The organism is Chloroflexia bacterium SDU3-3, assembly GCA_009268125.1.
Classification (GTDB): Bacteria; Chloroflexota; Chloroflexia; order Chloroflexales; family Roseiflexaceae; genus SDU3-3.
This window is the reverse complement of sequence record WBOU01000014.1, coordinates 57,672-115,342: the sequence shown is the minus strand read 5'-3', so window position 1 is coordinate 115,342 and position 57,671 is coordinate 57,672. Positions and strand designations below refer to the sequence as shown.

The following is a 57,671-nucleotide window of genomic DNA, read 5'->3' as shown; positions in this document are numbered from 1 at the left end:
GCAGGTTGGTGGCCTGCGCCTGCGTGATCAGGTCGGATGTGATATCGCCGTCGTTGGCGATCACAAAGCCCTGGATGTCATCGCCCAGGCCGCTGTACATATGCTCGAAGCGCTCGGCGGCGCGGTCGAACATGTGCAGCATCACCTGGTAGCCCATGCGCTGGGCCTCGCTCTGGAACCCACGGATGACCTCGCCATAGAAGATATCGAGGATGGCCGGCATCGAGCCGCGCTCGATCAGCAGGGCCACGGTAGGGGCGCGGGTGGTGTCGCTCGCCTCGCTGACGGTGTAGCCAAGCTCGGCGATAGCATTCCACACACGCTCGCGGGTATCGTCGGAGACACCCGGCTTCTTGCGCACAACCAGCGACACTGCTGAGACAGAGACATTTGCATGGTCGGCAACATCCCGCATGCTCGGTTTTCGTTTTTTCATAGCAACCCTATCAACAATCGCCGCTGCTGGCCGTAGCGCGCGTACCGCCAGCGCTCTCGTGCTCCGCCTTCTGAGAGGGCGATCGTAGGCTTTATTCGTATTGACTTAATGATATGAATTATTTACTAGATGTCAAGTAGGTGTTTAGTTACCGGCTCCTAGCCCGATCAGGAAACCTTGCACCATTCCATCAACAAACAGCGGGCTAGATAAGGCGCTATTCTCCCGCTTATTTCGCCGATATCGTCACCACGCTATAGAATAGATATAGAAATTCTAGTACGTATTTCACATACTACTAGTTGACAACTACTACGAAGAATCCTATACTCGGGCTATCAACCGCTGTTCAGGCACAAGGAACTCAACGATGAGCACTACCACATTAAACGTCCGCACCGATGCGCCGATCGGCGTCATCTCGCCCCGGATCTACGGGCACTTTGCCGAGCACCTGGGCCGCTGCTGCTACGATGGCCTGTGGGTCGGCCTGGGCGAGCGCGAGATCGCGCACCAGGATGGCTTCCGCGCCGACGTGGTCGCGGCGCTGAAGGCCCTGCCGGTGCCGCTGCTGCGCTGGCCGGGCGGCTGCTACGCCGACCACTACCACTGGCGCGACGGCATCGGGCCGGTGGCCCAGCGCCCGGTGCGGCTGGGCATCTCGTGCGGGCTGCAGGTGGCCGACGATAACACCCTTGGCACCCACGAGTTCATGCGCCTGTGCGCGCTGCTGGGGGCCGAGCCGTATTTGGCGGGCAACGTGGGCAGCGGCACCGCGCAGGAGCTGTGCGACTGGCTGGAGTACTGCAACACCAGCGTGCCCACCGACCTCGGCAAGCTGCGCGTGGCCAACGGCGCAGAGAAGCCGTTCGGCGTGCGCCTGTGGGGCGTGGGCAACGAGAGCTGGGGCTGCGGCGGCAACTACGACGCCCGCGTGTATGGCCGCGAGTATCTGCGCTACGCCACCATGCTGCGCCACGTGGACGCCAACACCGAGCTAGTGCTGTGCGGGTTCGAGCACGAGTGGAATGCCGCCATTCTGGATGAGGTGCGCAGCCACATCGACCTCGTCGACCACTTCTCGATCCACCGCTACTGGGTGAACGGCGGCCCCGAGCTGAACTTCACCGAGCAGGACTACTACACCCTGCTGAGTGAGGCCCAGGCCACCGAGGACTTCATCATCGACACCGCCCAGCTGATCGAGCAGGCCACCGGCGGCAGGCACAAGGTCGGCATCGCGCTGGATGAGTGGGGCGTGTGGCACCCCGAGGAGCGGGCGTGGGGGCCGGGCGAGAACATCGAGCGCCGCAGCCCCAACACCTACGAGCAGGCCAACACCCTGCGCGACGCCCTGGCCGCCGCCGTGGCGCTTGAGGCCTTCCACCGCCAGTGCAACGTGCTCTCCATGGCCAACCTCGCCCAGATCGTGAACGTGCTGCACGCGCCGGTGATGACTGAGGGCGGGGCCATGTGGCTGACGCCCACCTACCACGCGCTGCGCATGCACACCCCGCACATCGGCGCGCAGGCGCTGCCGGTGGAGCACGCCGCAGGCCACACGCTGCCCGACGGCAGCCCCGCCGTGACCGCCACCGCCTCGCGCAGCGCCGACGGCGCCGCCATCACGGTGGTCAACAGGCATTATAATCAGAGCGCAAGCGTGCGGATCGCCGGGCTGGGCCAGTGGCAGCAGGCCAACGGCGAGCTGCTGGCCGCCGACGACCCGCGCGCCCAGAACAACGCCCAGGCCCCGCAGGCCGTCGCGCCCGCCGCGCTGGCGGTGCAGGCGGTCGAGCCAGGCGTGTGGCAGATCGAACTGCCCGCGCACTCGATGGCCACGGTGGTGCTGCGCTAGGCCGCAGGGCAGCTGCAACATTATTCAGATGAGGTAGGTATGACGATCACCAGTCAGCCGTTTGGCACCGCAGCCGACGGAACACCGATCGAGCGCTACACCCTGACCAACACCAGCGGCATGGAGGCCGACATCATCACGCTTGGGGGCACGCTCACCGCGCTGCGCACCCACGACCGCAGCGGCGCGCTGGGCGACGTGCTGCTGGGCTTCGACACCCTAGAGCCGTACCTGCACAGCCACCCGTTCTTTGGGTCGCTGGTGGGGCGGTTCGGCAACCGCATCGCCAACGCCCAGTTCACCCTGGGCGGCGTAACCTACCAGCTGGCCAAGAACGATGGGCCGAACCACCTGCACGGCGGCCCCGGCGGCTTCCACCAGGTGATCTGGCAGGCCACACCCAGCGAGACGCCCAGCGGCCCCAGCCTAGCGCTGCGCTATGTGAGCGCCGACATGGAGGAGGGCTACCCCGGCACCCTGACGGTGACGGTGGTCTACACGCTCACCAACAGCAACGAGCTGCAGATCGACTACACCGCCGCCACCGATAAGCTGACGGTGGTGAACCTGACCAACCACGCCTACTTCAACCTGGCCTGCGCGGGCGATATTCTGGGCCACCAGATCGCGCTGGATGCGCCGACCTTCGTGCCGGTGGACAGCACGCTTATCCCCACGGGCGAGCTGCGCGCGGTGAAGGGCACGCCGATGGACCTGACCGGGCCGATCGCGCTGGGCGCGCAGATCGACGCCGACGACGAGCAGCTGCGCTACGCCCACGGCTACGACCACACCTGGGTATTCGCCAAGCCCGCCGGCCAGCTGGCCACCGTCTGCCGTGTCAGCGAGGCCAGCTCCGGTCGTGTGATGGAGCTGCGCACCACCGAGCCGGGCGTGCAGCTGTACACCGGCAATATGCTGGATGGCAAGCAGCCGGGCAAAGGCGGGGCCAGCTACCCGCCGCGCAGCGGCTTCTGCCTGGAGACCCAGCACTTCCCCGACTCGCCCAACCAGCCGCAGTTCCCATCCACCGAGCTGCGCCCCGGCGAGGAGTACCGCCAGACTACGATCTTCGCGTTCAGCACCCAGGGCTAGCGCGCAGCGCAGGGCCGACCATTGGCATGCCAATGGTCGGCCCTGCGCTTGGGCGCTAGAGGAGGCCTGCCCTTCGACAGTGTCACTTTTTGACGCGCATATGGCCATTCCCCGTGAGCGCCCCGCAGGGCTGGCCGTCGGCAATGCGAGGGCGGCGCACAGCGCCTACCCTGTGACCCCACCAGGGAGCATCACCCCCTTGGAACCCCCAATTTGCAGCGTTCCGATACCATTTCCCGGTAGCTGGTATTCGTGCATAGGGCCATCAAAACACAACCGGCACCATCTGCCGCATGGGCCAGGTAGCACGGTGGCGCAGCGAGCTATGATCGCAGGCGACATGGGCGCAATGCTCGTATGCAGCACTTCAACCTGCAAGTGCTGTGCTTCGCGCCGCCGTACTATTCGTTCCCTTTTGTTCCTTGGAGTGTTGGAATCTTGGTGGTAAGCCGCTCTACCGAACGAGAACGCATCGACTCTATTGATACCAGAGCGCTCTCCCCCAAAACGCTGCGTTCTGCGCTATACTGGTGCAGATGAGGTTTATCAAGCGAGGTCTATCATGTCAAAAGATCAATTCCGCGTCCCCGATATTTCGTGCCAGCACTGCGTCAACGCCATCACCAACGAGGTGAAGACTCTGCCTGGCATCCAGAAGATCGATATCAGCCTCGACGACAAGCTGGTGACGATTGAGCACGACAGCCAGGTCGACAGCGCCGCGATCGTGGCCGCCATCAACGAGGCGGGCTACGACGAGGTGCAGCCTGTGGCAGCCTAACTTGCAGGCCAACCCAGCAAAAACGGGCGGGGGAGCGCTTCCCCCGCCCGTTTTCTGCGCCCCGCCGCGCTAGGCAACGCCGCCGGGGTCGGGCGCAGGGTCATCGGCGGCGACGCGGCCCAGCAGCCGCCCGGCCAGGGCCAGGCTGCCCACCAGCGCCACCACCAGCGCCGTGGCCAGCAGCGGCGAGCGCGTGACCAGATCGCCAGCGAAGACCAGCAGGGCCAGCGCCGGAAACACCCCGGCGAACGACGCGGCGGTGTAGGCCCAGAAGCCCAGCGGCGAGAAGCCAGCCGCGAAGGAGACCAGCGGGTAGGCCGGGCCGGGCAGCAGCCGCAGCAGCATCACCATGCGCCAGCTGGTGCGGCGGGTGAGCCGCTCGATCTGGGCCTGGCTGGCGGGCGAGAGCCTGCGGGTGATCTGGCCGCCCCAGCGGCGGGCCAGCCAGAAGCCCAGGCTCGCGCCCAGCACATCGGCCAGCGACACGGCCAGCAGCCCCAGCCACGGGCCGAAGGCCAGCCCCGCCGCGATCTGGAAGGCGCTGGCGGGGATGACCGGCACCACCAGCACGGCGGCCAGCGCCGCCACCAGCGCCAGCGGCCCCCACGGCCCCAGGCCCGCCAGCAGCTGCCGCACCGCCGCCACATCGAAGCTGGCCCCGGCCAGCCGCAGCGCCACCAGCCCGCCCAGCACCACTGCGGCGGCGACAGCGATCACAACATATTTTTTCACCCGAACACTCCTCGATCTATCGCCGCTAGCCCGCGTAGGGCAGCACATAGCGCAGCATCACCACAAAAAACAGCGCGTTGCCTGCCAGCACGGCAATATGCCACAGCTCGTGGTTGCCGAAGTGCGGCGGGAATGGGTTGGGCTTGCCCAGCCCAAAGCTGATCGCGCCGATGGTGTAGGACACGCCCCCAGCGGCCATCAGCAGGATCGCGCCCAGGCCCAGCTGCTGGTAGATAGGCACCAGGAAGAACACCACCAGCCAGCCCATCAGCAGGTAGGTCGCATTCGAGAAATGCACCGGCAGCTTGGCGAAGAAGATCGCCTTGATCGTGATAAAGAAGACCGTCAGGCTCCAGATGATGCCGAACAGCCACCAGCCCGCCGCGCCGCGCACCACCGCAAGGCAGAAGGGCGTATACGTCCCGGCGATCAGCAGGTAGATCGCGCAGTGGTCGAGCACGCCAAACACCCGGCGGTAGCGGCCAAACAGCACAAAGAAGTGCAGCAGCGTGCTGGCCAGAAACGAGAGAAACATGCCCGTGCCGTAGATGGCGAAGCCGACCAGATGCGCCCACTTATGCTCCAGAGCAGACAGGGTGACCAGCACGGCCAGCGCCGAGATCGACAGGATCGCCCCGATCAGGTGGCTGATGGCGTTAAAATACTCGCTGCTATTGGGCGAGCTTATCATCGGGTCAAGTCTAGCATTCTGCTCGGTCACGGCGGCTCCTGGCGCTTTGTAAACGGTATGTGGTTGTCATCATCGGCAACGGCGCAGCAAGTATACCATAGCCGCCAGCGCCCCACGGAGTGCGCAGATTACTTTGCACGATTGACTATTTCACCCCCTAACGAATATACTACGAGCACGTCTTTCTTTGCTCTACCGGATTCATCGCAGCACAGCAAAGACCGCCACAATCAGAGGAGAGCAGGACATGCCCACCGAGATCTTCACGATCGCCAAGCGTCATCGCCAGATGCCCGCCATGATCGCAAGCCTCGCGGATTTCACGCTCGCGCCCGCCGAGAACATCGACTCCGCCAGCATTCTCTCGCAGCCAAACCTGAGCCTTTACTGCTTTGACGAGCCGCGCCAGCGCGCGATCTTCGTCGAGCTGCCGCCGCAGGTCGATCTGAGCAAGGTGCCCTTCGTCTACCAGACACAGTACGAGCAGGCCCTGCGGCTGCTGGCGGTGCCCTACGAGGACTTTCTCGCGCTGGCCCAGGATCTGCCGCCGGTGCGCGGGCTGACGGTCATCTACATGACCGGGCGCAGCGGCTCGACCCTGCTGCACCACGCGCTCAACACGCTCGACCACGTGCTCAGCCTCTCCGAGCCAGATGCGGCCACCCAGTTCGTGCACCTGCGCCACACGTTCGCCGGGCGCGAGGCCGAGCTGCGACAGATGCTCGACGCCTGCATGCGCTTCCTGTTCCGCCCAACGCCGATCAAGCAGGCCAGCCACTTCGTGGTGAAGCTGCGCAACGAGGGCACGCAGGTGATGGACGTATACCAGCAGACCTTCCCGCAGGCCAGCAACCTCTTCCTCTACCGCGAGATGGATGGATGGATCGAGTCGTTCTACCGCATCGCCAAGAATCGCGGCGACCCCGAGGTGATGCCGCTGGACATGATGCTGATGCTGTTCGAGCAGATTTTCCACGATGATCTCCAGCCGCGCGAGCACTATTTTGCCCCAGGGAGCACCAGCGTGACGCTGATGGAGCAGCTGGGGGTGTGGTGGGAGGCGGTGATCGAGTGGTACCTGGCCAAGTACGCGGCGGGCCTGCCCGTGCTGGCGGTGGACTATGCCGACCTCGTGGGCAGGCCCGCGCAGGCGCTGGCCGCGATCTTCGCGCACTGCGGGCTGCCGGTGGCGGCGGTGGCGGACGCGATCGCGGTGTACGCGCATGACTCGCAGGCCAACACTGCGCTGGCGCGCGACACCCCCGAGCGTGGCAACGGCCTGCGGCTCACGCCCGCGCAGCGCGCCGAGGTGGCGGCGGTGCGGGCGCGGCACCCGATCTTCAGCAGGCCCTTCGAGCTGCCAGGGAAGCTGCGGCTATAGACGAGGCAGCGCGGCGCGGGGGCGCGGCCCTGCGCCGCGCTGCCACCTAACAGCCACCCGCAACCGCTCGCACCACCTGATAGTGCCACGCATACATGGCATCCGGCCCGATCTGCCGCAGCAGGTCGCGGTCGAGGGTGACCATATCGACCTCGACCCGCACCAGGCTATGGAACGGCTCGCTGCTGAGCAGCGACAGATCAGCGTGCTGCTGCCACTCGGCTAGCGGCAGCGCGCCGCGCTCGGCCAGCATCAGCAGCAGGCGGTAGAACGTGCGCTGCATCATGGGCACTGGCAGCGCCCCGCGCGCGAAGGCGTCCACCTCTTCCCAGAGCGACTGGATGGCAGCCTGGCGCTGGCGCAGGCCCGCAAGCCCCATGTCGCCCGTGGCCATCGCTGCGGCCAGCCGCTCCGGCCAGCGCGCGGGCAGCCAGGGCAGGCTGCGGCTCATGTGCAGCAGCCACTTCTCGTGCGGCACCCGCTCGCCGTTGGCCAAGAAGAGCGCCTTGGCAAGCGCCACAACCGCCTGGCCGAGCATGTGGTGGCCCTGCGGCACATCGCTGCGGTGCAGCCAGATGTCCCCCGCAAGCCGAAAGTACCACCAGCAGCTGAACAGCGGCCCCTCGGCATCCTCGGGGCGGGGGCGCACGGCCAGTTTGGAGGCCAGCAGCTGCGCCACTAGGCCCTGCGGGTCGTGCAGCACCTCGGCGTAGGAGGCATCCCACAGCGCATCATCCGACCACTCGGCGGCGCGCTCGGCATCCAGATCGGCAAAGCGAATGTCGTACAGCGCGCCGGAGCGCACCGCGATGCCCTGCGGCAAGGGCGCGTGCCCACTCACCCAGCGCCGATAGGCATCCGACGTGAGGTAGAGCGTGAGGTCGATCTCGGACAGGTGGTCGGCGTAGCCACGCGACATCCCGCCGCCGAGCACGATGCCGAGCACGCCGGGCAGAGCCACAAGCTCGGGCAGCAGCGCGGCGAGGCGCGTGCGCAGCGCGGCGATCTGGTTCTGCGACTGAACCTGGACAGAGGGGCGAGTCATACAGATCCTCCTTTGTGGATCACGTACTGCTGATCATTTTTGCATAGGGAAAAGCGGCGACCGCGTGGGGGTGCGGTCGGGCGACGATTCAGGGCACGGCAAAGCGGCAAGTAAGGTCGCCGAACCTTCAAGCCAAACGTGTGCCAGATCGCCTATGGTGTGGGTGAATTAGCGCATGCGCCGATTATCGGCCTCGCCGCCGCGCCGCGCATCGGCACAGCGGCGGATCTGGCGGGAGACACAAACGCGCCCAGGCGTGGGGAAACCCACACCCGGGCGCGTTTGCATCGCTGGCTACTTGGCCGGGTCGATGCTGATGGTGGCGGTCATGTTCCAGTGCAGGCGGGCATCCTGCTCATCGGGGGCAACCACCACGGTGTAGGTCATGTCGCCCTGCTTGTTCTCACCAAAGGTGCGGATGCGCGTCACCTTGCCGGTGAGCGTGACGCCGGGCAGCGCGTCGAAGGTGATGCTGGCGGGCATGCCCACCTGGACATTCACCACATCCAGCTCGGTCAGGTCGGTGCTCTCGATCTCCCAGACCGAGGTATCGGCGATGCGCACCACGGGCGAGCCAGCGCTGGCAAACTCGCTCTGGCGCAGATCGATGGCCGAGACCACCCCGGCGAAGGGGGCCTTCAGCTGGGTCTCGTCGAGGTCGAGCTGGGACTGGGCCAGATCGGCCTTGGCGGTCTCGACCTGGGCGCGGGCCAGGATCAGCTCGCTCTCGGAGGAGCCAGCCTTGAGCAGGTCGAGGTTGGCCTGGGCGGCGTCCACGGCGGCCTGGGCCACATCCAGCGCGGCGCGGCGCTGCTCGCCGGTCAGCTTCTCGCCGCTGGCGCGGGCGCTGGCCAGCTGGGCGCGGGCGCTGGCCAGCGCGTCGGCGTCGGCACCGGCGCGCACCTTGTCGAGGCTGGCCTGGTAGGCGGCCACCACCTCTTCTGCCGATCGGTTGCCGCTCACCTCGTTCTGGGCCGCCGTCTCGTAGGCCACCTGGGCCTGGGCCACGGCCTGCTCGGCGTTGTGCAGCGCCGTCTCGGTCTGGGTGAGCGTGTCGCGGTACTGCTGCTTCTGCACGTCGTTCAGCTTGTTGCTCTTGGTCTTGCCGCTGGCGTCGGTGGTGCTGGGGCTGACGGGGTCGGTGCCGTGGGCCTCCACGTGCTCCCAGTTCCACTTGGCGGTGGAGTAGGCGGCCTGGGCCTGCACCAGCGAGCTGGCGGCCTGATCGAGCTGGCTCTTGGCCCTGGTCTTGGCCGACGAGAGCTGGTCGCGCTGGGTGGTCTGGTCGGCCTGGGCCTGGGCTAGCTGGGCCTGGGCGGCGCGCAGGTCGGTGTCCTTCGCGCCCGCGCTGAGCCGGGCCAGCTGCTCCTGGGCCTGGGTCACCTGCTCCTCGGCGGCCTTCAGATCGTTGGCGGAGACGCTAGAGCGCGCCTGACGGAGCTGGGCCTGGGCCTGGCGCAGCTGGGCCTCGGCGGCGGCGATCTCCTGGGGGCGCGCGCCCGCCAGCAGCTTGTCGTAGCTGGCCTGGGCCTGGGCCAGCTGGGCCTGGGCGGTGGCCAGCTTGGCCTTCTGGTGCTGGTCATCCAGCTTCACCAGCACCTGCCCGGCCTTCACGGTGTCGCCCTCGTTCACCAGCACGGCGGCCACCACCCCGGCGTTTGTGAGGCTGAGCGAGGCGCTGCGCACCGGCACAACCTTGGACTCGGCCACGATCTGGCCCCCGGCCTTGACGGCCAGGCTGCTGGGGGCGGCGGTGGCCGCCGCGCCAGTGTCGGCGCTGCCGCAGGCGCTGAGCGCGCCCCCGGCCAGCAGCGCGGCGCACAGGGCGGCGGCTGCCTTACGCTGCGCATATGTCGAACGTCGCATAGAAAACCTCTCTGTGAAGCGGCAGAGCGCTACTCATAGGCCAGCACATCGCGCACCGTGATCGATGCGGCGTGCCATGCGGGCAAGAAGCTGGAGAGCGCGGCCAGCGCGATGGCGATCACGCCCCACAGCGCCGCCCCCTCGATCGAATAGTTGTAGGCCAGCGGCATGCTCAAAAAGCCCGCCCCGACGCCGTAGCCAAAGCCCCAGCTGAGCGGGATGGCCACCACCACCGAGAGCACCCAGCTCACCACGCCGATGGCCATGCCCTCGGCCATGACGATGCCCAGCATCGCGGCGGTGTCCGCGCCCACGGCCCGCAGCACGCCGATCTCGCGCTGGCGCTCCATCACGTTCAGGCTCATCAGGCCCATCAGGCCCAGGCCGCCGACCACCGCCAGCAGCAGGGCCGTGACCACGGTCGAGAGCACGAAGATGTCGAAGATGCTGGCCATGCTCATGCGGATGTCGGAGCTGGCGGTGATGGTCTGCACGTAGAGATGCTGGGCTTTAAGCTGCTGCTCAAGCGCCTGGCGCACCTGGGCGTGGGTGGCCGCATCGTGGGCCTCGGTCTCGATCACGATCCGGCTGGTGCGGCCCATCTGGTCGGTCAGGCGGGCCAGATAGTCGCGGTTCACATAGGCGATCGGGCCAGCGCCCTGGATCTGGCCGCTGGCGATGCCGATCACGCGCCAGTCGCTCTCCTTCCCGCCGATCTTCAGATCGATGATGTCACCCACCTTCACATCCGGCTCGGAGAGCAGGAAGGCGCTGTTCACCACCACCGCGTTCTCGTCCTCGGGGATGAGCCAGCGGCCATCCTGGATGATCGGCACGATCAGCGACGAGCTGGCGGCGGGCGCGCTCAGCGTGATCTGGTCGTGCTCGCTACCATCGGGGCGCACGCGGAAGGCCCCGGCGCTGCCCCAGACCTCGGCGGAGCGCACCCCCGGCACGGCCAGCGCCGCCTGCAGCACCTGCGCGTTCGAGTAGGGCTGCTGGAAGGCCACATCCAGGTCGAACTTCCAGTACTGCAGCACCTGGTCGAGCGTAAGGTACAGCGCGCCGCGCACGCTCACCACCGAGATAAAGGTGGCCCCACCCAGCGTCAGCGTGATCAGCGTGAGCGCCAGCCGCCCCTTGCGGCGGAAGGTGTTGCGCAGCGCCAGCACCCACTGCGGCGAGCGCAGCCCAATGCGCCAGGCCCGCCCCGCGCGCGGCTCCTCGCCCGCGCCGCCGATGGCCTCGCGCACGGTGACGCGCGCGCCGCGCAGCACCGGCAGCAGCGCGGCCAGCACCGGCACCACCAGCGCCACCACCACCTGCAGCGCCAGCGCCCCCGGCGGGAAGCTGAAGCTGACCAGATCGAAGTTGAACATGGTGAGCACGAAGCCCGAGAACCAGCGCGCCCCGGCCATGCCTAGCGGCAGCGCCACCGCCAGCGCCAGCACGCCGTAGCAGGCCACCAGCCCTAGGTACAGCCCCACCACCTGCGCGGTGCTCGCGCCAAACGTCTTGAGCACGCCGATCTGCCGCAGCTGCTGGGTGAGCAGGGCCGACACCGTGTTCACCACCAAAAAGCCGCTGAGCGCCAGCGCCACCCCGCCGATGATGCCCAGCATCATGGCCAGCGACTGCACCAGGCCGTAGGCGTTGTGCTTACCGGGGTCGCGGATGTTGATGGCGTGGACGGTGTGGCCGTTTTTCTCCAGCTGGTCCTTCACCAGCGTGGCCACGGCGTGGGCGTGATCTTTGTCGTAGGGCTGCTGGGCGGCCACGATGGCGATCTGGTTGTAGGCGCGGTCGATGCCCAGCCAGCTCAGGGTGTCGAAGGTGGCGTAGCCATAGGCCGTGACGCCGAAGTTGGCGGGCCACTGGTGCAGATCGTGGGCAACACCGGCCACGCGGGCCTGGCGCTGCTTGCGGCTGGCGGTCTCGATAGTGATGGTGTCGCCCTCGTTGCTGCCCAGCATGCCCAGCGCGGCCCGCTCGATCAGCAGCTCGCGCTTGGGCGGCGGCCACGCGCCACTCTCGGAGACGACCGTGTTGATGGCGATATCATCGAAGTTCGGCAGGATGAAGAGCTGGAGGTCGTGCCACGCGCCGTCGCCGCCCTTGGCGCGCACGATCAGCTGATAGCGCGCATCCACGGCGGCCACCTCGCGCATGTTGCCCACGGCGCGCACGGCGTCGTCATCGAGATCGGTGGTGGTGAGCTGGGCGCTGGATGGGTTGATGGCCAGGAAGCTGGCGTCCATGTTGCTGGCCATCACCGACTGCGAGGCGGCCATCATGCCCACGGCGAACACGCCCACAGCGATGGAGAGCACCACCAGCGCGGTGCGGGCCTTGCTGCCCCACAGGTCGCGCAGCACCTTGCTCGCGAACGGGTTATGCACGAGCCACCCCCAGCGCGCCCGCCATCCCCAGAGCGCGGGCATCATCCTGCACAATCGCGCCGTCGGCCACCACCACCGCGCGCGAGGAGCGCTTGGCCAGATCCTGATCGTGCGTCACCATCAGGATGGTCTTGCCGCCCGCCACCAGCTGGGCAAACAGCGTGAAGATCGCATCGGCGGTGCGCGAGTCGAGGTTGCCGGTCGGCTCGTCGGCCACGATGATCGGCGGGTCGTTGGCCAGGGCGCGGGCGATGGCCACGCGCTGCTGCTGGCCGCCCGAGAGCGCGCCGGGCAGCTTGGATGCGTGGTCGGCCAGCTCCATCTGGTCCAGCAGGTGCATGGCGCGGGCCTGGCGCTCGCGCGGCATCCACAGCTTGCACAGGTACATGGGCAGCAGCACGTTCTCCAGCACGGTGAGCACCGGCAGCAGCTGGAAGAACTGGAAAACCACGCCGATGGTGCGCCCGCGCCACTGGGCTATCTGGTTTTCGCTCAGAGTGTGCACGGCGGTGCCCGCCACCAGCACCTCGCCGGATGTGGGGCGGTCGATACCGGTGATCATGTTGCTGAGCGTGGATTTGCCGCTGCCCGACTTGCCCACCACCGCGACAAACTCGCCGTGGCGCACCTGCAGGTCGATGCCGCGCAGCGCGGTGAAACCGCCAGCGGCGCTCTGGTAAGTCTTGGTGACGGCGCGCAGCTCGATCAGGGGCGCGCTCCCATGGGGCTGGGGCGGGGCGGGGGAGCGGCCTAACCAGCGTGTGAACACGACTTCCTCCTGGGGCTATCTGGGCCGCGCGACATGTCGCACGGGGGTATACCATTCCTATCCAAATCTACAAACGCGCGAAGCGCAAAGCGGGGGAACTGGGGGCGCAGCCCCCAAGAAAAACCAATCCCACTTGTAGCAATGAGATAGATCTGCCCTCTTTTCCACAAAGAATGGTTCATTTTTGATTATAGCGGGCCAATTTTCATTCTCTGATAAGATCCGACAATTCTTGAAGGTAACATCACAATGAAAGCGATTATTATTTTTCATCGCAAATTATTTCATGAACCGCATGCCCGTTTATTTTAAAAATGACCGATGCGGGCCTGCGAGGAAATAGGTGCTTTCCCCGCAGACCCGCGCGGGCGCTAGGCGGGCTTGCGCAGCCGCAGGATGCGGTAGTTCAGGCGGCGCTCGGCCAACTCCTGGTACGGCCCCGACCCCGGCGCGGCCAGGAAGGCGTTGAGCCGCTCGCTGCCGCCCTCCTGGGTGGTGTAGGCCCGCATGTTGCGGCGGGCCGCCTCGTCGCACGAGAGCAGCACGTTGGCGGTGATGTCGCGGTCGTGCTCGACCACAAAGCCTAGCTCGCGCAGCATGGGCAGGTTGGTGCTCTGGTAGCGGGCATCGAGCAGATCGGTGTAGAGGAAGCAGCCGCCGGGGCGCAGCACCCGCCAGACCTCGCTGTAGAAGCGGTAGATGCTGGGGTAGAGGTGCGAGGCCTCGACGTTGATCAGCACGTCGAACGAGCCGTCGGCGAACGACAGGTGGTCGGCGTCCTCAAGCTGGAAGGTGATGCCCTTGCCCGCATACTGGCGCTGGCAGAAGGCGATGTTGGCGGTCGAGAGGTCGCCGCCGACCATGCGGCGGGGCCGGAAGTAGTGGGCCACCGCCGCCAGCGTGCCGCCGCGCCCCGAGCTTATGTCGAGCACGTCCTTGCCGTTCAGGTCGCACTGGCCGATCACCTCAAGGATGAGCTTGAGGCTGTTGCGGTTGACGGTGTTGACTGGCAGCTCGACGGGGGCGTACTCGGGGCTGCCATCGGCCACGTAGCCGTAGTTGAGGAAGGTGGCGAACTCGCCAAACACGCTGGTGGAAAGATGCTCGCTGATGCTGTTGTAGAACTGGCGCGTGCGATCTTTGATCACCTCGCCATGCGGATTAGCGGCGGTGAGATTGTTCTGGATCAGGTCGGGCAGCGAGAGGCCCGCCGTGTCCACCTCGAAGCGGGCGTGGTCGGCGGTATCCGCCGCCACGGGCGCGGCCAGCGCCACCGCAGGCTCGGCCTCGATCTCATCCAGCAGCGCGGCAATCTGGCCGCCGCCGTCGTCGTCACCCTCTAGATCGGCCAGCAGCGCGGCCAGCTCGGCGTCGTCGCCACCCTCCAGCTCGGAGAGCAGGCCCGCCAGGGCGTCGCCATCCACCTGATCGGCCATGGCCTGGGCCAGCGCCACCGTAAAATCGGCGATGGTCTGGGCGTTGAACACGCTGCCCAGCGAGACCTCGATGGCCAGCGACTGGCGCACCCGCGAGACCACCTGGGTGGCCAGCAGCGAGTGGCCGCCCAGCTCGAAGAAGTTGTCGTACACGCCGATGGGCGCGATGCCCAGCAGCTCCTGCCAGATCTCGGCCACAGCCTGCTCGATCTCGTTGCGGGGGGCCACGTAGGGCGTGGGCAGGCTGGGGCGTTCGTGCAGGGCGGGCGCGGCGGCCTGCGGCTGCGGCGCGGCGGCCTGCGGCGCGCTGGCGGTGGCCCGCTCGCCCAGGCCGCGCTCAAGCACGGGCTGGGCCTCGCGCGGGGCCTCGATCCAGTAGCGCTGGCGCTCGAAGGGATAGGTGGGCAGCGGCACGCGCCGCCGCAGCTCGCCCGCGTAGAACTGCGCCCACACCGGGGCGATGCCGACCAGCCACAGGCGGGCCAGCGCGCCCAGCAGCGCGGCCTGGTCGGGCGCGGCATCCTGCGGGTGGCGCAGCGAGGTGATGGCCACCACCGGAGCGCCGCCCGCGCGGTTCTGCTGCGCCAGCGTGCTGAGCACGCGGCCAGGGCCAAGCTCCAGCAGCACCACCCCCGGCTCGGCCAGCACCGCCGCGATGCCATCGGCGAAGCGCACGGTCTGGCGCAGGTGGCGCACCCAGTAGGCCGGGTCGGTGGCCTCAGCGGCGGTCAGGGGCTGGCCGGTGAGGTTGGAGATCAGCTTGAGCGTGGGGGCGCTCAGGCGCACGCCGCGCACCACCTGGGCGAACTCCTCCAGCACCGGCTCCATCATGGCCGAGTGGAAGGCGTGCGAGGTGTGCAGTGGCCGCGTCTCCACGCCCTGGGCGGCCAGCCGCTGGGCCAGCGCCGCCACCTGGGCCTGCGGGCCGGAGACCACGCACAGGCTGGGGGCGTTGACCGCCGCCAGATCCAGCCCTTCGCCTAACAGGGGAAGCAGATCGGCCTCGGCCAGCGGCACGGAGAGCATCGCGCCGGGGGCCACGCGCTGCATCAGGTGGCCACGGGCGGCCACCAGCGCCAGCGCATCTTCCAATGAGAACACGCCCGCGAGGCAGGCGGCCACATACTCCCCGATGCTATGACCGATCATCACGCGGGGCTTGAGGCCCCACGACATCCACAGCTTGGCCAGCGCGTACTCCACCGCGAAGAGCGCGGGCTGGGTGTGCTGGGTCTGGCCCAGCAGCTCGGCGTGCGCGGCGGCATCGTCGGCGGGGAAGAGCAGCTCGCGCAGGTCGCGGCCCAGGGCGGGGCGCAGCAGCTCGGCGCAGGCATCTATCGCCTCGCGGAACACCGGCTCGCTCTCGTAGAGGCCGCGCCCCATCTGCACATACTGCGCGCCCTGGCCGGGGAACAGGAAGGCCAGCGGGCGCTCGGCGTGGTCGTGGCTGCCGCCCAGCGTGCGCTCGGGCAGGCCGCCCTCCAGCGCGGCGATGGCCTCCTCGCGGGTGGCGCACAGCACCGCGCGGCGCTGCCCGAAGGCGCGACGGCCCGCCTGGAGCGTGAAGGCCACATCGGCCAGATCGGCCTCGGGGTGGGCGCGCAGGTGCGCCGCCAGGTTGCGGCTGGCCGCCTCCAGCGCGCTGGGGGTGCGGGCCGAGAGCAGCAGCAGCTGCCAGGGGCGCGAGGGGCTGGTGGGCGGCAGCTCAGGGGCCTCCTCCAGCACCACGTGGGCGTTGGTGCCGCCGATGCCCAGCGAGCTGACGCCAGCGCGGCGCGGTTCGGCACCTGAACGCCATGGCGAGAGCGCCGCATTCACATAGAACGGGCTGTTGGCAAAATCGATCTTGGGGTTGGGAGCGATGTAGTGCACCAGCGGCGGCAGCAGCTCGTGCTTCAGCGCCAGCGCGGTCTTGATCAGGCCGGTCACGCCGCTGGCGCGGTCGAGGTGGCCCACGTTGGCCTTCAGCGAGCCGATGGCGCAGAACTGGCGCTTGGATGTGGGGCCAAAGGCCTTGGTCAGCGCCGCGATCTCAATCGGGTCGCCCATGGCCGTGCCGGTGCCGTGGGCCTCCACATAGCCGATGGTCTCGGCGGGCACACCCGCCACGGCCAGCGCCTCGCTGACCACCTTGGACTGGCCAGCCACGCTGGGCGCGGTGAAGCCGCCCTTGACCGCGCCATCGTTGTTGATGGCCGAGCCACGGATCACCGCGTAGATCTGGTCGCCGTCGGCCTGGGCGTCGGCCAGGCGCTTGAGCACCACCAGGGCCACCGCGTTGCCGAAAACCGTGCCCTGCGACTGCGCGTCGAACACGCGGCAGTGGCCATCGGGCGAAAGGATGCCGCCCTCGTGGTACTGGTAGCCTCGCTGCGGCACCTGAACGGAAGCGCCGCCCGCCAGCGCCATGTCGCACTCGCCATTCAGCAGGCTCTGCGCGGCCAGGTGAACCGCCACCAGCGAGGTCGAGCAGGCGGTCTGGACGCTGAGGCTGGGGCCTGTTAGGTTGAGCTTGTACGAGACGCGGGTGGCCAGGAAATCCTTGTCATTAGCGATAATCACCTGCTCCAAGCCCAGCGACTCGGCCATGGCGCGGTTGGCCAGCAGGTTGTTCAGCAGGTAGGTGTTCATCCCCGAGCCGCCGTAGACACCAATCGCGCCCGGGTAGCTCTCGGGGTCGTAGCCCGCGTTCTCAAGCGCCTGCCAGGCGCATTCCAAAAACAGGCGCTGCTGCGGGTCGGTGATCTCGGCCTCGCGCGGCACGAAGCCGAAGAACGAGGCGTCGAAATCCTCGATCCCATCCAGCTCGGCCCCGGCGCGGATGAAGTTGGGGTCGGCCAGGCGCTGCTGGCTCACGCCCGCCTCGGCCAGCTGCTCCTCGGTGTAGAAGGAGACCGACTCGGTGCCGTCGCAGAGATTTTTCCAAAACGTGTCTACATCGCCAGCGCCTGGGAAGCGACCGGCCATGCCGACGATGGCGATGTCGTTGCTATACTCAAAAGAGTCGTTGTCGCTCATAGTATTCCTCGCAGTTGGTTAGGCTGCCCGCGCAGGCGCACCCCGCGCGGGCGGAACAGGTCGCTACTCCTCGCCACGGCGGGCTGCGGCGCGGCGGCGGGCCATCTCGGCGCGGGATGTGGCGCGGCCCTCGCGCACGGGCGCGGCTGGCTCGGCGGCCTCGGGCGCGGGCAGATCGGCGGGCTGCGGCGCGAGGTGCGGCATCAGCGCGCTGATCGTGGGCGACTCGAACAGGGTGACGGGCGAGAGCTGCACGCCAAACGCCTGCTTGAGCTGGGCGATGAACTGGATGGCGATCAGCGAGTCGCAGCCCAGCTCGAAGAAGTTGTCGTGGATGCCCACATCCTCGATGCCCAGCACCGCCTTGCAGATCGCCACCACCTGCTGCTCCTGCGGGCTGCGCGGCGCGGCGTAGGGCGTGGCCAGCGCGGGGCGCGGGTGCGCGGCGCGGGCCGGGGCGGCGGGCAGATCCGGCGCGGGCGCGGCGGCGGCGGTGGTGCGGGCGATCCTGGCCGCGAGATCGCGGGTCGAGATCAGCACCTGGCCGAGGCGACGGTGCAGCAGCCGCGCGAACACCTCGGCACCCTCTTCCGGCAGGATGCCCTTGCGCAGCTCCTCCTCGCGCCACTCGCGCTGGGCGGCGGGCAGCTCGGGGCCTGCGGCGGCCATACCCACGCCCTGCCAGTTGTCCCAGTTGGCCGAGATGACCAGCCGACCCTGGGCCAGCGTGCTGCGGGCGAAGGCATCCAAGAAGGCGTTCGCGGCGCTGTAGTCCGCCGTCTGGATCGCGCCGATGGCGGATGTGAGCGACGAACAGAGCAGCATCCAGTCGAGCTGGACATCCTGGAGCGCGGCGTGCAGCGCCAGCGTGCCCTGAACCTTGGGCAGCAGCACGCTCTCGGCGGCCTCGATGCTCTTGGACTGGATCGGCTCGTTGCGCAGCAGGCCGGCGGCGTGGATGACGCCATTCAGCGACCCGAAGCGCTGGAGCGTGGCCTGGACAGCGGCCTGCATCTGGGCGGGGTCGGCGGCATCGGCGCGCAGCACCAGCACCTCGGCCCCCTGCTCCTCCAGATGCTGGAGCTGGCGGATGCGCTGGCTGGTCTCATCCTGCGCGCTGTGGGACAGCAGCCAGCGGCCCCACTCCTCGCGGGCGGGGAAGCCCGCGCGGCTGGTGAGCGCCAGCCGGGCGCGCGCGGCCGTGGCGAGGTAGCCGCCCAGCGTGAGGCCAATACCGCCCAGTCCGCCGGTGATGAGGTAGACGCCGCGCTCGCGCAGGCGGCGCGGGGCGGCGGCGCTCGGCTCCAGGCGGGCGGGCGCGAAGCGCAGCACCATGCGCTGACCATCGCGGTAGGCCACCTGGCGCTCGACGGGGGCCGTGGCCAGCTCGGCGATCAGCGCGTCGACCAGCTCGGCGCGGGCCGCGCCCTCAAGCTCGGCTGCGCCCAGGTCGACGCTGGCCGTGGCGATGTGGGGGTACTCCTGCGGCACCACCAGGCAGGGGCCAAGCACCGTGGCCTGCTCGGGGAAGCTGGCCCGCCCGCCCGCCACGGCCTGCATCTGCCGCGTGACAGCGGCCAGCGACACGGGCGCGAGCACCTGCCGCCCGAGGGCCTGCGACAGCAGCAGCAGGCTGTAGAAGCCCAGATCCTGGGCCTGCTCGACGCGGGCCGCCAGCGGCAGCGCATCGGCGGGCTGGATGCTCCACAGGTGGGCGATGGCACGCGGCACGCGGCCCGACGCAGCCATATCGGACAGCAGCGCGGCGTAGTCCTCGGCGGCGCGGGGGCGCAGCGTGTAGGCACCGCCGGGCAGCTTGGCGTAGGCCGCGCCGGGGCTGGCCAGCACCACATCCTGCCCCAGGGCGCGCAGCCGCGCCGCCAGCGCCGGGGCCAGGCCCAGGCCGTCGGCGAAGATCAGCCAGCAGGCGGGCTGGGCCAGCAGGCTCGCGGGGTCGAAGCTGTCGGCCTCGGCGGAGGGCTGCCAGACCGGCGTGGCGAACCAGTCGGCCATGTCGGCCAGCTTGGCGTCGCTGGCCAGCTTGGGCGCGGCGGCCACACCCTGCCGGGCCTCGATCCAGTAGCGCTGGCGCTCGAAGGGGTAGGTGGGCAGCAGCACGCGCTGGCGGCGCTCGCCAGCGTAGAGCGCGGCGGCGTCCACCTTCGCGCCAGCCAGCCAAAGCCGCCCGAGCGAGCCGAGCGCAAAGGCGCGGTCGTCGGTCTTCTCATTGGGGTGGCGCAGCGAGCCGAGGGTAAGCGCGGCCCGCTGGGGCTGCTGGCGGGCGAACGAGGCCAGCGTCTGGCCGGGGCCGACCTCCAGCAGCGCGCAGGCCGGGTCGGCCAGCAGCGCGGCCAGGCCATCCGCGAAGCGCACCGTGCCGCGCAGGTGGCGCACCCAGTAGGCCGGGTCGGTGGCCTGCTCGGCGGTGATCCAGCCGCCGGTCACGTTCGAGATGTAGGGCAGCTGCGGGGCGTGAAGGGCGACCCCGCGCACCACCTCGGCGAAGGCGTCGAGGATGGGGTCCATCATCGCGGAGTGGAAGGCGTGCGAGGTGTGCAGCCGCCGCGTGTGGATGTCGCGGGCGGCGAGCGCCTGGGCCAGCGCATCCACCGCCTCGGCGGGGCCAGAGACCACCGCCATGCCGGGGCTGTTGACGGCGGCCAGATCCAGCCCTTCGCCTAACATCGGCAGCAGCTCGGCCTCGGGCAGGGCCACGGCCAGCATCGCCCCTGCGGGCAGCGTGGCCATCAGGCGGCCACGGGCGGCCACCAGCGCCAGCGCATCCTCCAGCCCGAGCACGCCCGCCACGCAGGCGGCCACATACTCGCCGATGCTATGGCCGATCAGCGCATTGGGACGCACGCCCCAGGCCATCCACATCTGGGCTAGGCTGTACTCCACCGCGAAGAGCGCGGGCTGGGTGTACTGGGTCTGGTCCAGCAGGCCGTTGCCCTCCAGCGGCTCGGCGGGGAAGAGCAGCTCGCGCAGGTCGCGGCCCAGCGCGGGGCGCAGCAGCTCGGCGCAGCGGTCGAGCGCGGCGCGGAACACCGGCTCGCTGGCGTAGAGGCCGCTGGCCATGTGGGCGTACTGCGCACCCTGGCCGGAGAACATGAAGGCCACCGGCAGCTCGTGCTGGGGCGCGAGGCCCGCCTGCAGCCGCGCGGGGTCGGCCTGGGCCAGCGCCTCGGCGGCGTCGGCGGCATCGCGGGCCACCAGGGTGCGGCGGTGGGCGAAGATGCGGCGGCCCGTGTGCAGCGTGTAGGCCACATCGGCCAGGTTGGCCTCGGGGTTGGCGCGCAGGTGCGCGGCCAGGTTGGCCACCTGGGCATCCAGCGCGCTGGGCGTGTTGGCCGAGAGCTCCAGCAGCTGCCAGGGCCGCGCCGCGTCGGAGTCGTCCAGGAGCGGGGCCTGCTCGATCACCACGTGGGCGTTGGTGCCGCCGATGCCAAACGAGCTGACGCCCGCCCGCCGCAGCTCATCGCCATCGCGCCAGGGTGCGAGCGCCGCGCTCACGTAGAACGGGCTGCTGGCGAAATCGATGCTGGGGTTAGGCGCGCTGTAGTGCAGGCTGGGCGGGATCTGGCCGTGGCGCACCGCCAGCGCAGCCTTGATCAGGCCCGCCACGCCCGCCGCCGTGTCGAGGTGGCCGATATTGGTCTTCACCGAGCCGACCGCGCAGAAGCCAGCACGCTGGGTCTGGGCGCGGTAGGCCTGGGTCAGCGCGGCGATCTCGATCGGGTCGCCCATCGGCGTACCAGTGCCGTGGGCCTCGACATAGCCGATGCTCTCGGGGTGGACGCCCGCCACCGCCAGGGCCTCGGCGATCACCTCGGCCTGGCCGCTGACGCTGGGCGCGGTGTAGCCCACCTTGTCCGCGCCATCGTTGTTGATGGCCGAGCCTTTGATCACCGCGTAGATCTGGTCGCCGTCGGCCAGGGCGTCCTCAAGCCGCCGCAGGGCCACCAGACCCACGCCGTCGCCCCGCGTGGTGCCGCTGGCCGCCGCGTCGAAGGCGCGGCAGTGGCCGTCGGGCGAGGCGATGCCGCCCTGCTGGTACAGATAGCCCTCGGCCTGCGGCACCTTCACCATCGCGCCGCCCGCCAGCGCCATGTCGCACTCGCCGCGCAGCAGGCTCTGGCTGGCCTCGTGCACCGCCACCAGCGAGGTGGAGCAGGCGGTCTGGATGGTAACGCTGGGACCGCGCAGGTTCAGCTTGTAGGATGCGCGGGTGGCGGCAAAATCCTTGTCGTTGCCGACGAAGAGCTGGTGGAACCCGGCGTACTGGAGCAGATCGTCCCAGTTCGACGAGATGTTTTTCAGCAGATAGGTGTTCAGGCTGACCCCGGCGAACACGCCGATCCGGCCCGCGTAGCGCTCGGAGTCGTACCCGGCGCGCTCCAGCACCTCCCAGGCGCACTCCAGCAGCAGGCGCTGCTGGGGGTCCATAATCTCGACCTCCTTGGGCGTCATCCCGAACACGCCCGCGTCGAACAGGTCGGCCCCGTCGATCGGCGCGTTGGCCCGCACGTAGCTGGGGTCGCGCAGCAGCTCGGGCGCGACGCCCGCCGCCAGCAGCTCCTCCTCGCTGTAGAAGCGGATCGACTCGACGCCCTGCGTCAGGTTCTGCCAGAAATCCTCGACGCTGGCCGCGCCGGGGAAGCGCCCGGTCATACCCACGATGGCCACATCCGCCGCGCGGGCCTGGCCAAGCTGGCGGCGCAGCTCGGCGCGGGCCTGCCCTGGCTGGGCGGGCGCGGCCTGCTCGCCCTGGCCCAGGAAGCGGGCCAGCGCGCCGACGGTGGGGAAGCGGAACAGGTCGAGCATCGCGACCTCGCGGCCAAGCTGCTCGCGCAGGCGGGCGTGCACCTGGGCCATCAACAGCGAGTGGCCGCCCAGGTCGAAGAAGCTATCGTCGACGCCCACCCGCTCTATGCGCAGCACGTCCTGCCAGATCGCGGCGATCTGCTGCTCTAGCCCTGTGCTGGGCGCGACATAGGCCGTGCTCGGCTCCAGCCGCAGCGACTCGGGCGCGGGCAGGGCCTTGCGGTCGATCTTGCCGTTTGGCGTCAGCGGGAACGTGTCCAGCGGCACGAAGGCGGCGGGCACCATGTAGTCGGGCAGCTGCTCCTTCAGGAAGCGGCGCAGCTCCTCCGGCTCTAGCGCGGCGGCGGGGTCGGGCAGCAGGTAGGCCACCAGCGCCAGGTCGGCCCCGGCGGCGCGGCCCATGTCGCGGGCCACCACCACGGCCTGCCGCACGCCAGGGTGCTTGGCCAGCACGGCCTCGATCTCGCCGATCTCGATGCGGAAGCCGCGGATCTTGATCTGGAAGTCGACCCGGCTGAGGAATTCGAGCTGGCCGTCGGCGCGGTAGCGCACTAGGTCGCCCGTGCGGTAGAGCCGCGCGCCCTCGGGGCCGAACGGGTCGCGCACGAACTTCTCCGCCGTCAGCTCGGGGCGGCCCAGGTAGCCGCGCGCCAGGCCGTCGCCGCCGATCAGCAGCTCGCCGGGAACGCCCAGCGGCGCGGGCTGGCCCTGCGGGTCGAGCACGTAGAGCTGGGTGTTGGCGATCGGGTGGCCGATCGAGATGGTCGAGCCGGGCAGCACGCGGTCCACCGCCGACCAGATCGTGGTCTCGGTGGGGCCGTACATGTTCCACAGCGACTCGCCGCATTCCAGCAGCCTATCGGCCAGCTCGCGGGGCAGCGCCTCGCCGCCGCACAGGATCTTCAGCCCCGGCGTGCCGCGCCAGCCCGCCCCCAGCATCAGCCGCCAGGTGGCCGGGGTGGCCTGCATCACCGTCACGCCGCGCCGCTCGATCAGGCCCAGCAGCGCCGCGCCGTCGGCGGCGTCGGCCCGCGTGGCCAGCACCACCCGCGCGCCCACGATCAGCGGCAGGTACAGCTCTAGCCCGGCGATGTCGAAGGACAGCGTGGTGACGGCCAGCAGCGCGTCGTCGGCGCGGATGCCCGGCTCCTCGCGCATCGACCAGAGGAAGTTGGTGAGCGCGCGGTGCGGGATCTGCACGCCCTTCGGCCTGCCGGTGGAGCCGGATGTGTAGAGCACGTAGGCCAGAGCATCGGGCGTGGCCAGCGGCTCCAGCGCGGCGCTGCTGTGGCCCACCACCGCGCCCCAGTCAGCATCCAGGCACAGCACCTGCGCGGCGTGGCCCGGGATGTGGTCGCGCAGGGCGTGCTCGGTCAGCAGCACGGGGGCCTGCGAGTCGTGCAGCATGTAGGCCAGCCGCTCGGGCGGGAAGGCCGGGTCGAGCGGCACATAGGCCCCGCCCGCCTTCAGGATGCCCAGCAGCGCCACCAGCATCTCGGGCGAGCGCTCGGAGCACAGGCCCACCAGCACCTCGGGGCCGACGCCCAGCCCGCGCAGGTGGCGGGCCAGCTGGTTCGAGCGCTCATCCAGCTCGCGGTAGCTCAGGGCGCGGTCGCCGCACTGCACGGCCACGGCCTGGGGCGTGCGGGCGGCCTGGGCGGCCACCAGCTCGTGGGTGCACTGGCCGCTGGGGTAGGCGCTGGGCGCGGCGCGGCCCTGGGCCAGCGCGGCCTCGCGCTCGGCCTCGGCCAGCAGCGGCAGGTCGAGCAGGCGGGCCGCCGGGTCGGCCAGGGCTGCGCCCAGCAGGCGGGCGAAGTGGCCGTGCAGGCGCTCCACTGTGGCCGCGTCGAACAGGTCGGTGTTGTACTCCCACCAGCCGGTCATACCCTGCTCGCCCTCGGTGATGGAGAGCGTCAGGTCGTAGAGCGCGGTCTCGTTTGGCAGCTCTACCGGCGCGAGCGCCAGCCCTGGCAGGGCCAGCGGCGCGGCGGGGGCGTTGTGCAGCACAAACATCACCTGGAAGATTGGCGAGCGGCTGAGGTCGCGCTGGGGCTGTAGCTCCTCGACCAGTCGCTCGAAGGGCAGATCCTGGTGGGCGTAGGCCCCCAGGGTCACCTCGCGCACCTGCTCGACCAGCGCGCGGAAGCTGGCCGCCTGGGCCAGATCAGTGCGCAGCGCCAGCGTGTTCAGGAAGAAGCCGATCAGGTGCTCGATCTCCACGTGGTTGCGGCCCGCGATAGGCGTGCCCACCACCACATCGGCCTGGCCGGTGTAGCGGTAGAGCAGGGTTTTAAATGCGGCCAGCAGCGTCATGAAGGGCGTGGCCCCCAGGCTGCGGCTCAGGTCGGCCACGGCGGCGCTGAGCGGCAGGCCCAGTGTGAAAGGCAGCCGCGCGCCTCGGTAGGTCTGCACCGGCGGGCGCACGCGGTCGGCGGGCATGTCCAGCACGGGCAGCGATCCGCCCAGCTGGCGCTTCCAATAGCCCAGCTGCTCATCCAGCACATCGCCCTGGAGCCAGCCGCGCTGCCAGATCGCATAGTCGGCGTACTGGATGGGCAGCGGCGGCAGATCGGGCTGCTGGCCTGCGGCGAAGGCGGCGTAGAGCGCGCCGATCTCGCGCACCAGCGCGCCGGTCGACCAGTCGTCGGAGACGATGTGGTGCATGTTCAGCAGGAAGATGTGGCGCTGATCGGCCAGCCGCAGCAGCGTGGTGCGCAGCAGCGGCCCACGCGCCAGGTCGAAGGGGCGGCGAGCCTCCTCGGCCATCAGGGCGCGCAGCTGGCGCTCCTGCTCCTCGCCCGCCAGCGCCGCGAGGTCGTGGCGGCGCAGCTCCACGGCGGCGGGCTGGCCCACCACCTGGGCGGGCTGGCCATCCACCAGCTGGAAGGTGGTGCGCAGCGCCTCGTGGCGGCGCACGATCTCGCCCAGCGCTCGCTCCAGCGCATCCACAGCCAGCGCGCCATCTAGGCGCACGGCGGCGGGCGTGTTGTAGAACGGGCTGTCTGGCTCAAGCTGGGCCAGGAACCACAGCCGCTGCTGCGCGAACGACAGCGGCAGCGGGCCGCAGCGCTCGGCGGGGGCGATGGCGGGCGCGGCGGGCGCGGCGGGCGCATCCAGATGCGCCGCCAGGGCCTCGACCGTCGGCCCCTCGAACAGCAGCCGCAGCGGCAGATCCACGCCGAAGGCCTCGCGCACGCGCGACATCACCTGCGTGGCCAGCAGCGAGTGGCCGCCCAGCTCGAAGAAGTTGGCGTCCACGCCCACCTGGGCCAGGCCCAGCACCTCGGCCCAGATCTGGGCGAGCGCGCGCTCGGCGGGGGTGCGCGGGGCCAGCGCCGGGGCCGCGCCGTCGTCGGCGCTGGCGTCGGGGGCGGGCAGGGCGCGCTCATCCAGCTTGCCGTTGGGCGTCAGCGGCAGCGCATCCAGCGCCACGTAGGCGCTGGGCAGCATGTGGGCGGGCAGCACCTGGCGCAGCGCGGCCCGCAGCTCGGCGGCGGCGGGGGCATAGCCCTGCGGCACCACATAGGCCACCAGCCGCTTGTCGCCGCCCTGGCCGCGCACCACCACCGCCGCCTCGCGCACCTGCGGGTGCTGGCGCAGCGCGCTCTCGATCTCGCCCAGCTCGATGCGGAAGCCGCGAATCTTCACCTGCTGGTCGGCGCGGCCCACAAACTCGATGTTGCCATCCGGCAGGTAGCGGGCCAAATCGCCCGTGCGGTAGAGCCGCGCGCCCTCGGGGCCGAACGGGTCGCGCACGAACTTCTGCGCCGTCAGCTCGGGCTGGCCCAGGTAGCCGCGCGCCAGCCCGATGCCGCCCACGTAGACCTCGCCGGGGACGCCCACGGGCACGGGCTGCATGTGCTGGTCGAGCAGGTAGATCTTCTTGTTCTGCACTGGGCGGCCCGTGGGGATGCGGGTCAGCGCAGCCACCGTGGCCTCGTCGCAGCGGGTCTTGTAAAGCGTGGTGGTGATCACGGCCTCGGTCGGGCCGTAGGCGTTCAGGAAGATCATGGGCCGCTTGGTCAGCGCCGCCCAGGCCCGCAGCTTCTCCAGCGATGGGGCCTCGCCGCCCGTCAGGATCACGTGCAGCGGCACGCGGAACGGCTCGCCCCGCGCCGCCAGCACATCCACCCACTGGTGCCACACCGAGGCGGGCAGGTGCATCACCGTCACCTGCTGGCGCTCGCAGAACTGGGTCAGCGCCGCGCCCGTCAGCTCGGCGCTGGGGATCTCGGGGATCACAAACGTCGCGCCGATCACCAGGGGCGGGAACAGCACCGCCGCCGCCGCGTCGAAGCTGAGCGACACGAACAGCATCACGCGGTCGGCCTCGCTCAGCTCGTGGCTCTCCACAAAGCCCAGCGTGTGGTGCACCAGCTCGCGGTGCTCGACCATCACGCCCTTGGGCCTGCCGGTGGAGCCGGATGTGTAGATGACGTAGGCCAGGCTGCTGGCGCTGGCGCTGGGCGCGGGGTTGGTGCGCGGCTGCGCGGCCAGCGTGGCCACGTCGGCGCGCAGGTCGATGCGCGCCCAGCCGCCCTGCTCGCCCAGTGCGGCCTCGCCGCAGGTGACGACCGCCGCCACGCTGGCGTCGTCGATCATGAAAGCCAGCCGCTCGGGCGGGTAGGCCGGGTCGAGCGGCACGTAGGCCCCGCCCGCCTTCAGGATGCCCAGGATGCCCACCACGGCCTCGGGCGAGCGCTCGACACACAGGCCCACCAGCACCTCCGGCCCCACGCCCAGACCGCGCAGCGCGTGGGCCAGCTGGTTGGCCCGCTCGTTCAGCTCGCGGTAGCTGGTGGTGGCCTCACCGTAGGCCAGCGCCACCGCGTCGGGCGTGCGCTCGGCCTGGCGCTCGAACAGCTGGTGGATGCACACATCCTGCGGGTAGTCGGCCTCGGTGGCGTTCCAGTCCACCAGCAGCAGGCGCTGCTCTTCCTCACTCAGCAGGGGCAGCTCGGCCACGGGCGCATCGGGCTGGGCGGCGGCGCTGGCCAGCAGCGTCACCAGGTGGCCCGCCATGCGCTCGGCGGTGGCGTGGTCGAACAGGTCGGCGCTGTACTCCAGCCAGCCGTCGATCTGGGAGGGCTGGTCGAGGGCGCGGGTCTCGTTCAGCTCTAGGCCCAGGTCGAGCTTGGCGGTGCCGGTGTCGATCTCCTCGAACTGCATGCGCAGGCGGTCGATCTGAAGCGCCCCCGCCGGGTTCTCCTCGAAGCTGAAGGCCACCTGGCACAGCGGCGCGTGGCTGAGCGTGCGCTCAAGCTGCAGCTCATCCACCAGCTTCTCGAAGGGCAGCTCCTGGTGGGCGTAGGCCGCCAGCGCGGTGCGCTGGGTGCGCCGCAGCAGCTCGCGGAAGCTGGGCTGGCCGCCTAGGTCGGCGCGCAGCGGCAGGGTGTTCAGCAGGCAGCCGATCAGGCCGGCGGCCTCGGGCTGGCTGCGCTCGGCCACCGGCACGCCCACCACCAAATCGCTCTGGCCGCTGTAGCGCGAGAGCAGCGCGGTGTAGCCCGCCAGCAGCGTCATGAACAGCGTCACGCCCTCGGCGCGGCTCAGGTCGGCCAGGGCCTGGGCCAGGGCGGGCGGCAGCGCCACCGGCACGCGCCCGCCCCGGAAGCTGGGCGCGGCGGGGCGCGGCCTGTCGGTGGGCATGTCGAGCACGGGCGGGCAGCCCGCCAGCTGCTGCGCCCAGTAGGCCAGCTGCTCCTCCAGCAGCGGTCCGGCCAGGCGCGCGCGCTGCCAGGCGGCGTAGTCGGGGTACTGGATGGCCAGCGGCGGCAGCGGGTCGGGCTGGCCTGCGGCGAAGGCCTGGTAGATGGCCACAAACTCGCGGAACAGCACGCCGGTGGACCAGCCGTCGGAGATGATGTGGTGCATGGTCAGCAGCCCCAGGGTCTCCTCGTCGGCCAGCCGCAGCAGGGTCAGGCGGATGAGCGGGCCAGTGGCCAGGTCGAAGGGGCGGCGCACCTCCTCGGCCATCAGGCGCTGGGCCTGGGCGGGGCGCTCGGCCTCGGGCAGGCCGCGCAGGTCGTGGCGCAGCGGCTCCATGCCTAGCGCGGGGGCCACCACGGCTATGGGCGCGCCGCCCTGCTCGCGGAAGGTGGTGCGCAGCACCTCGTGGCGCAGCGCGATCTGCTCCATGCTGCGCACCAGCACGGCCTCATCCAGCGGGCCGACCATGCGCACCACACCCGCCATGGTGTAGAGCGCGCTGCCCGGCATCAGCTGGTCCATGAACCACATGCGCTCCTGCGCGAACGAGAGCGGGGTGGATGCCAGCTCGGCCCGCCGTGGGATGGCGCGGGCGCTGTCGCCGCGCTTCTGGGCCAGCCGCCGCGCCAGCAGCTCGCGCTTGGCGGGGGACAGCTCGGCGATACGGTCTCGTGATTCGGTCACGGGTTTCTCCTCGCTGATATCACATCCACTGGAGCAGGCGCATGGTCTGCCCCGCCAGATCGTCACCCTGGAACACGCCCTGCACCACGCCGCCACGGTCGATCACCACCACGGCGGCCTGCTTCTCGACACCGCCGATGCCGTAGGCCTTGCAGGCCTGGCCGCTCCAGTCCGGCAGGATCATCACGTAGTCGGCGGGGTCGAAGCCCGCTGGCACGCCCTGCGCCGACTCCTTGTAGGCGCGCTTGAGCATAAAGGTGATCATGCCGTGGAACAGGGCGGGCACGTTGCCGAAGTCGAAGATGCTGGCCACGGTGGCCTGCCCCGGCAGCGGCAGCGCGGCCCGCACGGCGGCATTGATCTCGCCCACCGCCGCCGTGGTGCCCTGGCTGGCGAACACCAGCACCAGCGGGCGGCCCAGGCTGCTGGCCAGGCTCACCTCGCGGCCCGAGCCGACGGCGGTGATGCGGAACTCGGGGGCCTGCTGGCCCACGGCCACCGCACCCTGCGGCGCGCCCAGCGCCCGCTCCAGCGAGGCCTGCTCGGCCTGGGGCACGTGCGGGTCGCCCGCCAGATAGCCCAGCGTGTGCTTGGCCGCATCCATGCCCGAGAGCAGCGCCGCCGACTGGCCGCCGCCCGGCACTGTCCACGCGCCCGCCAGAAACAGGTTGGCAATCGGCGTGGCCTCGGTCAGGCGGCACAGGTACATGCCCTCCACCGACTGCTCGTAGCCGAACACCGCGCCGCTGCGGTTGAGCGTGTACTGCGCGTTGGTCAGCGGGGTGGCGATCTCGATCACGCGGGCGGCGGCGCGCAGGCCGGGCACATGCTGCTCGGCGCGGCGCAGCAGCACGTCGGCCACCTCCTGCTTGATCCGCTGGTACTCGGAGCTAGTGCTGTAGCTGGCCAGATCGCCCTTGGTGCCCCAGGTGTCGGCGTAGGCCCAGGGGGCCAGCGCCATGATCGTCATCACCGCGCCGCCCTTGGGGGCCGCGTCGGGGTTGGCGTGGGTGTAGTGGGCGATCACCAGCGGCACGCGCTCCCAGTCGCCGCGCTGGATGGCCTCGTACTGCCCGTCGAGGTCGTAGTCCTCGGAGATAAACAGCTCGTGGGGCGGCCAGCCCTCGGCGGCGAAGTCGCGGTCGAGGCCGATGAAGATGTTGAAGGTCGAGAGCGAGTCGGGCGTGGTGTCGACGCGGGTCAGGTAGCCTGCGGGCAGGTGCTCGCCGCCCACCATCTTCAGCAACGTGCTGGGCGCGCTGGCGTTGGAGATCACCACCTGGGCGGGCAGCTCCTCGCCGCCTGCGGTGCGCACGCCGCACACCAGGCCGTCGCGCACCAGCACCTTCTCGACCCGCTGGCCGTAGCGCAGCTCGCCGCCGCCCAGCGCGATCACGCGCTCCAGAGCGTGGTTCAGGGCCATGGAGCCGCCGCGCGGGTAGTAGGCCCCGTAGTGGTGGGCGCTGCCCCACACCAGCGCCAGCGCCGGGGCACTCAGGCGCGCGGGCGGCAGGCCGCAGTAGGTCCACAGCGTGCCGATGATCGCCTGCAGCTTGGGGTCGCGGATGTGGCGGGCCACCAGCTGGCCCCAGCTCTCGGTGATGGCGTGGATGAGGTGGGGGTAGCGCTTGGGCATGGCGTCGGGGCCGCCGGGCAGGTCCATGTCGCCGTCGGCGCGCATGCGGTGGGTCTCGCGGTAGATCGCGAACATCTCGTCGAACAGCGAGCGGATGCTGTCGGCCTCGTCGGGGAACTGGCGGATCAGCTCGGCCTCGTAGGCCACCGGGTCGGCGTGGGCCGTCACCTCGTGCTCGGGGAAGCGCGTGACGTAGTAGGGGTCGAGCCGCGTGAACTGCACCTCATCCAGCACGCCCAGGTCGCGCAGGGCGGCGTGCGCCCAGCCGCCCGGGCTGATGCCGTCCATGCTGTGCAGGCTGAAGTCGAAGTAGTAGTCGCCGCGCTGGGTGCCGTGGGCGTAGCCGCCCGGCCCGCTGCCCTGCTCTAGCACCAGCACGCGCTTGCCTGCCTTGGCAAGGTGCGCCGCCGCCGAGAGGCCGCCTAGTCCCGCGCCAATAATAATTGCATCCCAGGGTATTTCCACGGTCTGCTCCTTATCGTCAATTGTTCAGTGATGATGGGCCATCTATCGCTTGCAATCCGATGCGTGCTCTTCTTTTCCCCACTGCGCTGCCCCAATAGTGCTGGGCTGGCTCTTTGCTCTGCTCATAGATCTGACCTTCTGCCAGTTCCCCCTGGCCTTCTGCCAGTTCCCCCTGACCTTCTGCCAGTTCCCCCTGACCTTCTGCCAGTTCCCCCTGACCTTCTGCCAGTTCCCCCTGGCCTTCTGCCAGTTCCCCCTGACCTTCTGCCAGTTCCCCCTGACCTTCTGCCAGTTCCCCCTGACCTTCTGCCAATCTACCAACCATTCTCTCAATCTACCAGCTATTTACTCACTCATCAGGCTCAAAACAGCGCATCCGCACTTTTTCTTTATGAAAACAATCTCTTGACGTATGCTCACTTTTACTACCTTTTCAGGCGCATTCATGTCATCTGCGCCCTGGGCATAATCCCAGGGCGCAGAGAAAGCCTACTAATCCGCCGCAACAGGCGCGATGGTAGCCGCAGTCTGGGGCTGGGCGGTGCGGCGCAGCAGCACCACGCCAAGCCAGATGTGGAAGCCAGGGGCCAGGATGGTGCCGCCCAGCATGGCCAGCAGCGCCATCATCGCGATCTGGGTGCCGGGGATGAACCAGTCGGTCAGGCCGAAGATCAGGGTCAGCACATAGTCCACGCCCGTGGCGATGGCGAACCAGGCCAGGCCGGGGTGCAGATCCTTGCGGCGCAGCAGCAGCAGGCCCACCAGCGTATACCACAGGCCCACGCCGCCGTACTGGAACACGCCGTTCACATCGGTGCCGCCGCCCACCGCCACCTTGGCCGCCAGCATAAAGGACTGCTCGCCGGTCTGATAGGCGCTCAGAAGCTGATCCTTCACCAGAAACACGCCACGGAAGCAGTCAATGGCCAGCGAGGCCGAGCCGAGGTAGGCGATGATCGTGAACCAGTTGAGCGCGCCAGCGCCCTTGCCGTCGTCGGGGCGGGCCAGCCGCACCGCCGCCGGGATGACGGCCAGCGCGAGCAGGCCCACAAAGCCGAAGGCGATGCGCCAGGTGTAGGTGTAGTAGGGAATCTGTGCCAGGGTTGTCCAGTAGCGCTCGTCGCGGTACTGCTCCACCGGGTCGAGCATCAGCGCGATGCCCATCACCGCGTAGGCCACCGGGAGAAGCAGCGAGGCGTAGGCCCCGAACCGTAGGATGCTGCGATCTTCACTGTTCATTGCACGCTCCTTAAACCTGTTTGATACGGGTAGACTTGTTTTGCTTGGGGCCGCGCCCCTCACCAGATCTCACTATTTTGGGCATTTCGACGTCGAGCCGACCAGCGTGCGCCTTCGTCGATGGCGATTTCTGTTGATTGCTGGGTGGATGCCCTGCGCGGGCGGCGACTAGGGGCCAGCCCCTAGTAACCCCGCCAGGGGGTGTAACCCCCTTGGAACCCCCAATTTGAGGCGTTCCTATGCCATGTTTCTGGCGGCTGGTGTTCGTGCATATGGCCATCAAAACCCTAGCGACACCTTCGCCGCATGGGACAAGTGGGATGGGGCAGCAGGCTCTCCCCATTCCCTCTTTCGTCCCCTTCGTGCCTTCGCGCCTTCATGGTATTCGTTCCCTTGGTGTCTTGGTGTCTTGGTGGTAAACGAACCCCTCGTCGAACGAACCCCTAGTCGGCGGGCACTAGCTGCGGCTCGCCCAGCGGCTGGGCCGGGGCCACATCGGGCAGCTCGCGCTCCACGTTGCGCATGTGGGGGTTGGCGTAGCCCAGCCCAGTGACCACCAGCGCCAGCACGCCGAAGACGATAAACAGCAGCGCGATGCCGCGCCCTGGGCCTGCGCCGATCAGCGCGCCCACGCTGGGGGCCAGGCTGCCGCCCTGGGCCATCATCGGCTGGAACACATACTCGCTCAGCGGCCCGGCCAGCACATAGGCGGCCACGGCGGCGAACTGGATGACCCCGCTGGAGACCGCGAACATGCGGCCCTGCAGGTCGGCCTCGACCTTGCTGCGGATGATCGTGTCGTAGCAGCCCTGCACGAACGGCATGGAGAAGAAGAACACGAAGCAGGCGGCGGTGATCAGCACCGCATCCTGGCGCACGCCCATGAACACCATGCCCAGCGAGCCAGCCGCCATCGCCGCCGTCATGCCCCGGATCAGCCGCTTGGGGCCGCCCGTCACGCCCAGCACGATGCTGCCGATCAGCATGCCCGTGCCCGCGATCGACATGGTGAGGCCCAGCACCGCCGTGTCGGCAAACGAGAGCATCAGCGGCGCGGCCAGCACCGAGATAAAGGCCGTCATAAAGTTGCCGAAGGTCAGCACCGCGATCACGCTCAGCAGGCCGCTGCGCTGGCGCAGGTAGTGCCAGCACTGCGCGATCTCGCCCCAAATCGAGCCGCGCCCGGCGCTGCCCGCCTCGGTGGCGGCGGGGCGCGGGATGCGCACCGCCAGCAGGGCGAACATGGCGCAGAAGTAGGTGGCGAAATCCACCAGCACCACGCCCTTGATGCCCACCACGCCCACCAGCAGGCCCGCGATCACAGGCGAGATGATGTACTGCGCGCCGTTGCCGATCTGCATCAGGCCGCTGGCCTGCCCGAAGCGCTCGCGCGGCACCAGCAGCGTGGCCGCCACCTTGTAGGCGGGCTGCTGGAAGGCCCCGCACAGCGAGGCGATGCCCATAGCGATGTAGATATGCCAGACCTCCAGCGCGCTGCTCCAGAGCAGCGTGGCGATGGCCAGGGTGCAGAGCGCCGCGCCGGTGTCGGCCACGAACATCACCATCCGCCGATCCCAGCGGTCCACCAAGGCCCCGGCCAGCGGCGCGACCAGGATGCCCGGCAGCGTGGTGAACAGCGAGATCAGCGCGAACAAGGTGGCCGAGCCGGTGCTCTGGTAGACCCACACACCCAGCGCGAAGCCGGTGAGGCCGCTGCCGATGATCGAGACCAGCTCGCCCAGCCAGATGGTCATGAAGGCCCGCATGCCCTGGGCCGTCTTCTCCTGTGTCATTGTTGCCCCCCGCCCAAGACCTGCTTGGGCTGCGGCGCGAGCGCATCTGGCCCGTACCGCCGCAGAATCACGATAGCGCCCGCGATCACGCAGGCGTTCACCGCACCGGCCACCATCCCATCGGCCCCGGCCACCGCCGTGTCGAACGCGCCGTGCCACAGCGCGGGGATGAGGATGCTGCCGCCGGTGCTGTTGTAGAGCCACGTCATCACCACCGACCCGGCCAGGATGCTGATCAGGAAGGCGACCCACACCATGGGGTTGGCGGGCATGTTGTAGAAGAACGAGGGCACGTGCCAGAAGGCCCAGAGCAGGCCCAGCAGCAGCGTGGCGTGGTAGGCCCCGCGCCCCTGCTGCAGGCGGGGCAGCATGAAGCCGCGCCAGCCCAGCTCCTCGCACAGACCGAAGGTCAGCGTCCACAGCAGCCAGGTGCCCAGCCAGCCAAGCTGGGGCAGCTCGGTGGCGTAGCCGAAGCCCGCCAGCGCGGTGGTGTCGCCCCGGAACAGCGAGATGGCCGCGCCCGCCGCCAAGAAGCACGCGCCGGGGCTGAGCAGCGCGAAGGCCAGCCAGCCCCAGCCGCCCTGCCAGCTGGTGGCCCGCCGCGCCAGGTCGCGCAGCCCGGTGGGGCCGCGCGTGGCCCAGGTGACGCCTAGCGAGGCCGTGACCGGGCCAAGCGCGCCCAGCACATGCGCCCAGGCTGGCAGCTTCCAGCCCACCGCGCCCACGGCGGCCAGCGCCAGCGGGATGTGGAAGGCCCAGGTGACGGCGCAGGCCACCACGTAGAAGGCCAGCAGCGGATGCTTTTTGAGCATCTCCATAGTGCTGCCGCCCCACAGCGTTTGGTACCATGCGGGCGCACCCGCGTCAGACATTCGGCGCATAGCGTTCCTCTTTTCCCGTGGCGGCTAGGCCACCCCGGCCTCCTCCAGCACCGCCCCAACCTCCTGGGGCGTGCGCAGGAACCCGCTCTGGGTGAAGTAGTCTAGGTAGACGTGGAAGCGGGTCTCGTCGATCAGCGGGCAGGCGATGCCCGAGCCAGCCAGCCCGGCCAGCGTGTTGCTGGCGTCAAAGGGCAGGTCGCCCAGCTGCTGGCGGCTCAGATCCTGCGGCAGGAAGGGCACCAGCGCGAACGAGGCGTTCTGGTTCGAGCGCTCGGCGGCCACCTTCAGCCGCGCGCGCCAGGTCTCGTATGGCTCGCGGCGGATGGGGTAGCCGTAGCTCTGCGACCACTCGACGATCTCATCCAGGCGCGGCACCTTGGGGTTGGTCAGGTGGAAGACCTGGTTGAGCGACTCGGGCCGCAGCGAGAGGTGCACGATGGCCTCGCTCACGTAGTCCACCGGCACCATATCCATGGTCATGTCCTGGTTGAACACGCTCGACGCGTCGATGCAGGCGCGGATCATGCGCCACACGAAGTCGTTGGTCTGGCACGCGCCGGTGTGGCTGTGCCCGGCGATGCGGCTGGGGCGGTAGATCGCCACCGGGATGCCGCGCTCGCGGGCCAGCAGCAGCAGCCGCTCGGCCACCCACTTGCTCTGGCGGTAGCCGATGTGCATGGTCTCCACGTGCTCGGGGATATCGTCCTCGCGCATGGGGCCGCCGTCCTCGTGCTTGTCGCCAGGGCCAAAGACATAGAGCGTGGAGGTGAGGTGCACGGGCTTGAGCCGGATGCGGCTGGCCAGGCGCAGCACCTCCTGGGTGCCCAGCACGTTGGTGGGCTTGAGCGTGGTGTAGGGGTAGATGAAGCTGGTGATCGCACCGGCGTGGTAGATCACGTCGATCAGGTCGGCCAGCTCTAGGAAGCGCTCCTCGCTGAGGCCGAGCAGCGGCTGGGCCAGGTCGCCCACCACCGGAACGAGGCGGTGGCGCTGGGCCTCATCCCACAGGCCGTAGTGCTGAAGATTGGCAGCGATGCGGGCCAGGGCGTCCTGCTCGTCGCGGGCGCGGGCGTGGCAGTAGATGGTGGCGCTGGTGCGGCGCAGCAGCTCGGCCAGCAGGAACGCGCCCAGGTAGCCGGTGCCGCCGGTCAGGAAGATCCGGCGCGGGTCGCTGGTGTGCTCGGCGGGGCGCGCGCCCTCGGCGGTGATGCTGGGGTCGAGCACGGCCTCGGCCTTCACATACTCGGGGGCCTCGGCGATAAACGCGGTGTCGTCGCCGGTGCGCCGCACGATGTCGATGGCCTGCGCCATGCTCTCGATGGTGGGCGTCTCGAAGAAGATCCGCACCGGTAGCTCGATGCCCAGCACGTCGTACAGGCGCATCACCAGCTGGGTGGCCAGGATGGAGTGCCCGCCCAGGTGAAAGAAGTTGTCGCGCACGCCGATGCGGTCGAGTCCCAGCACCTCGCCCCACACGTCGGCCAGCTGGCCCTCCAGCGGGGTGCGCGGGGCCACATAGGCCACATCCATATCGGGGCGCGAACGGCGGCGGTAGGCCTGCACGGCCTCTAGCAGCTGCTCGCCGCGCTGGAAGCTGGCGAAGCGCTCGGCCACGGCCCGCGCGCCATCCTCGCCCAGCCGCGCGACGCGGGCCGCCAGGAAGCGGGCGGCGGGCGAGACCGCGCTGGGGCTAGGCGCGGGCAGATCCGCGCCGCAGCTGGATGGGGCCTGGCCCTGGGGGGCCAGCGCGGCCAGCTGGGCCGGGGTCAGCGTGGCGCTCGCGCCGCCCTCGGGGGCGGGCTGGCCGCCCACGGCCCGCACAAAGGCCCCGGCCACCGCGTTGCGCTCGGTGGGGCGGTGGAGCAGGCGCACCTGGGCGCAGCCGCGCTCGCTGGCGATCGTGGCCAGCCGTCGCAGCACCTCGTACTCCACATTGCGGCCCAGAACGCGGCAGTTCAGCAGGAAGGTCGCCACCTCCAGGGTGCCGCTCTCGGCCCGCAGCAGCAGCGCGCCCGCGTCGCCGTAGTCGCCCAGGCGGTCGCTGACGCGGATGAGCCAGCACTCGGCCCCCGGCTGGGCCAGGAAGGCATCGAGCGCGGGCTGGTCGTACTGCTCGCCAGTCAGGTGGAACTCGGATGTGTGGTGGGTCAGATGGACCACGTGGGCCAGCTCGTGTGGCTCGGCGGGGGCCACCTCCACCTTCAGCGCCAGCCGCGCCAGGAAGTCGGCCAGGCTGGGCTTGGCCGCGCGGGGCTGGGCGGCGGGGCTGGGCGCGGGCGCGGCGACGCGGGGCGGCATGTCCAGCACGGGGCTGGCCTGAAACGCGGCGAGCCACTCGGCGGCGTCCTCGGGCAGCTGCACCAGCGCCACCTCGGGGAACTGCGCGGCCACGGCGGTGGCGCAGGCCGCGCTGGCGGTGATCAGCACCACATCGGCCAGGGCCGTGCGGGTGTCCTCGGCCAGCGCGCGCAGCGCGGCGCAGGGGCGCGGGTCGGTCTGCCAGCCCACCAGGTGCTCGCGGCGCAGCAGCATCTCGCGGCGGGCCAGCACCTCGCGCAGCGAGGCCTTGGCGTAGTCGCCGCAGATCGCCAGGCGGTTGCCCGCCCGCCGCTGCTCCAGCAGGAAGGCCTGGATCTGGCGGTGCAGCTCGCCGGGGCCGCCCTCGGCCACATCCACGCCGCTGGGGCCAAGCTCGGCCAGCGAGCCGCCCCACAGCACATCGTCAGGCACGATCACCAGCAGGCGCGGGGCGGCGCGCTGGCTCAGGGCCAGCAGGCGGGCCATGCGCTGCCCGGCTAGGTGGAACACCTCTTCCGAGAAGGGGATGCGGGCCACCGCCTGCATGCGGCGGTTGTAGGCGCGGGCCGCGCCCACGGTGCGCACCAGATCCTCGGCATCCAGCAGCGCCACACCCTGCCGCCCGGCCAGCTGGCCGCGCAGCGACTCGCGCACGGCGGCGGCGGTGGCGGACACGGCGCGCGGGCTACCCGCGTCGCCCAGGCCCAGCGGGCGCAGCTCGGGCACGGCGGGCAGCACGAACAGCAGCCGCGCGCCCAGGCGGCTGGCCGCGCCCAGGCAGGCCTCCGCCAGCGCGGCGGCATCGTCGATCTGGGCCGCCGGGTCGCCATCCAGCGGCAGCTCGCCGCCCCACAGCTCCTCCAGGCGCGGCCACACCACCAGCAGGTCGGGGCCGAAGTGGGCCAGCTCGCTCTCGGCGCTCAGGCACTGCGGCACGATCTGGTTGTACGGGCCGACCCAGATCTCCGCCGGGGCCGCGTCCTCCAGCGCCACGCCCAGGTAGGGCGCGAGCGGCTGAGCGGTGAAGCTGGCCAGCACCGCCACGCGTAGCTGGGCGGGCCGCCCCGACCCCACGATCTGATCCCAGCGCATGCGCAGCCGCAGCCGCGCCGCCCCATCGGGCAAAGGTGTCGCACTCATTGTGCCGCTCCTACATCTGCCAGGCGAGCCTGCTCGACCTGGGCCTTCAGGGCCTTCATCCACTGCGCGGCCTCGTAGCCGTTGATCACCCGATGGTCGTAGGCTAGGCCCAGCGTCACAAAGCGCCGCCGCGCCACCGCGCCACCCTCGGCTAGGTACAGCTCCTCCTGCTCGGCCCCCAGCGACAGCATGGCCGCCTGATCGGGCAGGATGATCGGCAGCACAAACAGCGTGTCCGGCTCCACATTCAGCGAGATCGTGACCGCGCCGCCCGCCAGATCCTCGGGCTGGAAGGAGTTGCGCAGCGCCTTGATGCGGAAGTCCATCAGCGTGTCGGCGATCTCGGGCAGGCTGCGGGCGGCGGCGTCGCGCACCACGGGGATGAATAGGCCGCGCCCGCCGTCCATCGTCACGCCCACGTGCGCGCCCTCGGCGGGCAGGAAGCGGCCCGGCTCGGCCAGCCCGCCGTAGAGCAGCGGGAACTGTGGCTGGAGCAGGGCCACCTGCTGCACCAGCAGCTCGGTCAGGCCGATCATACAGTCGCTGCTGGCCGAGAGCTCGGCCAGGGCCGCTAGGGCGGCGTCGACGTAGACCTTCATGGCCAGAAAGGCGCGCGGGATGCTGTGGTACGAGCGGCTGACCACCTCGCCAATGCCGATCTGGCGCTTCGAGAGCGCGATGCCGCCCGCTGGCTGCGCGTCCTGCGCGCCGATCAGCGGCTCCACATCGGCCTTGGTCACGATCTTCTTGCCCAGCGCCAGCACCTGCGCCTCGGCGATGCCGTGCTGGTCCATCAGCTCGCGGGCGGCCTTGGTGATAGTGCAGGATGTAGCGGCCTGGGGCGCGGCGGGCTGGCCCTGGGCCAGGAAGGCGGCGCGCTCGGCCTCGTCGGCAAAGATATAGGCCGCCACATCGCCAAACGCCACCGCCGCGCCCTGCGCCACCGCCTGGTGCACGATGCCAGCCTGATCGGCGGCCAGCTCCACCGTGGCCTTGGTCGACTCGACCGAGGCGATCAGGTCGTCGGCGGCCACCTGCTGGCCATCTTTCACCAGCCAGCGCGAGAGCGTGTAGGTATCCTCGTTGTTGTTCACCAGCGGAACAAGCACCTTATACATGCAGAACCTCCGCCTTGATTGCGGCATAGATATCTTCGGCCTGGATGAGCACCTGGCGCTCCAGATGCGGCGCGCAGGGGATGATGCTGTCGTGCGAGCTGAGCTGCACCACGCGGTGCCGCAGCGCGCCCCACAGCCGCGCGTAGAGCTGGCTGGCCACCTCGCCGCCCCAGGTGCCGCCTGCGGTGCCCTCCTCGGCCACCAGCACCAGGCCGCTCGCGGCGGCCAGCGCCTCCAGCGGCGCGGGGTCGAAGGGGTAGAGCTGCAGCGGCACCACGATCTGGGCGATGATCTCATCCTCGATCAGCAGGGTCTTGGCGGCGCTGAGGCAGCGGGCCAGCATCCCGCCGGGGGCGATCATCAGCACGTCGCAGCTGTCGAAGCCATCGGGCGCGACCCGCACAAACGCGCCGCCCGGGCCGAATTTCTCGTAGGTGAACAGGTCGTCGACCGCGCCGCCCTGGTGCATCGGCTGGCTGTAGAGCACCTTGTCCTCGAACAAAATGCTGGGCGTGCCGAGCGAGAGCATGTGGCCCAGCAGCTCGCCGCAGTCGTGGAAGGGCGTCAGCTCGAACAGACGCAGGCCGGGCACGCCCAGAAAGTGCTTCTGCAGGTTCTGGCTGTGGGTGGGGCCGTAGGAGCGCCCGCCGCCCACCGGGCAGCGCACCACCATATTCATGGGCACGGGCCTGCCGTACATCGTGGCCGACTTGGTGGCGAAGTTGACGATCTGGTCGAAGCCCAGCGTGATGAAGTCGCCAAACATCATCTCGGCGATCGGCCTGTGGCCCGCCAGCGCCAGGCCCGCCGCCACGCCCACGATCGCGTTCTCGGCGATCGGCGTGTTCAGCACGCGGTCGGGGAAGCGGGTGGAGAGACCCCGGCTGGCCTTGAACGCGCCGCCGTAGGGGTCGCACACATCCTCGCCCAGCAGAAACACCTCGGGGTCGGCGGCCAGCAGCGTGTGCAGGCCACGGTTCAGGTTCTCGATCACGCGCTCGCTCATGCCTGCCTCCACACGCTGGGGCCGCGCGACTCGACATCGCGCACGGCCTGAGCGATCCGCTCGCGCTCCTGGGCGTCCAGCGCCGCGAACTGCGCGGGGAACTGCTCGCGGTAGGCGGCGGTCCAGTCGCGCTCGCGCAGGGCGTCTAGCTCGTGCGCGGGGCGGGTGTCGTCGCCCTTGCTGTGCGGCCCCAGCCGGTCGGTCTCGAACTCCACCACCAGCGGCTCGCTGTCGCGGCGCGCCGCGTCGACCAGCGGGGCCAGCTGGGCGCGGATGGCGCACACATCCTTGCTGGCCACGTGGGCGTAGGCCACGCCAAACGCCCTGGCCCGCCCGGCGATAGTGCCAGCCAGCTCGCACTCCAGCGGGGTGGAAAGCGCGATGCCGTTGTTCTCGGTCAGCACCACCAGCGGCAGGTGCCACAGCTTGGCGATATTCAGCGCCTCGTAGACGCCGCCCGCGCTCCAGCTGCCATCGCCGATGTAGACGGCGGCCAGATCGCCCTGGCCCGCCCGCTTGAGGTGCAGCGCCACCCCGGCGGCCACCGGCATGCTCTCGCCCTGCACCCCGCTGGAGAGGAAGCGGTCGCGGTAGATGTGCTGGCTGCCGCCCACGCCGCCGCACACCGCACCCTCGCGCCCCATGATCTCGGCCAGCAGCCCGGTCGGCTCCTCGAAGCGGGCCAGGTAGTGTCCGTGCCCACGGTGGTGGCTGAACACGTAGTCGCTGGGGCGCAGCAGGGTGCGCATGGCCACGGGCACGTATTCCTGGCCCAGGCAGGTGTGGGTGGTGCCGCTCAGCTTCCCGCGCGAGAACAGGTCGAGCAGGGCCTGCTCGAAGTGGCGGATGCGCAGCATCAAGGCCAGATCCTCGTCGGGCAGCTGCCCGAGGGCGGTCTGCGGCTCCCATAGCTCAAGCGTCGTGGTGAGGGTCATAGTGATTGCGCTCCTCTACAGCGCGCCCTTGGCCTGCAGCAGCGCGCGCGCGCCGCCCAGCGTCTTCAGCCCACGGATCTCGGCGCTGCTGAACGCGATGCCGAAGATCTCCTCCATCGCGCTGATCAGCTTCAGGTGGCCCAGGCTGTTCCAGGCCCGCACCGTGGCCGGGCACGAGTCGTCGCTCAGCGTCTCGGCGGGCACATTCAGCACGCTCGCGAATAGCTCCTCAAGGTTCATAGTTCGTTTCCCCTAGCCCTGCTGGGCGTCCTCGCGCAGCGCCCATAGCTCGCGGGCGATGCAGGTGCCCAGCACGGCGAAAAACTCGGTGGTGTACGGGATATGGCCCAGCTCGTCGCCGCGCGGGTCGTGGATGGCCTCCAGTGGGTAGCGCGCCAGCATCTGCTGGTGGTGCAGGTGGCGCACGCCCGGCAGCTGGCCGCACTGCGCGGCGATCTGGGCATCCAGCCGCGCCAGCAGCTCGGCCCGGCCCGGCTGGGCCGCGAAGGCCTCGGAGGGCGGGCAGACGCACACCAGGCATGGCGCGTCGGCGGCCTCGCGGGCAGCGGCCAGCGCATCCACAAAGTCGGCCACGTTCTGGGCCAGCTGGGCCTGCAGCTCGGCCTCGCCGCCCTGGATGTGCTGCACCCAGTCCTCTAGCCGCAGCACCACGACGCCCACGCCCTCGCGGCTGGCGGCCAGCATGCCCTGCGGGTCGAGCAGCTGCTGGAACACCTGGCTGTAGGGCGCGAAGCGGATGCGCGCGGGCACGTGCAGCTCGTCCATCCAGAACTCCAGCGAGTCGGCCAGCGGCTCGGCGGTGAAGGCCGAGACCACCACCACATCCAGCTTCTGGGCGGGGATGGCGGCCATCAGCGCCGAGATCGGCTGGTCGGGCGCGGCGGCGGCCTGGGCGATCAGCTCCTGCAGGTGGGCGGCCAGCTGGGCCACGGTGGCCTCGTCGAACAGGTCGGTGTTGTACTCGAAGTAGCCCTGCACGCCGTCCTCTAGCTCGCTCAGGTACAGCGAGAGATCGAACTGGGCGGTGCCGCTGTGCAGCGGCAGCGGGCGCAGCGTCAGGCCTGGCAGCTCAACCTGAGCGGCGGCGGCCTCGGTGTAGACCAGCAGGGCCTGGAACAGCGGCGAGAAGCTGGGGCTGCGCTCCGGCTCGACGGCTTCGACCACGCGCTCGAAGGGCACATCCTGGTTGGCGTAGGCCGCCAGCGCGGTGGCGCGCACCTGGCCCAGCAGCGCGCGGAAGCTGGGGTCGCCCGCCAGGCGCACGCGCAGCACCAGCGTGTTGATGAACAAGCCCACCAGGCCCTCTAGCTCGGGCAGCGTGCGGTTGGCGATCGGCGTGCCCACGCAGATATCGTCCTGCCCGCTGTAGCGGGCCAGGGCCAGATCGAGCGCGGCCAGCACCGCCATGAACATGGTCGCGCCCTCGGCGTCGCACACGGCGCGCAGCGCGTCGGCGGCGGCGCGGGGCAGGCGGAAGGGCGCCGTCGCGCCGGTGTAGGTCTGGGCGGCGGGGCGCGGCCGGTCGTAGGGCAGCGCTAGCAGCGCGGGGGCATCGGCCAGCTGCTCGCGCCAGTAGGCCAGCTGCCGCTGCACGGGCGAGCCGCCCGCCGCGTCGGCATCCAGCCAGGCCCGCTGCCACACCGCGAAGTCGACGTACTGGATGGGCAGCTCGGGCAGGCTGGCCTCGCGGCCCTGGGTGAAGGCGGTGTAGAGCGCGGCCAGCTCGCGCATGGCCACGCCGATCGACCAGCCGTCGGAGATGATGTGGTGCATGGTGATGATCAGGGTGTGCTCCTGATCGCCCGTTTGCAGCAGCAGGGTGCGCCACAGCGGCCCCGCGCCCAGGTCGAAGTGGTGCGCGGCCTCCTCGGCGGCCACCCGCGCGGTCTCGGCGGCGCGCTGCGCGGCGGGCAGGCCGCGCAGGTCGATGGTGGGCAGGGCGGCCCCGCCCACCGGCGCGTCGGCCACCACCTGGGCGGGCTGGCCATCCACCACGCGGAAGGTGGTGCGCAGCGCCTCGTGCCGCTGGGCGATGGCGGCCAGCGCGCGCTCGAACGCGGCCACATCCAGCGCGCCCGTGATCTGGATGGCCTGCGGGACGTTGTAGATCGCCCCCGGCATCAGCTGCTCCATAAACCACTGGCGCTGCTGCGTGAACGAGAGCGGGAAGCTCGCCGCCTCGCGGGCGATGCGCGGGATGCTGGTGCTCGGTGCCTTCTGCTTCTTCAGGCGCTGGAGCAGCAGCGCCAGCTTCTCCGGCGGCAGCTCGGCGATCCGGTCTGCGACTGTGGTCATTGCGCGCCCCCTAGCGTATGCGCGGTCGTCGGTGTTCGGTAGACAGAGAATGAGACTGCTAGCCCCTCACGCCCGCTGGAATCTTTCGTTGTGCCATACATAGATGTGTGAAGATGACACATAGCTCGCTCTTCCCATCGTTATTCTGCATATACCGACATCTTCTAGGCCGAATGAATGAGTCAAGCAATTCTTTCATGAAAACAGACAAAGACGAATACTATTGGCGATCATGAAAGAATCTGACGGACCGCTCATATTCTCAGCAAGATGCCTTTTTTCTGGCATAGTGGAGCTAGCAGGTTGAATATATCAGTCCTACTTCTCGGCGATGATCATCATGTCCTCGGACTCGTCGGTCAGCGGCGTACGGTCCCACGAGCCGTAGGCTGTGACGGTGCGGAAGCCGACCTCGTGGCACCAGCCGGTGAACTCCTCGTTGGTGTAGACCCGCACCGAGTAGGGCGTCAGATCCTGGATGCTGTTGTCGGGGCGGATGATCGTCCAGGTGCCCTCGATGCGCTTGGTGGTCGGCTCGTAGCGGTCGATGATCTCAAGCACGTTGCCGTTGGGCAGGTTGCGGCGCTCCTGCGACTTGTACTTACCGCTGATGATGCGCGGGATGTTCACGTCGGTGTGCATCAGGAACTTGCCGCCCGGCTTCAGGGCGTTGTAGAAGTTGCGCAGCACCTGGATGTTCTCCTCGTCGGTGTCGAAGAAGCCGAACGAGTAGAACATGTTGATCACGGCGTCGAAGTGGTTCTGGAAGTAGAGGAAGCGCATGTCGTTCTTGATGAACTGCACGTTCGAGAGATCGCCGCGCTTCTGGGTGGCCACAAACAGCTCCTCGCCGTTGATGTCCGCGCCGATCACATTCATGCCGTGGCGGCCCAGGCCGATCGAGTGGCGGCCATAGCCGCTGGGGCAATCCAGCACGTGCTGGCCGGGCTGCAGCTGCAGCAGGTTGATGATGCCGCGCACCTCGCTCTCGGTGCGCTCCTCCAGGGTCATCGGCGCATCCAGGTAGCCCTCCACCGAGTTATCGCCCTCCATGTAGCCGCGCCCGAAAAAGCCCGCGCCCTCTTCCCACCACTGCTTCTCGTAGGTTGTTGTCGCCGTCATTGCTGTGTTCTCCCTTGATGATGCTGATACACGTATGCCGATCCGCGCTTCAAGGCGCGGGAAGAAAACCCACGCGTCATCCTGGGGCCGCGCGCGGCGGCCCCGGCCAACCAAGGCCTACGCCCCCTCGCGCCCAGCGAGCAGCAGCTCGGCCTCCTCATCGGAAAGATTCTCCAGCTCGCTCAGCAGCTCGTCGAGCGTGGCACCATCCACCTGCTCGGCGATCTGCTGGGCGGCCTCCTCGCTCAGCGCCCCGGCGGATGCCAGCGCCACCTGGGCCTCGATCTGCGGCAGCAGGCGGGCGGCCAGCTGCGCCACCCCGAAGCCCTGCAGCAGCTCCACCACCGCGACCGTCACATTCAGCGTGAGGTCGATGCGGTTCTTCAGCTCGATGGCCATCATCGAGTTCATCCCCAGCGCGCTCAGCGGCTGCTGCACATCCAGCTTGGCGCGGTCGAGCCGCAGCACCCTGGCGGCCAAATCGCGCAGCTGCTCCTCCACCAGGGCCAGCCGCTCCGGCCCCTCGGCCTGGGCGATGCGCTGGGCCAGGCTCTGCTCGCCAGCGTCGTCAGCCTCGGCATTGGCCTGCTGGGCCAGGTGGGCGAACAGCGGCGGGTGCTGCGGGTAGTATTCCAGCACCGTCGGCCAGGTAGCCATCAGCACCGAGGCCTGGGCCACGGGCTGTCCCAGCAGGCGACCCAGCGCGCTCATGCCATCCTCGGGGGCGATCGGGGCCATGCCGCGCCGCTCGTAGTGCTCGATCAGGTTGAGGTCGCGCACCATACCCACGGCCCACGGCCCCCAGTTGATGCTGAGCGCCGGAAGGCCCTGCGCCCGCCGGTGCTGGGCCAGCGAGTCGAGGAAGGCGTTGCCCGCCGCGTAGTTGGCCTGCCCGGTCGAGACCACCTGCGAGGCCACCGACGAGAACAGCACGAAGAAGTCGAGCGGGGTGTCGCGCAGGCAGCGGTGCAGCGCCCAGCCGCCCAGCACCTTGGGCCGCAGCACATCGGTGAATGAGGCCGCGTCCATCTGCATCAGGATCTGGTCGCGCACGATGCCCGCCGAGTGGATGACGCCGCGCACGGCGGGCCAGCCCTCGCGGCGGAACTGGGCCAGGTAGCCCGCCAGCTCGGCCTCGTCGGCCACATCCACCTGGGCCAGGTGCACGCTGGCCCCGCCCGCCTCCAGCGAGCGGATGAGCGCCACGCGCTCGGCGGCGGGGCTGCTGGGGGCAAGGTCGGCCCACTCGGCGCGGGGAGGCAGCGCGCTGCGCCCGGCCAGGATGAGCCGCCGCGCGCCGCGCTCGACCATCCAGCGCGCCACCAGCTGGCCCAGCGCGCCAAACGCGCCGGTGATCAGGTAGCTGGCGTCGGGCCGGAAGTGGGCGGGCAGCGCGGGGGTGAGCGCCGCGCTGTGCTCCAGCCGGGCCACGTAGCGCTGGCCAGCCCGGAAGGCGATCTGGTCCTCGCCTGCCGGGGTCAGCAGCTCGTCGGCCAGCGCGGCGGCCTCGCCTGCGGGTGTCGCGGGGTCGAGATCCACCGCGCCGCCCCAGAAGCCCACCAGCTCCTGGTAGCCGATCACGCGCCCGATGCCCCAGAGCGGGGCCTGGGCCACGGCTAGCTGGGGCTCGCCGCGCACCGCCTGCGCGCCGCGCGTCACCACCCAGATCTTGGGGGCCACGCCCGCCTCGATCAGGGCCTGGGTCAGCAGCAGCAGCGCCAGGCTGCCGCGCCGCTGCGCCGCATCCAGCTCGGCGGGGGCCAGCTCCTCGCCCTGCTGGTCGGCCAGCGCCCACATATGGGCCACGCCGCCCAGCAGCGGCAGCCCGGCGGCCCGCAGGTCGCCCAGCAGGCGGCTGAACTCTGCCTTCTCACTTGGGTTCAGCACATACCGCGCGCCCGGCTCGATCTCCTGGTAGGCCGCGCCATCGGCCACCAGCACGCAGCGCTGACCGCGCTCGGCCAGCTCGGCGGCCAGCGCCTCGGCCTCGGGGCGGTTGGCCAGCACCAGCCACGCGCCCGCCTGGGCGGCGGCGGCCTGTCCGCGCTCCTGGGGCAGCCACACCGGCTCGTAGAAGGTGCGCTCCAGCGCGTCGGCGGCCATCCCGCCCTGCGCTCGATCCAGCGCCTGGGCGCGGAACCCGCTGATCTCGGCGATCAGCTCGCCCGCCGCATCCACCAGCACGATGTCGCCGCGCAGCAGCTGCGGCGTGCGCTCGACCACCCTGGCGTAGCCCCACAGCTCGCCCTCGGCGGGCCGCGCCACGCGGATGCGGTCGATGCCCACCGGCAGGTACACGCCCGAGCGGTCCGCGCCCGCGTCGGGGTTGACCGCAATCAGCACCTGGAAGCAGGCATCGAGGATGACCGGGTGCAGGTGGTAGCCGCCCAGCGCGTCCGCATCTACCGTTGGGCAGATCTCGGCCAGCGCCTCGCCCTGGCCGCGCCACAGCCGCGCGATGCCCTGGAACTTCGGCCCGTAGGTGAAGCCCTGGGCCGCGAACTGCGCGTAGCAGGCCTCGCCCGCCAGCGCCTCGGCGCAGCGCGCCCGGATGCCATCCAGGGCCAGCGCCGCGCTCGGCAGCTCCTGGCGCTGGCGCAACCGCCCCTCGGCGTGCAGCGTCCAGCCCTGGGCGGGCTGCTGGCGACTGAACACGCTAAAACGCGCCGTGGCCGCATCCAGCTGCACCTGCACCTGCGGCGTCGCGCCATCGGGCAGGAACAGCGCCTTGCGGAAGGCCACATCCTCAACCGCCAGATCCGACGCGCCAAACGCCAGCCGACCAGCGGCCAGACCCATCTCCACATAGCCAGCGCCGGGGTAGAGCACCGCGCCCTGGATGCAGTGGTCATCGAGATACGCCAGCGCGCGGCGGTTGATCTCCTGCTCCCATGTGGGGGTGGGCAGCGCCAGTGGGCGGCCCAGCAGCGGGTGATCCTGGTAGCCCAGGCGGATCTGCGCCGCCGCCTCAGACTCGTTCCAGTAGCGCTCGCGCTGCCAGGCGTAGGCCGGCAGCGTGGTATAGGCAGCGCCGGGGTAGAGCGCATCCCAGGCCACCGGAAGGCCCAGCGTGTACAGCGCGCCCAGCGAGCCAAGCATCACCGCCTGCTCCTCTTCGTTGCGGCGGATGGATGGCAGCACGCTGCCGGTGGCCTGCCGATGCGCCAGGCACTCCATGATCGACCCGGCCAGCACGGGGTGCGGGCTAAGCTCAAGGAACAGGTCGTAGCCCTCGCCGATCAGCACATCGGCGGCGGCGGCGAAGCGCACCGACTCGCGCACGTTGTGCCACCAGTACTCGGCGTTCAGCTCGCGGCCATCGGCGCGCTGGCCGGTGGCGGTAGAGTAAAGCGGCACGCGGGCCTGGCTCAGCGCGATATCGCCCAGCGCGGCCAGCAGATCCTCGCGGATGACCTCCATGTAGTGGCTGTGGTAGGGCACCTCCACCCGCAGGTAGCGGCAGAACACCTGGCGCGCCTGCAGCGGGGCGATAAACTCCTCCAGCGTGGCCGTGTCGCCCACCAGCGTCACCGCCGAGGGGCTATTCACCGCCGCGATCGAGATACGATTCTCGTAGCCCTTCAGCAGCTCCAGCGCCTCCTGGTGCGAGATGCCGACAGCCACCATCTTGCCCTGGCCGGTGGTGCGGTGCTGCAGGCGGCTGCGGTGGTAGATCACGCGCACCGCCTCCTCAAGGCTCATCACGCCCGCCGCGTAGAAGGCCGCCGCCTCACCAGCGCTATGGCCCACGATCGCATCCGGCTCGACGCCCCACGAGCGCCATAGCTCGAACAGGCCGACCTGCAGGGCGAAGTTGGCGGGCTGGGCAATCTGGGTCTCGTTCATCCGCGATGCGGACTCGTCCGCCGCCAGCTCGGCCAGCAGCGACCAGTCGGCGTGCTGGCTCAGCAGCGCGTCGCAGCGCTCGACCGCCGCGCGGAACACCGGCTCCTGGGCCAGCAGCTGGCGGCCCATCGCCCACCACTGCGGCCCCATCCCCGAGAACACGAAGGCCAGCCGAGGCCGCCTGCCCGCCAGGGCGCGGCCCGCCGTCAGCCCCGGGCGCGACTCGCCCGCCGCAAAGGCCCGCAGGTGCTCGGCCAGCTCGGCGGGGCTGTGGCCCACCGCCGTCACACGGTGGTCGTGCTGGCCACGCCGCAGCGCCGTGGTGGCGCACACCGCGTCGAGCGCGGCCTCGGGCTGCTGCTCAAGCATGTCGGCGTAGGCCAGCGCGGTGGCCTCCAGCGCATCCTGGCCGCGCGCCGAGAGCGCCAGCAGGTGCGGGCGCTGCTGGCCCGCACCCGTGGCGAAGGCGTGGCGCACCGCGCCCTCGGGGGCCTCCTCTAGCACGGCGTGGCCGTTGGTGCCACCGAAGCCAAACGAGTTCACGCCCGCCAGCGCGGGGCCGCTGTGCGCGGGCCACGGCTCAAGCGCCTGGGGAACCCGCAGCCGCAGCGCGTCGAAGGCGATGGCAGGGTTGGGGCTGATCAGGTGCAGATGCGGCGGGATGGCCCGGTGGTGCAGGGCCAGCGCGGCCTTGATCAGGCCCGCCACGCCCGCCGCCGCCTCCAGGTGGCCGATGTTGGTCTTCACCGAGCCGATCACACAGCACTCACCCTCGGGCCGATCCTCGGCCAGCGCCGTGCCCAGCGCGTTGGCCTCAATCGGGTCGCCCACCGGCGTGCCGGTGCCGTGCGCCTCGACGTACTGCAGCTGCCAGGGGGCCACGCCCGCCTGGCGGCAGGCCTCGCGCAGCAGGGCCTGCTGGGCATCGCCGTTGGGCACCGTGATGCCCTGGGTGTGGCCATCCTGGTTCACCGCCGTGCCGCGAATAAGCGCGTAGATCGGGTCGCCGTCGGCCAGGGCCTGGGCCAGCGGCTTCAGCACCAGCACGCCCGCACCCTCGCCGCGCGCGTAGCCATTGGCCCGCGAGTCAAAGGTCTTGCAGCGGCCATCGGGCGAGAGGAAGCCGCCCTTCGACTCGGCGATGGTGTACTCGGGCGTGGTCATCACATTCACGCCGCCTGCAAGCGCCAGCGAGCACTCGCCGCGCCAGAGGCTCTGGCAGGCCAGGTGCACCGCCACCATCGAGGACGAGCAGGCCGTGTCCACCGACATGCTCGGGCCGCGCAGGTCGTAGGCATAGGAGAGCCGATTGGAGACCATGGTCATCATGCTGCCGGTCGCAGTGTGCGAGTCGATCAGGTCGCGGCTGCCCGCACTGAACTGGATGACCTTGTAGTCGAGCGTGAAGGCTCCTACAAACACGCCGGTGTTGCTGCCCGCCAGCCGCTCGGGCGCGAGGCCCGCATCCTCCAGCGCCTCCCACGAGACCTCCAGCAGCAGGCGCTGCTGCGGGTCGAGGCAGTCGGCCTCGCGCGGCGAGATGCCGAAGAACGGCGCGTCGAAGCGATCCACTTGGTCGAGAAAGCCGCCGTGAAAGGTCTTCAGCTTCCCTGGCTTGGCCGGATCGGGGTCGTAAAACGAACGAATGTCCCAGCGGTCGGCTGGGACATCCGAGGTTGCGTCTTGGCCACTGGCTAGTAGGTCCCAAAACGATAGCGGCCCAACAACACCACCCGGTAGGCGGCAGCCAATGCCGATGATCGCGATCGGCTCGCGGCGCAGGGGCATAGCTTCGCTGGCGCTCGCACCAGAAGCGACGGTTGGCAGTTGTTGCGCGCTCGAAAGATCTGGATGTTCGCCATGTACGGCCATACATTCCTCGCTCAACAGTGTTAGATACGTTCGTATCGCTGGTATCAAAACAGCAAAAAGCTAGACCCAGGGTCATTTCTATGGGTAATGAAAGAGAAATCTTAATTTTAGAATGGTCTATTGCAGTTGCGTTATTAGCTCATCTCTATGCTGCTTGAAGATATCTCTCTTAACCGGTATGAATCTATATGCGTGTGTGCTACGAAATGCGAATCACACCTCATATTCAAAGAATCACGCACTTACCCGATTAATTTATTATTCTTCTAAAAACTACACCGTTTTACCTACCGTATTGCCTCCAATGACGCGGTAATTTGTAGTTTTTCGCACAATCATCTGTATCTGAACTTAGTTGCTTGCGGGACACAGGAAGCATACCACCCCACCTGACATTTAAAAAGGGAAAACTAACAACTATCGGTTAATTCAAAGCAACTTATAATGCTTTCATGAAACCTATTATCAAAAAATTCTAATAAGAATGCGAGGTTGGATTCATATTCATGGATAGAAACCTCAGCTTATTTATTCCTTTTGACATGATATTTCAATGGTTAGAGCCAATACACACCCGCTATGCAATGAATACCATACTATAAATATGACCTCATATCTCATATTTTTTCAGAAAATAAAGCGGGTATAGATAACAAAACCTTTTGAAAATTACGAGTATCAAAGTATTACGCTTTTCTAATGGCTACTATCACCTATCTCATGCTTTCTACCGCATCTAACGAGCCTGCCATGCATTCATCGAGGTGCTAGGCGGAAAATCACCCATATCAGGCCCACTGATTATCGCCCAGCATGCGCAGCACCAGGGCAGCCGTGCGCGCTAAAAGTAAAGAACCCGTTATAGTTACACGCCATCGGTAACGGCAGCCGTGACGCTTTCGTGACGAACAGTCACTAAACTAGCCCCACTGTCTAGTAATCGCGTGGCACCATCACTCTGGCACCAGCGCAGATGGCTCGACACGTTCCGCATTTATTAAGGAGTAGCTATGGGATCGCAGCGACTTCGATGGCGAGCTGTGGGTGCCGTGCTGGCACTGTCCATGCTCAACATTGGCGCTTCTACTAGCGCGCTGGCGCAATCGTCAGTCAGCTGTAGCGTCAGTTACACCCTCACCAACCAGTGGAACACCGGGTTCCAGGCCGACGTCAAGATCACCAACACCGGCACCAGCTCGATCAGCGGCTGGACGCTCGGCTGGAGCTTTGCCAACGGGCAGACCGTCACCCAGGCGTGGAACGCCACGGTGGTGCAGAGCGGCGCGAACGTCAGCGCCAAGAGCGTCGGCTGGAACGATGTTATCGCAGCAAACGGCTCGCAGAGCTTTGGCTTTACCGGTGGCTGGAGCGGCAGCAACAGCATCCCCACCAGCTTCACCGTGAACGGCGTCACCTGCGGCGGCGGCACCACGCCAACCAGCACGCCAACCACCGCGCCGACCAACACGCCCGTGACCAGCACGCCCGTGACGCCGACGGCGACCAGGACCGCCACGCCTGTCACCAGCACGCCCGTGACGCCCACCGCGACCAGGACCGCCACGCCCGTGACCAGCACGCCCGTGACCAGCACGCCCGTGACCAGCACGCCCGTGACCAGCACGCCCGTGACGCCGACGGCGATCCCCGGCGCGCATGTGGACAACCCCTTCGTGGGCGTGGAGTGGTACATCAACCCCGACTACGCCGCCGAGGTCCAGGCCGAGGCCGCCGCAACCGGCGGCACGCTGGGCAGCCAGATGGCGCAGGTGGCCAACTACCAGACCGCGATCTGGCTTGACCGCATCGCCGCCGTCACCGGTGGCCCAGGCGTCAACCGCACCCTTGAGCAGTTCCTCGACGATGCCGCCGCCAAGCAGTCCGGCTCCACGCCCATGCTCGTCACCATCGTCGTCTACGACCTGCCCAACCGCGACTGCTCCGCCCTCGCCTCCAACGGCGAGCTCCTGATCAGCGCCGACGGCCTCAACCGCTACAAGACCGAGTACATCGACCGCATCGCCTCCATCCTCAACCAGTCGAAGTACCAGAACCTGCGCATCGCCGCCATCATCGAGCCCGACTCCCTGCCCAACCTCATCACCAACCTTGGCATCGCCAAGTGCGCTGAGGCCAACAGCTCGGGCGCCTATGTCCAGGGCGTCCAGTATGCCCTCAACAAGCTCCACGCCATCAGCAACGTCTACACCTACATCGACGTCGCCCACTCCGGCTGGCTTGGCTGGGACAGCAACTTCGGCCCCTTCGTCACCCTGATGCAGACCGTCGCCCAGGGCACCACCGCTGGCTACAGCAGCATCGACGGCTTCATCTCCAACACCGCCAACTACACCCCGGCCACCGAGCCGCTCATGACCGCCACCCAGCAGGTCGGCAACCAGCCTGTCCGCTCGGCCAACTTCTACCAGTGGAACAACTACATCGACGAGATCTCTTACAACCAGGCCCTCTACAGCGCCCTGGTCGCCAAGGGCTTCCCGTCCACCATCGGTATGATCGTCGACACCTCCCGCAACGGCTGGGGTGGCGCCGCCCGACCCACCGCCGCCTCGACCTCGAGCGCGCTTGAGACCTTTGTCAACGCCACCAAGATCGACCGCCGCGTCCACCGTGGCAACTGGTGCAACCAGAACGGCGCGGGCATCGGCGCGCGGCCCCAGGCCGCACCCCTCGCCCACTTCGACGCCTTCCTCTGGATCAAGCCTCCGGGCGAGTCCGACGGCGCCAGCCAGGCCATCGACAACAACGAAGGCAAGGGCTTCGACCGCATGTGCGACCCGACCTACACCGGCAACTCGCTCAACGGCAACAACCTCACCAACGCCCTGCCCAACGCCCCGCTCGCCGGCAAGTGGTTCGCCGCCCAGTTCAAGATGCTGGTCGAGAACGCCTACCCTGCCCTGCCGACCACGCCCGTGACCAGCACGCCCGTGACCGCCACCCCGGTGACGCCGACGGCGACCAGGACCGCCACGCCTGTCACCAGCACCCCGGTGACGCCGACGGCGACCAGGACCGCAACGCCCGTGACCAGCACGCCCGTGACCAGCACGCCCGTGACCAGCACGCCCGTGACCGCCACCCCGGTGACACCGACGGCGATCCCCGGCGCGCATGTGGACAACCCCTTCGTAGGCGTAGAGTGGTACATCAACCCCGACTACGCCGCCGAGGTCCAGGCCGAGGCCGCCGCAACTGGCGGCACCCTTGGCTCAAAGATGGCGCAGGTAGCGAACTACCAGACCGCGATCTGGCTTGACCGCATCGCCGCCGTCACCGGTGGCCCAGGCGTCAACCGCACCCTTGAGCAGTTCCTCGACGATGCCGCCGCCAAGCAGTCCGGCTCCACGCCCATGCTCGTCACCATCGTCGTCTACGACCTGCCCAACCGCGACTGCTCCGCCCTCGCCTCCAACGGCGAGCTCCTGATCAGCGCCGACGGCCTCAACCGCTACAAGACCGAGTACATCGACCGCATCGCCTCCATCCTCAACCAGTCGAAGTACCAGAACCTGCGCATCGCCGCCATCATCGAGCCCGACTCCCTGCCCAACCTCATCACCAACCTTGGCATCGCCAAGTGCGCTGAGGCCAACAGCTCGGGCGCCTATGTCCAGGGCGTCCAGTATGCCCTCAACAAGCTCCACGCCATCAGCAACGTCTACACCTACATCGACGTCGCCCACTCCGGCTGGCTTGGCTGGGACAGCAACTTCGGCCCCTTCGTCACCCTGATGCAGACCGTCGCCCAGGGCACCACCGCTGGCTACAGCAGCATCGACGGCTTCATCTCCAACACCGCCAACTACACCCCGGCCACCGAGCCGCTCATGACCGCCACCCAGCAGGTCGGCAACCAGCCTGTCCGCTCGGCCAACTTCTACCAGTGGAACAACTACATCGACGAGATCTCTTACAACCAGGCCCTCTACAGCGCCCTGGTCGCCAAGGGCTTCCCGTCCACCATCGGTATGATCGTCGACACCTCCCGCAACGGCTGGGGTGGCGCCGCCCGACCCACCGCCGCCTCGACCTCGAGCGCGCTTGAGACCTTTGTCAACGCCACCAAGATCGACCGCCGCGTCCACCGTGGCAACTGGTGCAACCAGAACGGCGCGGGCATCGGCGCGCGGCCCCAGGCCGCACCCCTCGCCCACTTCGACGCCTTCCTCTGGATCAAGCCTCCGGGCGAGTCCGACGGCGCCAGCCAGGCCATCGACAACAACGAAGGCAAGGGCTTCGACCGCATGTGCGACCCGACCTACACCGGCAACTCGCTCAACGGCAACAACCTCACCAACGCCCTGCCCAACGCCCCGCTCGCCGGCAAGTGGTTCGCCGCCCAGTTCAAGATGCTGGTCGAGAACGCCTACCCTGCCCTGCCATAGCACTAGCTAGGCAAACGTAGCACAAGGGCTGGCTCCCGATGGGAGCCAGCCCTTACTTTTGCCCGCCAGCACCGCCCGAAGCATATACCCCAACGGTGTATCAGACCGCAGATAGCCGATAGACCCACACCAGCGCATCGGCAATTCACTTCCCTTGCCATACTGGCCTCACAGCACGCAAAAGGCTGCGGGGAAATGCCCCGCAGCCTTGGTCCCTACGACACCGCGCGCTAGTTTCGCCGATCCTGCGTATAGCGCTTCACCGCCTGAGCAACCGAGCTGACATCCGCGTTCGCGGCACGCTCTTTCCGCTGAAGAAACTGCTCAAGCGCCACCTGCGGCGTCCGCGCGGTCTGCACCATCTCATCAAGCATAACCCCCATCTGGATCAGCGAGAGCGCGATATCTGCCGATATACCGCTGATCGTCACCTCGCAGCCCAGCAGGCGTAGCGACTGCGCCGTCTTCATCAGCCGATGCACCACCGTGGTGTCCATCATCGACACGCCGGTCACGTCAAGGATGACCAGCTGCACATGGCGCTCATAGGCCATCGCCAGCAGACGCTGCGTGATCTCTTTCGAGCGGCGGGTGTCAATATTGCCGATCAAGGGGGCGATCAGCACGCCATCGGCAATCGTGATCGCCGGGGTCTCCAGCTGCGACACCAGCGCCAGCAGCGTCTCTTGCTCCTCGTTGATCTTGGCCAGCTCATCGCGGCGACCCACCGCAAGCTGCTGCTCGTGCTCGGCCAGCGTGCGCGCCTCCTCCGCATTTTTGGCGTTGATCTCGGCGCGGTGCGCATTCGACTCAGCGATCTTCCACAGCAGGCCGATCGAGAACATCAGCACGGCGTACAGCAGCATCGTGCTCGGATCGGTATAGATACCCGTCCAGTTCGCCCGAAACAGCAGGATGCCGATCATGGTGAAGATGCTGCCGAGCGCCCAGCGCCAGTCGGCCATGATCAGAATGATCACCGGCACAATCTGCACCTGCATGGCAAACCGCTCGGTCAAAAATGGCTCGCTGATTGCGGTGGTGACCGTCAGGGTCATGATCACCGCATTGACGTAGCGCGCTGGATCCCAGCCCTTGTAGTAGGCCACAAACAGCACGACATACAGCACCAACGCCCCAAGCAGCGTTCCCAGCTGGTTTAGGTTGACCGGCCCCAAAAACTGCAGGCCAAACAGCACCACAGTCGCCGCCACCTGCAGACCCAGCATGCCCACCACAGCCTGACGTCTCGTGATCACCATAGGTTCAAACCCTCAGCATGTGCCCACCTGCCGCGAATCGTGCTGAACCGACAACGACCAGGCCGCCTGGACTGCGAGCTGCAGCGCCTGCGTGACCCGATAGGGGCTATAGAGCTCTTTGCCGATCCAGCAATGGGCGAGTGGTTCTGATTCCAGCGTCGTGTGCGCGTCTAGCCAGGCCAGCGCACGCTCACATGCATGATACGATTCGGCGTCAAGCCTCCCACTACGGCCATACATACAAAAGAGCAGCAAAGCGTAAGCGGTTTCTTCTCCATTTGAGCGATCCACCCCCCAGCCGCCATCGGCGTGCTGGTGGCGCAGCAGGTAGCGCACCGCCCGCTGCCGCGCTGGCTCGGGCAGCAGGCCGTCGCTGGCGATCAAGATCCGCGAGGTGGTGTAGATCCAGCTGCGGTTCCACTTATCGCTCAGCCAGTGGCCGTCGGGCTGCTGCTGCGCAAGCAGGTAGGCCAGCAGCGGCTGCACATCCTGGCCGCGCATGTGCAGCGCGTGCAGCGCGTGCGCCGTCACCGAGATCGAGGCGTGCAGCTCGCCGTGGTAGGCGCAGAAGTGATCGCCATCGGCAAAATAGTACAGCGGGTCAAGATCGGGAAAGTGGCCAGCGGCGGCGAGCACGGCGTAAGTGGCAGCGGTATCATCGCCATCGGTACGAAAATGATCGTTGAGGCCGATGCCCTGGGGCCGAATAGCGCTGGCCAGATCGGCGATCTGCCGGGCCGCCGCCTGGGCGATCTGCGGGTGGTCGAGCAGCCCGGCGACGAAAATGCCATAGAGCGCAAAGGCCTGCTCGAAGCGCGGGATGGGCCACACGCCCGGCAGAACGCCCGGTACGCCCACGCCGGTGGCGTGTGAGGTAGCCTGCAGGTAGCGCGCGGCGCGCTGGCGCTGCTCGTGCAGATCGCCCCGCTCGGCGGTGGCAAACAGCCATGCCGCAGTCGCCGCTGGGTTGTGGGCCACGCTGCCGATCGCATCCAGCAGCGAGGCATCGGCGCTGGCAAAATCGCCCCACACCTCCCAGGAGTGCAGGGCGGTCTGCGGGGCATTGCTGCCCATCATGCGCAGCTTGTTGCGCCGCTTGCTGCCATGGGCCGCCAGCACCTGGTAGGGGGCCAGATCTAGTCCAAAGCCGTAGCTGTTCAGCTGCTCAAGCAGCATCGGAATGATCAGCTCCCCGCCCACCGAGATATCGTCGCGCAGCGGCCCCTGCCAGGTGTGCGCATGCCCGCGCAGGAAGGCCACACCGCGCGCCACCGCCTCGGCGTAGCGCTCGCCATGCTCGTGCAGCGCCAGCACGGCGGCCAGGGTTGGGGCGGTGCGCACATGGGGCACCGCCGGGTCGTTCCAGCCGCCATCCGGCTGCTGCTGATCGCACAGCCAGGCCAGCACCGCCTGAGGGTCGCCCAGCGGCCAGAAGCGCAGCGCCTGCGCAGTATCATAGACCGACGGGCTGACAAGCCCGCCATCTCTTGTTAGGTTCTGCACCACGTCTTGAAGATGGGTGATCGTTTGTAGCTCTGGCATACTTCTTCCCTTATGCGACGAACATTCATATGCAGTCATGATGAGAGCGCTCTCATTATGACGATCC

At 68.9% G+C, this 57,671-nt stretch carries 26 protein-coding genes and 3 pseudogenes (1 of these 29 only partly in view); 4 read left to right on the top strand and 25 right to left on the bottom strand.

Going from position 1 to position 57,671, the window contains the following annotated elements:
* Positions 1 to 436, bottom strand: partial view of a LacI family transcriptional regulator gene (locus F8S13_20420; protein ID KAB8141169.1) — the 5' end (the start) only. 614 nt of this gene lie to the left of the window's left edge; only the first 436 of its 1,050 coding nucleotides appear in the window; it begins with the start codon at positions 434 to 436; its stop codon lies beyond the left edge, outside the window.
* Positions 437 to 806: 370 nt separating this feature from the next.
* Between F8S13_20420 and F8S13_20415 the strand changes: the two genes are divergently transcribed.
* From F8S13_20415 to F8S13_20405, 3 genes are all read left to right on the top strand, one after another.
* Positions 807 to 2,294 (top strand): alpha-N-arabinofuranosidase, encoded by a 1,488-nt coding sequence (locus tag F8S13_20415; protein KAB8141168.1) that lies wholly within the window; start codon positions 807 to 809, stop codon positions 2,292 to 2,294.
* A gap of 39 nt (positions 2,295 to 2,333) precedes the next feature.
* Positions 2,334 to 3,389 carry a galactose mutarotase gene (locus tag F8S13_20410; protein ID KAB8141167.1) on the top strand — a complete coding sequence of 352 codons (1,056 nt, stop codon included), beginning with the start codon at positions 2,334 to 2,336 and terminating at the stop codon, positions 3,387 to 3,389.
* Between the two features lie 562 nt (positions 3,390 to 3,951).
* The gene (locus F8S13_20405; protein ID KAB8141166.1) at positions 3,952 to 4,170 is read left to right on the top strand and encodes a heavy-metal-associated domain-containing protein; all 219 of its coding nucleotides are present in this window, start codon (positions 3,952 to 3,954) and stop codon (positions 4,168 to 4,170) included.
* A gap of 69 nt (positions 4,171 to 4,239) precedes the next feature.
* Here the strand turns inward: F8S13_20405 and F8S13_20400 are convergent, their stop codons facing one another.
* The 22 genes and pseudogenes from F8S13_20400 to F8S13_20295 all read right to left on the bottom strand — a co-directional run bounded on the left by F8S13_20400 (position 4,240) and on the right by F8S13_20295 (position 50,307).
* Complete coding sequence (locus tag F8S13_20400) at positions 4,240 to 4,950, bottom strand: VTT domain-containing protein (protein ID KAB8141165.1); 711 nt, start codon at positions 4,948 to 4,950, stop codon at positions 4,240 to 4,242.
* A complete protein-coding gene (locus tag F8S13_20395) occupies positions 4,928 to 5,593 on the bottom strand; it encodes a hemolysin III family protein (protein ID KAB8141233.1) in 666 nt (221 codons plus the stop codon). The genes F8S13_20400 and F8S13_20395 overlap by 23 nt, the downstream gene beginning before the upstream one ends.
* 1,091 nt (positions 5,594 to 6,684) lie before the next feature.
* Positions 6,685 to 6,792, bottom strand: a pseudogene (locus tag F8S13_20390) (mycofactocin biosynthesis peptidyl-dipeptidase MftE).
* Positions 6,793 to 7,020: 228 nt separating this feature from the next.
* A complete protein-coding gene (locus F8S13_20385) occupies positions 7,021 to 8,019 on the bottom strand; it encodes a hypothetical protein (GenBank protein ID KAB8141164.1) in 999 nt (332 codons plus the stop codon).
* Positions 8,020 to 8,313: 294 nt separating this feature from the next.
* Positions 8,314 to 9,885 (bottom strand): HlyD family efflux transporter periplasmic adaptor subunit, encoded by a 1,572-nt coding sequence (locus F8S13_20380; protein KAB8141163.1) that lies wholly within the window; start codon positions 9,883 to 9,885, stop codon positions 8,314 to 8,316.
* Between the two features lie 29 nt (positions 9,886 to 9,914).
* Positions 9,915 to 12,329 carry an FtsX-like permease family protein gene (locus F8S13_20375; protein KAB8141162.1) on the bottom strand — a complete coding sequence of 805 codons (2,415 nt, stop codon included), beginning with the start codon at positions 12,327 to 12,329 and terminating at the stop codon, positions 9,915 to 9,917.
* On the bottom strand, positions 12,277 to 13,053 hold the full coding sequence (locus F8S13_20370; protein KAB8141161.1) for an ABC transporter ATP-binding protein: 777 nt from the start codon (positions 13,051 to 13,053) through the stop codon (positions 12,277 to 12,279). The genes F8S13_20375 and F8S13_20370 overlap by 53 nt, the downstream gene beginning before the upstream one ends.
* A 1,331-nt stretch (positions 13,054 to 14,384) precedes the next feature.
* Positions 14,385 to 17,507 (bottom strand): annotated as a pseudogene (locus F8S13_20365) (type I polyketide synthase).
* 63 nt (positions 17,508 to 17,570) lie between these two features.
* Complete coding sequence (locus F8S13_20360; protein KAB8141160.1) at positions 17,571 to 28,724, bottom strand: amino acid adenylation domain-containing protein; 11,154 nt, start codon at positions 28,722 to 28,724, stop codon at positions 17,571 to 17,573.
* Between the two features lie 19 nt (positions 28,725 to 28,743).
* Positions 28,744 to 30,846: an NAD(P)/FAD-dependent oxidoreductase gene (locus F8S13_20355; GenBank protein ID KAB8141159.1), complete on the bottom strand. Its 2,103-nt coding sequence runs from the start codon at positions 30,844 to 30,846 to the stop codon at positions 28,744 to 28,746.
* A complete protein-coding gene (locus tag F8S13_20350; GenBank protein ID KAB8141158.1) occupies positions 30,842 to 31,138 on the bottom strand; it encodes a hypothetical protein in 297 nt (98 codons plus the stop codon). The genes F8S13_20355 and F8S13_20350 overlap by 5 nt, the downstream gene beginning before the upstream one ends.
* Positions 31,139 to 31,317: 179 nt before the next feature.
* Positions 31,318 to 32,064, bottom strand: coding sequence for a hypothetical protein (locus F8S13_20345; GenBank protein ID KAB8141157.1), 747 nt, complete (start codon positions 32,062 to 32,064; stop codon positions 31,318 to 31,320).
* Positions 32,065 to 32,507: 443 nt separating this feature from the next.
* Positions 32,508 to 33,857: an MFS transporter gene (locus F8S13_20340; GenBank protein ID KAB8141156.1), complete on the bottom strand. Its 1,350-nt coding sequence runs from the start codon at positions 33,855 to 33,857 to the stop codon at positions 32,508 to 32,510.
* Complete coding sequence (locus tag F8S13_20335; protein KAB8141155.1) at positions 33,854 to 34,738, bottom strand: CPBP family intramembrane metalloprotease; 885 nt, start codon at positions 34,736 to 34,738, stop codon at positions 33,854 to 33,856. The genes F8S13_20340 and F8S13_20335 overlap by 4 nt, the downstream gene beginning before the upstream one ends.
* A 24-nt stretch (positions 34,739 to 34,762) precedes the next feature.
* Positions 34,763 to 38,176 carry an NAD-dependent epimerase/dehydratase family protein gene (locus tag F8S13_20330; GenBank protein KAB8141154.1) on the bottom strand — a complete coding sequence of 1,138 codons (3,414 nt, stop codon included), beginning with the start codon at positions 38,174 to 38,176 and terminating at the stop codon, positions 34,763 to 34,765.
* Positions 38,173 to 39,321 (bottom strand): dehydrogenase, encoded by a 1,149-nt coding sequence (locus F8S13_20325; protein ID KAB8141153.1) that lies wholly within the window; start codon positions 39,319 to 39,321, stop codon positions 38,173 to 38,175. The genes F8S13_20330 and F8S13_20325 overlap by 4 nt, the downstream gene beginning before the upstream one ends.
* Positions 39,287 to 40,300: an alpha-ketoacid dehydrogenase subunit beta gene (locus F8S13_20320; protein ID KAB8141152.1), complete on the bottom strand. Its 1,014-nt coding sequence runs from the start codon at positions 40,298 to 40,300 to the stop codon at positions 39,287 to 39,289. Before F8S13_20320 ends, F8S13_20325 begins: the two co-directional genes overlap by 35 nt.
* Complete coding sequence (locus tag F8S13_20315) at positions 40,297 to 41,235, bottom strand: thiamine pyrophosphate-dependent dehydrogenase E1 component subunit alpha (protein ID KAB8141151.1); 939 nt, start codon at positions 41,233 to 41,235, stop codon at positions 40,297 to 40,299. The genes F8S13_20320 and F8S13_20315 overlap by 4 nt, the downstream gene beginning before the upstream one ends.
* A 15-nt stretch (positions 41,236 to 41,250) precedes the next feature.
* Entirely contained in the window at positions 41,251 to 41,475 is a 225-nt protein-coding gene (locus F8S13_20310; protein KAB8141150.1) for an acyl carrier protein, read from the bottom strand.
* Between the two features lie 12 nt (positions 41,476 to 41,487).
* Positions 41,488 to 43,551, bottom strand: coding sequence for a hypothetical protein (locus F8S13_20305; GenBank protein KAB8141149.1), 2,064 nt, complete (start codon positions 43,549 to 43,551; stop codon positions 41,488 to 41,490).
* Positions 43,552 to 43,869: 318 nt separating this feature from the next.
* Entirely contained in the window at positions 43,870 to 44,673 is an 804-nt protein-coding gene (locus tag F8S13_20300) for a class I SAM-dependent methyltransferase (protein ID KAB8141148.1), read from the bottom strand.
* A 117-nt stretch (positions 44,674 to 44,790) separates the two neighbouring features.
* Positions 44,791 to 50,307, bottom strand: coding sequence for a type I polyketide synthase (locus F8S13_20295; protein ID KAB8141147.1), 5,517 nt, complete (start codon positions 50,305 to 50,307; stop codon positions 44,791 to 44,793).
* 1,094 nt (positions 50,308 to 51,401) lie between these two features.
* Between F8S13_20295 and F8S13_20290 the strand changes: the two are divergent.
* Positions 51,402 to 53,315, top strand: a pseudogene (locus tag F8S13_20290) (cellulose 1,4-beta-cellobiosidase).
* Positions 53,316 to 55,030: 1,715 nt separating this feature from the next.
* Here the strand turns inward: F8S13_20290 and F8S13_20285 are convergent.
* Positions 55,031 to 56,062: an STAS domain-containing protein gene (locus F8S13_20285; protein KAB8141146.1), complete on the bottom strand. Its 1,032-nt coding sequence runs from the start codon at positions 56,060 to 56,062 to the stop codon at positions 55,031 to 55,033.
* A 12-nt stretch (positions 56,063 to 56,074) separates the two neighbouring features.
* Entirely contained in the window at positions 56,075 to 57,643 is a 1,569-nt protein-coding gene (locus tag F8S13_20280; GenBank protein ID KAB8141145.1) for a hypothetical protein, read from the bottom strand.
* Positions 57,644 to 57,671 lie beyond the last annotated feature (28 nt).

Excerpts from the sequence above, each read along its gene's own strand:
- F8S13_20415 (KAB8141168.1), top strand. The coding sequence starts at position 807 with ATGAGCACTACCACATTAAACGTCCGCACCGATGCGCCGATCGGCGTC.
- F8S13_20410 (KAB8141167.1), top strand. The coding sequence starts at position 2,334 with ATGACGATCACCAGTCAGCCGTTTGGCACCGCAGCCGACGGAACACCG.
- F8S13_20405 (KAB8141166.1), top strand. The coding sequence starts at position 3,952 with ATGTCAAAAGATCAATTCCGCGTCCCCGATATTTCGTGCCAGCACTGC.
- F8S13_20400 (KAB8141165.1), bottom strand. The coding sequence starts at position 4,950 with ATGTGCTGCCCTACGCGGGCTAGCGGCGATAGATCGAGGAGTGTTCGG.
- F8S13_20395 (KAB8141233.1), bottom strand. The coding sequence starts at position 5,593 with ATGATAAGCTCGCCCAATAGCAGCGAGTATTTTAACGCCATCAGCCAC.
- F8S13_20385 (KAB8141164.1), bottom strand. The coding sequence starts at position 8,019 with ATGACTCGCCCCTCTGTCCAGGTTCAGTCGCAGAACCAGATCGCCGCG.
- F8S13_20380 (KAB8141163.1), bottom strand. The coding sequence starts at position 9,885 with ATGCGACGTTCGACATATGCGCAGCGTAAGGCAGCCGCCGCCCTGTGC.
- F8S13_20375 (KAB8141162.1), bottom strand. The coding sequence starts at position 12,329 with ATGATGCCCGCGCTCTGGGGATGGCGGGCGCGCTGGGGGTGGCTCGTG.
- F8S13_20345 (KAB8141157.1), bottom strand. The coding sequence starts at position 32,064 with ATGAACAGTGAAGATCGCAGCATCCTACGGTTCGGGGCCTACGCCTCG.
- F8S13_20340 (KAB8141156.1), bottom strand. The coding sequence starts at position 33,857 with ATGACACAGGAGAAGACGGCCCAGGGCATGCGGGCCTTCATGACCATC.
- F8S13_20335 (KAB8141155.1), bottom strand. The coding sequence starts at position 34,738 with ATGCGCCGAATGTCTGACGCGGGTGCGCCCGCATGGTACCAAACGCTG.
- F8S13_20330 (KAB8141154.1), bottom strand. The coding sequence starts at position 38,176 with ATGAGTGCGACACCTTTGCCCGATGGGGCGGCGCGGCTGCGGCTGCGC.
- F8S13_20325 (KAB8141153.1), bottom strand. The coding sequence starts at position 39,321 with ATGCCGCAATCAAGGCGGAGGTTCTGCATGTATAAGGTGCTTGTTCCG.
- F8S13_20320 (KAB8141152.1), bottom strand. The coding sequence starts at position 40,300 with ATGAGCGAGCGCGTGATCGAGAACCTGAACCGTGGCCTGCACACGCTG.
- F8S13_20315 (KAB8141151.1), bottom strand. The coding sequence starts at position 41,235 with ATGACCCTCACCACGACGCTTGAGCTATGGGAGCCGCAGACCGCCCTC.
- F8S13_20310 (KAB8141150.1), bottom strand. The coding sequence starts at position 41,475 with ATGAACCTTGAGGAGCTATTCGCGAGCGTGCTGAATGTGCCCGCCGAG.
- F8S13_20305 (KAB8141149.1), bottom strand. The coding sequence starts at position 43,551 with ATGACCACAGTCGCAGACCGGATCGCCGAGCTGCCGCCGGAGAAGCTG.
- F8S13_20300 (KAB8141148.1), bottom strand. The coding sequence starts at position 44,673 with ATGACGGCGACAACAACCTACGAGAAGCAGTGGTGGGAAGAGGGCGCG.
- F8S13_20295 (KAB8141147.1), bottom strand. The coding sequence starts at position 50,307 with ATGCCCCTGCGCCGCGAGCCGATCGCGATCATCGGCATTGGCTGCCGC.
- F8S13_20285 (KAB8141146.1), bottom strand. The coding sequence starts at position 56,062 with ATGGTGATCACGAGACGTCAGGCTGTGGTGGGCATGCTGGGTCTGCAG.
- F8S13_20280 (KAB8141145.1), bottom strand. The coding sequence starts at position 57,643 with ATGACTGCATATGAATGTTCGTCGCATAAGGGAAGAAGTATGCCAGAG.